Origin of the sequence: Ruminococcus sp. YRD2003, from assembly GCA_900109435.1 — a bacterium.
Classification (GTDB): Bacteria; Bacillota; Clostridia; order Oscillospirales; family Ruminococcaceae; genus Ruminococcus; species Ruminococcus flavefaciens_G.
The window spans coordinates 230,686-288,356 of sequence record FNZT01000003.1 but is presented as its reverse complement, the minus strand read 5'-3'; the positions used below and the strand labels follow the sequence as shown (position 1 = coordinate 288,356).

The window sequence follows — 57,671 nt, the reverse complement described above, 5'->3', positions numbered from 1 at the left end:
ATCGGAAAGACTATCATCTTCGCAGCCAATCATAATCACGCAGAAAGGATACTTGAAATATTCAACAGCGAATATCCGAAACTTGCTGGATATGCCAAGGTCATCGACAACAGAATAAACTATGCACAGTCACTTATCGACGAGTTCTCTGATCCGAAGAAATTGCCGCAGATAGCTATTTCTGTTGATATGCTCGATACCGGAATTGATGTGCCTGAGATACTTAATCTTGTGTTCTTCAAAAAAGTAATGAGCAAGGCAAAGTTCTGGCAGATGATAGGCAGAGGTACAAGACTGTGTCCGAATCTTATAGACGGCGTTGACAAGAACAAGTTTTATATCTTTGATTTCTGCGGTAATTTTGAGTTTTTCCGTATGAACAAAGGCAAGGCTACTCCTAACCTTATATGCTTGCAGGGAGCAGTTTGGTCGCTGAAATTTCAGATGGCGTATAAGCTCCAGGACATAGCGTATCAGACAGATTATTTTATCTCTTTCAGGAAGTCGCTTGTTGATGATATGGCTGAAAGAGTCAGGGAACTGAACAGGGAAAACTTTGCCGTAAGACAGCATCTGAAATATGTTGAGCAGTATTCCGATGAACAGAATTACTCCGTGCTGAAATTTGAAGACACACTTATTGTTGCTGATGAAATAGCTCCGCTTATCCTTCCTTATGACGACGATCCTAAGGCTGTACGATTTGACGCATTAGTTTACGGAATTGAGTTGTCTATCCTTGCAGGAAAGTCATATTCAAGAAGAAAAACTGACCTTTACAAAAAGGTCAGCGCAGTCGCGAGCGTTGGAAACATTCCCGAGATTGCCGCACAAAAAGAGATTATCGACAGGATACTCAATACTGACCTTATTGAGCGTGGCGGTATTGAGGAATTTGAGATAATAAGAGAAAAGATACGCGGACTTATAAAGTACATTCCTGTCGGGAAGATTATATATGAGACCAATTTTGACGACGAGATAATGGCTCCCGAATGGAACGAATCACAGCTTGATAACGATGATCTGAAAGGTTACAAGTACAAGGCAGAGGAATATATCCGCAAGCATCAGGACGAAGCGGCTATTGCAAAGCTGAAAACCAATCAGCCTTTGAATGCAGAAGATGTTGCTGCTCTTGAGAAGATACTTTGGAGTAATATCGGTACTCATGAGGACTATACAAATGAGTATGGGGACAAGCCTCTCGGCGAATTTGTAAGAGGTATAGTCGGACTTGATATGAATGCAGCCAAGGAAGCGTTCTCCGTTTTCCTTAACAATACTGCTCTCGACAGTAAGCAGATATACTTTGTCAATCAGATAGTTGAGTATATCGTTCACAACGGCGTTATGAAAGACCTGTCAATTCTTCAAGAATCTCCGTTCACTGATAACGGCAGCGTAGTGGAGATATTCTCCGATTTGAGCATCTGGCAAAGTATCAAGAAAGCTATTGAAAGCATTAATAATAATGCGGTTGCTTAAAACAACGATTTAACATATGTATAACAGTTCCCCTCTGAATTATTCAGAGGGGAACACGTTAAGAGAAAGTAATTATAAAATCGTTGACTTTATAATAAGAGTTCATTCAAGATCTGTGCGAGGTGAAGTGTATGATTATCGATTATGATTTGTGGTGGGAAAGACATGCTGTTTGTGTTGATAAAATCCAGCGCCTATGCGAGATAAGTACAAGTAAGGATGCGAAGAAACGTGCTATAAAATGTAAATCTAATCTCTGCGTAATAAAAAATGCTATACAGGATATTCAAAGCTTTTTTGACAGAAATAATCAATCAACAGCTGAATTATGTTTCCTTATTCGAAATATAGATGTAATCGTTACGGGAATTATAGATACAAACAATGATTTTCTTGGTATAGGTGGAAAAGCAGAAAAAAGGATAGAACGATGTTTTACGGATAAGAGTGTAATTTTAAAATTTAGGACTCTGAGAAGTTTGATCTTAGCTCATCCAGTTGATACCATCTACAATAACGACAAAGGAGAATCAGAAACGGTATATCTTGAAGATGTACGACCATTTAATCCTGTTATAGATGGCTTTTTAATAAAGGAAGCGTGTGATTATGTCAAAAGAATGTGCAAGCCCGAATCGAATCGGTCATATTTTGAGCCTTTATCAATAGATAAGGATATTATCCCTGTTATAAATACTATTATTGACACCGTTGCAATTCTTACTAATAATATCGAAAAGCAAATTGTGGTATTGGAATCGGATTATGCTAAACAGGAACTTGATTTGGATATGAGCTCTATGGAAAAATATATTATATCATTGGATAAAGAACTTGAAAAGCGGTATCCTTCTGCCGTTGAGAATGTTGAGTATGAAAATGGAGCAAGAGTACATTATTCTATAATAAATCAGTGCTTAATGTTCTATACAGCTCATTTTTCAAAAGAAACGCAAGAAAAATACGATATTTTTCTAAAATATATCGAAAATGAATTGCATAAAATCGAAAACGATTTACAGCGAATGCAATTTAATGAAGACAACTATTTTAAACTTCTATATAATCCGGAGTTTGCTCCGCATTTATCATATGAACAGGAGAAAATGGAATATCTTATAGACAGCAATGAAAAATCATATACAGAAGAGTTTATTGACAACGATACTAAATCAAATGCGTTGTGGGGGATCAGGTGCTTCCGCCTTCTGATTCCATATATTAGCGAATATATTCCTGTTGATGTGTCGGTTACTGATAAAGAACTTTATTGTCAATATGTCGCAGCTCAGTATTTAAGCAATATCTATAGCACTGAGTATAGAGATTAATATGTAGGTGATGTTAAATTCTAATAAGCTCCTGATACTCCTCTATCTCCAGCTCGCCATCGGCAGCTTTAGTTCGCAGCTCAATAGCGTACTCTCCCCACTCAGCAAAGTCAGACTTGCTCATTTTCTTTTTCATATAGCGAGCGTAGTGCTGCTTGTATGCACGATTGTATATCTCCCAAACAGGATCACTCTTTATCTTCTCCTTGAAGTTGTGGCTCATTGCATTGTCACGGCAAGTCTTAGGCGGATTACTGCTGACCAGTCGCTTGCAGTAGTGTGAGAATGTTGTGTGTTTCATGATGAACCACCGACCGCAGTTGCGGCACTTGACAGGCATGAACTTCTCTTCAATGCACTTGAACAATTCAAAATACAGAAAGGCTCCCAGCGATGTGAAACGATAAGTCTCACAGAGTATGGGACCTTTTTTCGTCTCGATAACTGTGTGTCCCATGCACATACTTCCGCTTGAAATAACGCCCCTATATTTTTGAAATGTGTCAATCACTTTCTGAGTTGTCGGATAACTGTTGTGGTCACAAAGCTCGTCAACGAACGGCATAAAGATTTTTTTGACGCGGATAATGTCCTCGATAAAAGTTGAGAACTCGTTCGTCATCTGTTCGATACAAGTTGTGAAATCGGCAGCGTCTTTTCTGTTTTCATAGTTGCTGAAAACCTTCTTGCTGTCAAATTCGTAGTCAGATAATGCTCGCAGTTCGTGCAGTTCTTCCGTAATATACATTTCCTCATACGACACAGGAGTGCTCTCTGCACTGACAAAGTGTTCGTTGTAGTCATCAACTTCAAACTCCGAGTCCTCATAGAAAGGCTCGTCAAAGATGTCGTTATAATATGCGAACAGATTTCTCAGGAGACCGTGCCTGAAATGTTTTGTGTCGTAGGGCGGAAGTGACTTTGCAATGTCCATGATGCTGTCGTATGTGAATTCTATTTCCTGTGCGCACTTGCCTATATCAGCAGGACAGAACAAGGAACTGATGTTCAGCTCAGACTTTGCACGTTCACATACGTCAAACAGTTCACCTAAGTCATAAAAATTCATTGAAAAATAGCGCAGAAGTATCTCTCCTAGCGGATAAACTCTGCCGTCGGAAAGATATATTTTTCTGTCATGGTAGTGCGCTTCTATCTCAAACATAATAACTCCTTTCAGAAATAGTGTTCTATTTCGTCAGAGCGCATAACACTGCGGTTTGCTTTGAAAACAGCTGTATAAATAGCTGAAAGCTAAAAATTTACAATTCGTTCATAAAAATAGATTATAGATTGAACTCGGTAGAGATAGTATACTATATCTATTGACTTTTGTCAAGAGAGCGTGTATACTGAATGCAGTTAAGACGTCCGGACACTCTTGACATCACAAGTAAAAACTCGAAACGCGAAAGGAAGATGTAAATGAAAAACAATATCAACTGCACAGCTTACTCCAACAGTGTCAATTCGCCTCTGGAGTATCTCAACATCACTACGCCTGCCGAGTTCAAGGTGGTGATGGATTTACTCTGCTACTACGACAGCGAAAAGAAAACCTCGACCATAAGCCGCACAGGTATTGCAAGAGATACTGCAATGTCAGTGAGCAACGTTGAGCGAGCACTCAAAACTCTTGCGCAGAAGGATATCATTCGTATCCACAACAACTATGCTGACAACGGTCGTCAGGTCGAGAACTCTTATGAGGTCGCATTCCTGAACTATGACATAGACGAGGACAAGCTCCGCAACGCCGAGTTGGCGTTGCAGTTTAAAAGCTGAATTGTCATAGGGGCTGTGTCATGATGTCATAGGCTTATATATTAAGTATACAAGAGAATATATACTAATACGAAGAAGGAAGATATATATTACATGATAATTATAAATCAAGTAAGTGCCTTTTTTCTTCAGCTATACTGTCTATGACAACGATGTTCAGTAAATCGAGACTGAAACACGCGCAGAAAGCCCCGAAAAAGCCGTCCTCAAAAGGGAAATAGTATAGTTACCCCACCGCTCCCGTTGAACGCGATTGTCGCGCAACGTGGAGCGAGTGTGGGGATACCACACAAATACTATTGGCAGAGAAAAAGTGGCGGCGGTGACAAAAAGTCTTCCCTTTTGGGAAGGCAAGCATCGCAGACGGCATTCCGCCTGCTGCTGAAAACGGGAGAACCCGTGCCCCTTTTTGGTTTGCAGGAAAAAGGCTGGCGTCATTTGCGCCCGCCATTCCACATCGGACGGGCAGTGCCCGCCGAAATATCGGAACTTACAGTATTTGCAAATTGAGGTCAAAATAAGAAAACGCGAATAATCTTGGAGTCAAAAAATTAAAAAGCCCCAAATATTGCCTATAATTAGGGAGGTGTGACCGGAGTCAGAGAATCTTTTAAAACTGAATAGTATGTTTGAAAAAGTGTGACGTGAAAGGAGTTCATATGAAATCTGAAACGAATGAAAAAGCTCTTTGCGTTGACAAGAAGATGACCATAAACGGACAAACCTTTAACGTGACGCTTGTTTTCAAACCTCCTGAAAAGCCAAGCGAATCCGTTGAGGATAAAATCAAACACTTGATAAACGGCGACAGGATCTGTTGAAAAAGTTCTGGACTTTCGGGCCGAGTAGTGATATACTGTCGGTGTATCCTATTCGGTTTGATTCCAGAAGCACAGCTTCGGAACAGGAGGATATATGAAAACAGAATCAAACACGGAACAGATAACAGCGCTGTACTGCCGCCTAAGTCAAGAGGATATGCGTGCAGGCGAGTCGCTGTCAATTGAAAATCAAAGACTTATGCTAAAGGATTACGCAGACAAGAACGGCTTCCGTAATTGTCAGTATTACATCGACGATGGTTACAGCGGCACCGATAATACTCGTCCTGAGTACGTTCATATGCTGAATGATGTTGAGAACGGACTTGTCGGAACAGTCATTGTGAAAGACCAGTCGAGACTTGGACGCGACCACTTAGAGACCGACAGACTCATGGAATTGGTGTTTCCTGCATATGATGTTCGCTTCATAGCAGTAACGGACGGAGTTGATTCCGCCAATGGTATCAACGAGATGTCTGGTATCAAGAATCTGTTCAATGATATGTACGCTCGAGACTGCTCGAATAAGATAAGGGCTGTACTCAGAGCAAAGGGCGAACGTGGAGAACGTCTTGCAGCCTGGATAGCATATGGTTATATGAGAGATCCAAGCAACCCGAAGCAAATCATACCCGATCCCGAGACTGCACCTGTTGTCAAGCATATCTTTGAGATGTATGCAAGTGGAATAGGCATAAAGCGTATCTGTGGATCTCTTGAACAGGAGAAAGTTCTCTCGCCCGGCGTTTACAATTACAGAAAGTATGGCAGCCTTTCAAGAAATCTCAAGCTCGACAAGCCTTACGCATGGGCGAACAACACTATCCGAAAGATGCTTTCCAATCAGATCTACTGCGGAGATACGGTAAACTTCAAGACCTATTCAAAGTCCAACAAGCTGAAAAAGCGTATCAAAAACTCGCCTGAGAATATGAGGATATTTCCTAATACGCACGAAGCAATCATTGACAGAGCAACGTTTGATCTGGTACAGAAGCACTTTGAAGGTCGCAAACGTGCAGACAAACGCGGCGAGCTGGACAAGTATGCAGGTTATCTTTACTGTGCTGAATGCGGTTCAAGATTGTACCGCAACCGCGACAAATCGCACAAAGGCGACAGCTACCGCTGCGGACACTATGAAAGCCGCAAAAGCGACTGCACTTCACATTACATTCGTGAAAGTGTGCTCGACGAGATAGTTTTAAGAGCAATGAAAAAGGTGACGAAATACGCAAGGGAGCACTCGGACGAGTTTTACAAAGACGCCATGAGAAACGGCAAAGCAGAAGCTGCTAAGAATCTTAAAGAGTCCGAGGCCCTTAGAATTGAGTATGAAGCTAAGATCAAGCAGATTGACAACGCAATACAGCTCCTATACATGGACAGGTCCAACGGCAAAATAACCGACGAACGCTACGAAGTTCTCGCCACCAGCTTTGAAAATGAACAGTCCGAACTGAAATCAAAGCTCAGCACCCTCAACTCGCAGCTTGATGAAGTGAAAGTGCGTGAGAAATGTATCCGGGACTTTATCACCAAGGCTAAGAGGTATGTAACAATTTCAAAGGTCACGCCTGAGCTTATGAGAGCTTTTATAGAGCGAATAGAAGTCCACGAAAAGGCTGTAAAACGTTCAAGGACCTGCGGTAATCACATAGTTATATACTTCACATTTCATCCGGATAAAGCATTCAGACTTGACGGAGAGATGAACGAGCTTGGCATGGCCAAATTTACATAATAAAAATCTCCGAGGATGACCTCCTCGGAGATAATACATAATTAACTGCGTTAAGAACACCATGCAGAAGAAAGGTTCTCCCCCGAACCCCTTTCCAAAGACTTTTAGTCCAAATTTTGCCCCTATGGGGTACTCTCCTGATATGAAAAGAGTTAGTCTTTCTTTTCAATGAGAGTACCCCATAGGGGCAAAATTTAAATTGAAAGTTTTAGGAAGGGAGTTTGAGGGTGACTCCCCGCAGTGCGGGGAGATGTCGCGAAGCGACAGAGGGGACCGCCGCTGTTAGCGGAACCCTTTTTCAAAAGGGTTTCCCTCAATAAATACCCCGTAATATTTCTATATAGGCACAGCACATACGGTCAGCCTTATTTTTTATTCCTTCGGGAACTTCAATCCCCAATCGCTGCGCAGGGAGTCCATTATCTCCATGACCTCGAGCGTTCCTTTGTGAGGGATGAGTGTGCTTTCGGGAAGTCCCGAGCGGAGACAACGATGTACCTCCTCTATCTCATACTCGTAGCCGTTTACACGGGCAGGGGAGTTGTACTGCTCTACAAGACGGCGCTCCTTATCATAAAGCGATACATTGTCTGTACAGAAGAAACAATCACCAAATACGATACTGCCCTCAGTTCCTGAAATAACGGCATTATTGCGAAGCCCTATCTCGAAGCCTGATTCGATCGAAGCAAATGCTCCGTTTGTGTAACGGAGTATGAGCGACTCGCTGATGTCAACTCCGCCGCTGAGATTTGCGGCGCTTTGAATTTCTGCGGGCTTGCCGAGAAGGTCGTGGACAAGAGTGAGCGGGTATACAGTTACGTCAAGAAGCGCTCCGCCGCCGCAGTCGGCACGGAAGAGGCGGTCATCGGCGTTATATGGTACAAAATTGCTGAAATCTGCCTTGATGTAACGGATATCTCCGACCTTTCCGCGCTCGAGCCATTCCTTCATTTTAATGTAGGTCGGTCGGCATTTCATCCACATCGCTTCGCAGAAGAAAAGCTTCTTCTTTTCTGCAAGTGTGAGTATCCCGCGGAGCTGTTCAGCATTGAGTGTGACCGATTTCTCGCAGAATACGTTTTTGCCTCTCGTCAGCGCGGAAATGCAGTTGTCGTAGTGTGATGCCATCGGCGTGGCTATGTACACTATGTCGATATTGCTGTCGGAAAGGAGGTCGTCATAGCTCGCGTATGAGCGTGCGAAGCCGTATTCTTTGGCGAAATCTGCTCCTTTTTCGGCGCTCCGTGAACCGACTGCGTATAATTCAGCTTCCGGAACGGCTGTAAGTGCAGTCACAAATGCACGGGCGATACGTCCTGTTCCGATTATGCCCCATTTTATCTTATCCATAGTTCTCCTCTCCTAATTAATGTGACGCGCAAATTCTTTATATTAAAGGGAATTTGCGCTCCCCGAACGAAGTTCGGGGCAATAACCGCCTAAATGCGGTTATTGAGGACACATTAATTATTAAATTGTAACAAAGCAGCTCCAAAACCTGAGCCTTATTCGATGTAAAAATTATATACTATGCCAGTCCTTTTGTCAATAGTGTGATTAAACGACCTCAAAAATTGTCGAAATGCACAATACAGCACCGCGTAATTTGTCCGTACATACAAATTTTTAAGGCAATTTTTAAAGTTGTATTTACAAAGCCGATGATTTGTGTTATCATTAAGAAAAACCGAGATGTTTCGGGTGGAGGAGGATTCGATGGAAGATTATAAATATTTGAATATCGTTGAGTGGGCTAAGGACTATATCGCTTCAAACGGCTTGAAGCCTAAAGACCGCTTTCTCACGGAAAAGGAGCTCTGCGAGATACACGGAGTCAGCAGACAGACTGTCAGACAGGCTCTCATGTGCCTCGAAAATGAGAACGTTATCAGCCGCGTAAGAGGCAGCGGCGCTTTCGTTTCTGCCGGCTCGGCTCAGCCCGAACAGCCTTCTCAGGTTAAAAATATCGGTGTTATCTCTACATATTTTACCGATTATATCTTCCCTCAGATCGTTACAGGGATCGAGAGCGTTCTCAATGATTCGGGCTATTCTATGCAGCTTGCTATAACTCACAACAAAGTGTCCGAGGAACAGCAGGCTCTTCAGAGCATGATCTCGAGCGGTGTACAGGGTCTCATCATTGAGCCGTCGAAGAGCGCTCTGCCTAATCCGAATATGGAGCTCTATGACGAGCTCCGCAGAAAAAACATCCCTGTCGTGTTCTTTAATGCGAAATATCCGTGGTCAAGTTACCCGTGTGTGTCTATCGACGATGAAGCCGCAGGCAGACTGGCTGCGGATTATGCGTTCGGGTGCGGTCATAGAAGAGTGGCGGGTATTTTCGCTCTCGATGATATTCAGGGACACAAGAGATACAGCGGCTTTACTAAGAGCTGTATAGCTCACGGACTCAGGAACGCTGAGGAGAACGTCCTCTGGTTCGCTACCTCCGATAAAAACTCGGTATTCACTTCGGGCGAGAACAATCTGCTCGTGCTGCTTAGCGAGACTACCGCTGTTGTTTGCTACAATGACAATATTGCCGTGAAGCTCCTGCAATTCTGCAAGGAACATGACATCAGCGTTCCCGATGAGATCTCGGTTGTCGGTATCGACGATTCAAAGTACGCTTCGATCTGCGATGTGCCGCTCACTACTGTGGCTCATCCCAAGCGCAGACTCGGTGAGGCTGTTGCGGAAAAGCTCATAGACCTTATCTGCTCTCCCTCGGCTGACAATAACGACATTATTTTCACACCCGAATTAAAGATTCGCGACTCGGTCAAGAAGCTTTGATCTCAAAGATTACGCGGAACGGCATGATCGTGTGGGGTAATGGATATGAATGATAAAAGTGATATGATGCAGGACGTCAAGCGCGTTGACATCAGAAAGGTCGAAGACCTTTTGCAGAGCGGAAAGCTCGAGGACTGCACCGATAAGCTCGACTCCATACTTGAAGAGGTCGATTTCTCACGGATCGGTTCGCTTGTGATACGTTTGTATGTCTGTATGGACATCTACGTCGCGGCACATACCTTTGCCGAGAAGATCGGCATTAGCAATGAGGCTTTCTGCGAACGCTTCGGTATAGCTGATGATATCGGCTCTAAGCTGATGAATACCGACGATACTATCCAATTCCTGCGTAAGATGATCTACGACTGTATAATGTGGAGGATAGGCTCAGCTAAGGAGAGCGGAAAAAGTATCGTTGCTAAGGCGCGTGACTACATTGACATGAACTATATGAACGATGAGCTCTCGCTCCTCGTTGTCGCTGAGGCTGTCGGGCTTAGCCCGTCGTATCTCAGTACGCAGTTCAAGAAAAAGTATGGGCAGAACCTCTCCGAGTATATTGCTGCGGCTCGTATCGCACACGCAAGAGAGCTGCTGTGCTGTACTTCAAAGATGATATATGAGGTCGCTTATGATGTGGGCTTCAGAGATTATCGGTATTTCAGTCAGATTTTCAAAAAGTATACGGGACAGACTCCCAGACAGTTCCAGACGAACGCTAATGTCTGTCCGTGATTTGTACAAATTATTATATTCTAAAAATAATAAACATTTTGTGTATTATTTTCGGTATCAATGTATGTACAAATTGTTTATAATGTAAGTACAAGTTAACGACGTGAACGTTAATAAATAAAAACATACGAGATGGAGGAATGTTATTATGAAAATGAAAAAGGTTCTTGCTATGGCTGCAAGTATGGTCCTTTGCGGCGCTGTTTTTGCAAGCTGCGGTTCTGAGGGCGGTTCTTCAAATGAGTCCAAGAAGGGCGATAAGCTCATTACTGTAGGCATCATTAACAACGACCCCAATGAGTCGGGATACCGTACTGCCAACGTAAACGACCTCAAGGCTACTTTCACCAAGGAAAACGGCTATGACGCCAAGTTCTCATACAGCCTCAAAAACGAAGAGCAGATAAACTTCGCTCAGAAGTATATTCAGGATGAGGTCGATTACCTCCTTCTCTCCGCTGCTGATACGGCAGGCTGGGATTCTGTTCTCAAGGACGCTAAGGATGCAGGCGTAAGAGTTATCCTCTTCGACCGTACTATCGACGCTGACGAGAGCCTCTATGAAGCTTCTGTTGTCTCCGATATGGATAAGGAAGGCGAGCAGGCTGTTGAGTGGCTCAAGAATCAGAACCTCACAAGCTATGATATCGTTCACCTTCAGGGTGTTATGGGTTCCGCTGCTCAGGAAGGACGTTCAGGTGCTCTCACTAAGACCGCTGCCGAACTCAAGTGGAACATCGTTGCCGAGCAGACCGCTGAGTGGAGCTCCGAAAAGGCTCAGCAGATTGTTCAGTCTGTTATCGACGCTGACAAGAAGTTCAATGTTATCTACGCCGAGAACGACGATATGGCCAAGGGCGCTGTTGCTGCTCTCGATAAGGCTAATATCTCCCACGGCGTTGGCAAGGACGTTGTTGTTATCGGTTTCGACTGCAATAAGTGGGCTCTCGAGGAACTTAAGGCAGGCAACTGGAACTACGACGGTCAGTGCAACCCCTTCCAGTCTTCTTACATCGTTGATATCATTGATAAGCTCGAAAAGGGCGAGACACTCCCTCAGAAGACTATCATCATGGACGAAAAGGGCTTCGATGCTACTACTATCACTGACGCTGATGTAGAGCAGTACGGCATCTGATCACGCAGGACATTGAATAACTAAATAAGTGCGGTGACACGTTCGGTTATGGCAATTGTCACCGCACTAATTTTAAAAGTTTTTTCACGTATCTATGCGATTATTACTTAGGAGGAAAGGCAATGCAGGATAAATCATTGCTGGAAATGCGGGGCATACATAAGTCGTTTCCTGGCGTTAAAGCGCTGAGAAATGTCGATTTTACGCTCCGTGAGGGAGAGATCCACGCGCTTATGGGCGAAAACGGTGCGGGTAAGTCTACTCTTATAAAAGTCCTCACGGGCGTTCATGTCAAAGACGGCGGAGAAATTTACATTAAAGGTCATAATGCTCCCGTACAGATCCACTCTCCGCAGGATGCTCAGAATCTGGGCATCAGTACGGTTTATCAGGAGATCTCGCTCTGTCCGAATCTCTCGGTCGCCGAGAATATCTTCATAGGACGCGGTAAGGGAGCGACTGTCAGCTGGCGTGAGATGAACCGAAAGGCTGACGAACTCCTTGCTTCACTTGAAATAGGCGTAAGGGCTAATCAGCAGCTCGCAAGCTGCTCTATCGCCGTTCAGCAGATGGTCGCTATCGCGCGTGCGGTAGATATGGATTGCAGCGTGCTCATACTCGATGAGCCTACTTCGTCCCTCGACGAATCAGAGGTCGCTAAACTGTTCAAGCTCATGCGCGACCTGAAGGCACGAGGTGTCGGTATCATTTTTGTTACTCACTTCCTCGACCAAGTTTATGAAGTGTGCGACAGGATAACCGTCCTCCGCGACGGTCAGCTCGTCGGTGAATATGAGATCGAGAAGCTGCCGCGTGTTCAGCTCGTTTCCAAGATGCTCGGCAAGGAGCTCGACGATATGGCGGATATCAAAAACGATTCCCCGAATTTCAACGAGACAAAGAACGAGATCGTCTATGAGGCTGAGAACCTTTGCAGCTCGGAGGGTATCAAGCCTTTCAACTTCCGCATACGCAAGGGAGAGGTGAACGGTTTCACGGGACTTCTCGGCTCGGGTCGAAGCGAGTGTGTTCGCGCTATTTTCGGCGCCGATAAGGTCACAAGCGGTACGGTATGGGTCGAGGGCAAGGAAGTCAGGATAACCAAGCCTATCGACGCGATGAAGAACGGTATCGCTTACCTCGCCGAGGACAGAAAACGCGACGGCATAGTCGGCGATCTCTCGGTGCGGGATAATATCATTCTTGCTCTTCAGGTCAAGAAAGGTTTCTTCCGTCCTTTTTCCAAGGCGCAGGCAACGAAGTTCGCTGACGAGTACATAAAGCTGCTCGATATCAAGACAGCTTCGGTCAATACACCTATAAAGTCGCTTTCGGGCGGTAATCAGCAGAAGGTCATACTCGGACGCTGGCTCCTCACTCACCCGAAATATCTCATTCTCGACGAGCCGACACGAGGTATTGATGTCGGCACAAAGGTCGATATACAGAAGCTTGTGCTCAAGCTCGCTTCCGAGGGAATGAGCATCACATTTATCTCGTCCGAGACCGACGAGATGCTGCGTACCTGCTCGAGACTCCTCGTTATGCGCGACAGAAAGCTCGTCGGCGAGCTGAAGGGCGATCAACTTACTCAGAATACTATCATGAATACTATTGCAGGAGGTGAGCAGAAATGAATCCCACTTCAAAATCAAATACGGCAGGCTCGATAATCACTGCTATGTTCAGAAAACAGATCTTTATCCCTTTAGCTGCACTGCTCATTCTCGCTGTTTTCAATTTCATCATGGACCCCTCGTTCTTTAAGGTAACGTTCGGTCATAACAGCAACGGCGATCCCATTCTTTCGGGAAATATCATCTCTATCATCGACTACGGCTCCGAGCTTGCGATACTCGCTATCGGTATGACTCTCGTTACTGCGGCTTCCCGCGGACAGGATATCTCGGTCGGCGCTGCGATAGCTATCGGAGGAAGTGTTGTGCTGAGAGTCCTCTGCGGTACCAATTCGCGTCCCGATGAGATTCAGGCTCCCATAATCGTGGCTTTCCTTGTATGCTGCTTAGTGACTATGGCCTGCGGTGCCTTTAACGGTATCCTTGTCTCGGTATTCAAGATACAGCCGATGGTAGCGACTCTTATCCTCTTTACGGCAGGACGCTCTATTGCCGCTTGGATCAACAACAATGAGCTGCCCGAAGTAAGGGACAAGACTTTCTCCTACTTCGGAGGCCTTATCCCCGGAATACCGATACCTACGCCGTTTTTCATCGCGATAGCCTGCTTTATCCTGATATTCTTGGTCCTTAAATTTACCACGCTCGGGCTGTATGTTCAGTCTGTAGGTATCAACGAGCAGACCTCGCGCCTTAACGGTCTTAACCCCGCTTTCATCAAGTTCATTACTTATGTTATCCTCGGCCTTTGCGTTGCTGTCGCCGGCCTTATCAAGGTCAGCCGTCTGAGGACCATAAATTACTCGGTCGTGGCTAAGGATATCGAGATGGACGCTATCCTTGCCGTTGCTCTCGGCGGAAATGCTCTCGGCGGCGGTAAATTCAATATCTCCGCTTCTATCCTCGGCGCATACGTTATTCAGTTCCTTACTACAACGCTCTACAAATTCCAGGTACAGTCGGACGCTCTCCCTGCTTACAAGGCAGTGGTCGTTATTGCACTTGTTGTGCTCAGCGCACCGATAGTAAGAGAAAAGATAGCATCTCTCTTCAAAAGGATTCGCCCCGAACGTGCGGAGCTGAAGACCTGACAAGCGTTTGAAACGGAGGAATATACTATGTCGCAGAAGTTTCTGACTGCCGATAAGTCACGGCGGTCTTTTCTCGGAAGCCTTTCCGATACCAATCTGCTGATGTCGATTACTATCATCGTTTTCTTTGCGATGTATCTGTTTGCGATATTTGCTCTTGGTTCGGGCTTCCAGAAGGCTCAGACCTTCTTTAATATTCTCAATGCAAATGCCGCTCTCATCATCCTTTCCTGCGGTATGACCCTCGTCATGATAACAGGCGGTATCGATATCTCGGTCGGCGGTATGGCTGCTCTCGTAAGTATGTGCTCTGCCGTATATCTCGATATGCACAGCGGCAGCGTCATCGGTGCTTTGCTGATCTCTCTCGGCATCGGTCTGGCTTTCGGTCTGGTGCAGGGCTACCTGATCGCTTATCTTGACATTCAGCCGTTCATCGTGACCCTCGCGGGAATGTTCTTCGCGCGCGGTATGACTACTATTGTCAATACGAACCCTTTCAACGTTCAAAATGAGGAGTTCGTGAAGCTCAAGGAAGCAAGGATCATTATCCCAGGTTTGGGGTCCTACAATAAGAGAGGCGAATACATCGATGCCTATATTGAGATTGGCGTTATTGTCGCTCTCGTCGTTGTAGCAGCTCTGTTCGTTTTCCTCAAATGGACAAAGACAGGCCGTAATTTCTATGCCGTAGGCGGCAACAAGCAAAGCGCTCTTATGCTCGGTATCAATGTAAAGAGAACAACTTTCCTTGCTTACCTTATGTGCGGTTTCCTTGGCGGGATCGGCGGATTTGTCTACTTTATGCACGTTGGCTCGGGTTCGGCTACTCATGCCGCAGGCGCCGAGATGAACGCTATCGCTTCTTCTATCATCGGCGGAACCATGCTCACGGGCGGCGTCGGAAATATCATCGGTACTCTTTTCGGCGTCCTTTCACTCGCACTTATCCAGAATATCGTATCATCGATCGGTCTTGATCAGGCTTGGTGGACGGGTATCACGAATGCTTCGATGCTCTGTATCTTCCTAATTGTTCAGAGCGTTATCATCGCCCGCCGCAAAAAAGCAAATCTCTCGGCTTCAAGACCCGCCGAAGTTAAAGGAGCAAAAAAATGAGCGGTGCGGATATCATTAAAAACGGCAGAGCTGTTATCGGTATTGAGCTCGGCTCTACCCGCATAAAAGCTGTGCTCATCGACGACGGTCACGCTCCTCTTGCTACGGGTATCCACGACTGGCAGAACGAGCTGCTCGACGGAGTCTGGACTTATTCTCTCGATGATGTGAAAAAAGGTTTGCAGGAATGCTTCGCTGACCTTATGATGAATGTCGAGGATAAATTCGGCGTTAAGCTCGAATCTGCGGCTGCTGTCGGAGTTTCGGCTATGATGCACGGTTACCTCGCTTTTGACGAGAACGATGAACAGCTCGTTCCTTTCAGGACCTGGCGAAATACTATGACCGAGGTGGCTGCCGAACGCCTTACCGACGCTTTCGATTTCAATATCCCTCAGCGCTGGAGCGTTGCTCACTTGTATCAGGCTATCCTCAATAAAGAGCCTCATATCAGCAAACTTGCCTTTATGACTACGCTTGCGGGTTATGTCCATTATCTCCTTACGGGGGAAAAGGTCATCGGTGCAGGGGACGCTTCGGGCATTTTCCCGATTGACCCGTCGACCTGCGATTATGACAAGGCGATGATGTCGCGGTTCGATACTCTCACTGCTTCAACAGAGCTCAGGCACAGCCTCTCGGAGCTTTTGCCGAAGATAGTTCGGGCGGGGGAGTGCGCGGGGACCCTTACAGAGGCGGGAGCTTTGCTGCTCGACCCGTCAGGCACTTTCCGTGCAGGTGTTCCGTTCTGTCCGCCCGAGGGCGACGCTCAGACGGGTATGGCTGCCACAAACAGCATTACTCCCAAGACGGGCAACGTGTCGGCGGGGACGTCGATATTCTCGATGATAGTTCTTGAGGATAAGCTGAAGGCTGTTCATCGTGAGATAGATATCGTGACTACTCCTTGCGGCGCGCCCGTTGCTATGGTTCACTGCAACAGCTGCACCTCTGACCTCGATGCGTGGTTCGGGATGTTCGGCAGCTTCCTGAAGGAAGCAGGTGTCGATCTGCCGAAACCAAAGCTTTATGATATGCTGTATGCTCTTGCGGCTGAAGGTGCTCCCGACTGCGACGGCATCATATCCTACAACTACTATGCAGGCGAGCCTGTAACAGGTGTAAGGGACGGTAAGCCCCTTCTGTTCAGAAGCCCTGATTCTGATTTCAATATCCGCAATCTCGCGCGTTCGCTCGTTTATTCCTGCGTTGCGGCGCTTAAAGCGGGAATGGATATCCTCACCGAGCAGGAGCACGTCAGGCTCGAGCGTATCTATGCGCACGGCGGGTTCTTCAAAACTCCTGTACCGAGCCAGAACTTCCTCGCGGCGGCTCTCGGTGCCGATGTTACACTCATGCAGACAGCAGGCGAGGGCGGCGCGTGGGGCATTGCTCTCCTTGCGGCTTACATGGCAAACAAGAACGTCGGTGAATCTCTCGAGACTTATCTCGGCAGCAGAGTTTTCGCCGATATGAAAGGCAGTACCGTTTCTCCCGCGAAGGAGGATATCGACGGTCTGAACGTTTATATGAAAAAATATATTTCGGGGCTCTCGGCTGAAAGAGCGTCAGTTTCCGAATGACGAAAGGAAAGATGATATATGAAATTCTGGTTTGTAACAGGTTCTCAGTTCCTGTACGGCGAGGAAACGCTCCGACAGGTCGAGGAGGACTCGAAAAAGATAGTTGCAGGACTGAAACTGCCTTTCCCCGTTGAGTACAAACTTACGGTAAAGAAAGAGTCCGAGATAACAAGCATCATCAAGGAAGCTAATTATGACGACGAGTGCGCGGGTATAATCACTTTCTGCCACACGTTCTCGCCTTCAAAAATGTGGATAAACGGTCTGAGAAGTCTTCAGAAGCCGTGGCTCCACTTCCATACTCAGTTCAATGACAATATCCCCAATGAGGCTATTGATATGGACTATATGAACCTCCATCAGTCCGCTCACGGCGACCGCGAGCACGGCTTTATCGGGGCGCGTCTGCGTATGCCGAGAGCTGTCGTTGCGGGGCACTGGTCTGACCCTGCCGTTCAGGAGAAGATCGCCGACTGGATGCGCGCGGCTGTGGGCGTTCAGTTCAGCAAGAACCTCAGGATAGTCCGCTTCGGAGACAATATGCGCGAGGTCGCTGTTACCGAGGGCGACAAGATAGAGGCACAGATCATTCTCGGCTGGCAGGTCAATACCTTCGCTGTCGGCGACCTTGTCCGCCTTATGAATGAGGTGACAGACTCCGAGATCGACGCTCTTATGAAGGAGTACGCCGAGCTCTATGACTTCGATAAGGCTGATGAAGAGTGTATACGTTATCAGGCACGCGAGGAGATCGCTATCGAGAAGATACTCGTTCGCGAGGGAGCTAAAGCTTTCTCGAACACTTTCCAGGATCTGCACGGCATGAGACAGCTTCCCGGTCTCGCTGCTCAGCACCTTATGCACAAAGGCTACGGCTTCGGCGCTGAAGGCGACTGGAAAACAGCAGGTATGACTGCTATCGTAAAGGCTATGTATCCCGATGGTTACACCTCTTTCATGGAGGATTACAACTACGACTACAAGCACGAGCTCATCCTCGGCTCGCATATGCTTGAGGTTTGTCCGTCTATTGCTGCTGACAGACCGAGAATAGAAGTCCATCCGCTCGGTATCGGCGACAGGGAAGCTCCCGCTCGTCTCGTTTTCGAGGGCAGGGCTGGCTCTGCAAAGGCTCTCTCTCTTATCGACATCGGCGGCAGACTTCGTCTCATAGCTCAGGATGTTGAGTGCGAAAAGCCTTTCCAGTCTATGCCCAATCTTCCCGTTGCAAGGACGATGTGGAAGCCCGCTCCCTCTTTCCTTGAGGGACTGGAGTGCTGGATAATTGCAGGCGGCGCTCATCATACCGTTCTCTCATACGATATCACCGACGAGACCGTTCGCGATTTTGCACGCATCATGGGTATCGAGCTCGTTGTTATCAACAAGGATACAAAAAAATATCAGCTTGAGCGCGATATGATGCTGGGAGACGTTATCTATGGACGTTAAAGAGCTCAAAGAACGCGTACTGAAAGCAAATCTGCTTCTTCCAAAGTACGGACTCGTTACTTTTACGTGGGGCAATGTCAGCGAGTATGACCGTGAATCGGGTCTCGTGGCTATAAAGCCGAGCGGTGTTGAGTACGACTCTATGACCGCCGACGATATCGTCGTTATGACTCTGGACGGCGAGAAGGTTGAGGGGAAACTGTCCCCGTCGAGCGATACGCCTACACATCTTGAAATATACAGGAATTTTGACGGCGTTTGCGGTGTTGTGCATACTCACAGCCGCTATGCTACCTCCTTTGCGCAGGCTTGCATGGGCATACCTCCGCTCGGAACTACTCACGGCGACTACTTCTACGGCGAGATTCCGTGTACACGTGAGATGACCGATGCCGAGGTCAAGGGCGAATATGAGCTCGAGACAGGTAAGGTCATCGTTGAGTGCTGTAAGGAATATGCGAATATTCCCGCTGTCCTTGTGGCTAATCACGGTCCATTCGTTTGGGGCGGGGACTGCATGGAAGCTGTGCATAATTCGGTCGTTCTCGAGGAACTCTCGGCTATGGCGTGGATAACGAAGACTCTGCGTTCGGATACTCCGAATATGCCGCAGAGACTGCTTGATAAGCACTTCTTCCGCAAGCACGGAGCCAACGCTTACTACGGACAAAAATAGTGTTCGTGTATATCAATTAAATAAGAATTTCCCTCCAATACCAAGGCAAGCCGCGTGATGTTTATTGCGCGGTTTGCTTTTTTTCGTTCCGCAAGCCTTGATATTCTTTTCTATTTGTGTTATAATTAATGTGTACTCAATAACCGCTTTAATTGTATTCTAACTAAAACGGAGGTGCTGTTATGAAACTGCTCAGCTGTAAGAACTGCGGTGCTCCTATGGTCATCGAACCGACGGGGGCTACGGCACTATGCCCTTACTGCCGCTCAAAATACGTGCTCGACCACAGCGATACCGACTACTACCGCGACTTCTATGAGCATATGAGAGGCTTCTTTGCGCTTTCCAAGAATGCTCAGGAAAGGCGTTCACGCGCCGATGAGCTCTGGAACAGCGCTTCGGAGAAGATCTTTGAGTGCTCGGACGGGAGAAGGATAGATATCAGGAGCCTTCATATGCACTCCGAAAAGGATGCGGAAGTTTATACCGCGCGTCAGAATGTGATCTTCCGCTTCGAGCCGCTGAATATCCGAAATGCCGATAAATTCCGCTCAGCTGTGTCTTCGCTCGACTATCCGTCTGCCGACACTAAGAGCCTTTCCGATTTCTTTCCCGTTATAAGCGGCGGATTCACGCTCGCTGACGGCTCTGCTCTCCTTGCTGTCAAAAAAAGTGAGGACGAGTACCCGCTGAGGCTGTTCGGAAAGCTTGGCGGACGTCACGCCGCATGGATCGTTAGCAGACTTGAAAACCTCTGCTGCGTTCTTGAATATAACAGTCTCGTTCATACCGAGCTCGGTATCGATTCTGTATACATCAACCCTTATGACCATACGGCAAGCCTTTACGGCGGCTGGCACAGGGTTGTCCGCAATAATACTGCTTCTGACGGCATCGTGCGCACTACACGCGATAATCTCGTTTCTCTTCGCGAAACAGCGGCTGCTGTGCTCGGATTCGCAACAAGGGCTGAAGTCAGAGCGTCAGATGACCTTCCGCAGCCTTTTGCCGACTTCCTGCGAGGTGCTCCCGAGAGCAACGCTTACGACGATTTCGCGCTCTGGGACGATGTGCTCATCAAGTCGTACGGCGAGCGAAGGTTCATGACTATGGATACCGACGACGAGCAGATCTACGGAAAGAGGTAGGCTATGGGTCGAGGAAGCTATACTGCGAGCGACTGGACAAAGCTGCGCTCATCGTTCGGAAAAGAGCGATCTTCCGAGAAGCTCTTTACCGCTCTTGCTCGGGACGGAGCGCCGCACGATCTCAGCGGCGTGTACCGCGAGGCTCGCGACAATGAGGATTCTCCCGAGTCTACGCCTGTTATCATCGGGTTTGATGTCACGGCTTCTATGGGTTATCTCGCAGAGGAGCTCGCTCTGAACTCGCTGAACAAGGCGATAATGTACATATACGAGAACAAGCCGATACTCTGCCCGCAGATAATGTGCTGCGCGATAGGTGACTGCAAGTCGGATATGATGCCTTTGCAGGTCACTCAGTTCGAGAGCGATATCCGCATAATAAGGCAGCTTACAAGCCTTTGTCTCGAGGGCGGAGGCGGAGGCAACGGCGGTGAATCCTATAATCTTGCATGGTATTTTGCGGCTAAGCGTACTCTGACCGATAACTTTGAAAAACGCCGCAAAAAAGGTATCCTCATTACTATCGGCGATGACTGCTGCCATAAGGTGCTGACACGCGCCGAGATAAAACGCGTTTTCGGCGATGTCTCCGATTATGACCTCTCAAGTGAGGAGCTGATCGCTGCTGCCGAAGAAAAGTACCACGTTTTCCATATCTGTATCGACAGAGGCGCTCCCGAGGATGCCCGTATTTTCGCGGACTGGCGCTCACTCATGCAGGGCAGGGCTGCTGCTGTCAGCAAGCACGATATTTCTTGTCTCTCGGAACTGATATATGCGCTTATTTCAGTCGCCGAGGGTCGCTCTCCGAACGAGGCGCTCGCTTCTGTTGAACAGCGCGCAGCAGAGATCGCGGCTCGCTCGCTCGCCTACATAAGTATTTCCGATAACAATAATATTTCATTCTGAGGAGGTTTTTCAAATGGGAAGAGGAAGCTATAGTTCAGCTGACTGGAACAAGCTTAAAAACAGTAAGGGTATAACTGCGTCATCGACTGCAGAGCAGCTGTTCAGCGGCAATAAGGTAAACGAGAAGTATCTGCCGCAGTTCATCAATGTCCGCGAATCCCGTGACAGTGAGGATTCTCCCGAGTCAACTCCTGTCATCATCGGCTTTGATTCAACAGGCTCTATGGGGTATCTTGCGGCTGAGATCGCAAAGAATTCTCTCAACAGGACTGCTACCATGATCCTCGAGAAGCGCCCTGTGACCGACCCACATATCATGTGCGCTGCATTTACAGACCCGAATCCCAATGTGATCTATCCGCCGCTTCAGGTAACTCAGTTCGAGGCTGATATCCGCGTTGTCGAGCAGCTGCTCGAATTTGCGCTGGACGGTGGCAATATGTACAGCTATGATTCGCTCGTCTGGTACTTTGCTGACAAGCATACTTCCACGGACTGCTATGAGAAGCGCGGTAAAAAGGGCTTCATCTTCTGCATTGGTGATGAGGTCTGCGACGGCGGCAATGAGGACATACTGTCAGCGAGAAACATTTCCGAGGTGTACGGAGATAACGCCGAGCACGGTTATTCGACGGTCGGTCTTTACACCGAAACAAGCGAGAAATATGAGATCTTCCACATTATTACAGGCTGTCGTACCGAAATGGCGTTCAATACGTGGGAAAAGCTTATTCCAGGACGAAACGCTGTCATCCCGTCCGAAAATATCAACTTCCTTGCTGAGCTGATGATCTCGCTTATGCAGCTTGTCGGCGGCATGACCAAGGAGGAGACTGTTTCCCAGTGGAGCGGTAAGGCTAAAGAGGTCGTGGAGTCCGCTCTATCGACTATCGATCTCGAGGCTATGTCAGAACGTACCAAAGCTCGTGCGGGTGTACCTGATGCTGACGAGTCTGCGGCTGACGACAAGAAGCAGGGATTTTTCTCTAAGCTGTTCAACTAATGCGGAGCAGGATAATTATAGGCAAGAGCTTTGGCGACGAGGGCAAGGGACTTGCGACCGATACTTATGCGCTTGAGGCTGTACGCAGCGGTTTGTCCGCTGTCTGTGTACGGCATAACGGCGGAGCACAGGCAGGACATACTGTTGACCTGCCTGACTGTCGGTTCGTGTTCTCACAGCTCTCGTCGGCTTCGTTCAGAGGGATAGATACCTTTTGGGCTGACAGCTTTATGCCCGATCTGTTCAAGCTTACCGACGAGGTCGAAAGATTCCGCGGTACGGGACGTAATGTTCCGAGTATTTTTGCCTCGCCTTTGTGCCGATGTACTTATATCGGAGATGTGCTGATAAATATGATACTGGAGTCTTCACGCGGCACGGCTCGGCACGGTTCGTGCGGAATGGGGATAAATGAAGCCGCTGTCCGCTCGGAGACTGTTCCGATAAGGCTCGGCGATGTTATCGGTAAGGATGCGGATCTTTTATTCGGGCTCCTCGCTGAGACAGCGCGTGACTACACTCCCAAAAGAGCGGAACAGCTCGGGCTCGACCTCGGAAGGGCAGGAGAATACGGCGAAATGCTGACGGATATGAATGTACTGCGCAATGCTGCGGAGGCTATGTGCCGCAGCGCCGAGTTTGTGATGCTTCGCGAAAATGACTTCATCACGGATCTTGACGAGGTCATTTTTGAAGGAGCACAGGGTCTTTTGCTCGACGAGATGAATCTTGAGTATGCTCCGCACCTCACCTCGTCGCGGACAGGTCTTTTCGAGCCTGCAAGGATAATGCGCTCCGTTTTTAACGACGATATGCCCGATATTGAGATCGTTTTTGTTACGCGCTCGTACGTGACGCGTCACGGAGCAGGACTGCTGCCGTATGAAAGTCTGTTCGACAAGCACAAATATAATATCATTGACCGCACGAATGTTCCGAACGAGTGGCAGGGCTCGCTGAGATTTGCTCCGCACGGCAGCACGGGCGAATTTATGTGTGCTGTGGAACATGACTTGTCCGAGAGTGGTATTCCCGCGTCAAAAAGCCTGTTCGTGACACATCTCAACGAGACCGACGGCTGTATCGTGACAAAACAGGGGAATGTTCCCGTTGAAACTTTCTGCCGTGAAGAGAAGATATCCTCCGTTTTTGACAGCTTTCGTATGTCGTATACCCCATATGCCAAGGACGTTATCACTCGATGAAAGTCAATTTTGACTAATTTTTTAAAATTTTGTATTGACTTTTTGTTGATTGTCGGATATACTAAAGTTGAAGAGTGTTTTTTGACATAATTTACGAGGAGTGATGAATATGCGTTTTAAAAAGTTCTCTATGCTTACGGCAGGTATCTTAAGCCTTTCGCTCGCTTTCGGTACTGTCGGTTCTTTCCCGCCGCAGTCCCATGCGGAGAGGTATGCTGCTTCCGCTGCTTCGGAGGAGAGTTCGGAGCGCTATGAGTACGCTCTTGAGAATGTGTTGATCTCAAAGATCGATGACTTCGGCGATTATGCGGTGATCAGCGTTATTCCCAACAGTGGAGGTTTCTATAACAGACACAGTGTCTGTGAGTTATCTTTCAAAATGCCCTTTTTTTCAGACGGGAACGCCGATGCTGCATGGAAAAAAACTCGCGCATACCTGAGTCTGCTCAGAGAGGGCATCACCGTTTCTATGACTGTTGCTTCCGACCAAAAATATGAAGACCCGAGTTCATCTCCCGATACTGAGGATAAATTCCCGTTCGAGACATACGGCAGCTACCTATTCAGCGAAATAGTTTCCCTGCATTCGGACTTTATCAGCTTCTACGGTGATATCAACGCCGACGGAGTTGTCGATTCCTTCGATACCGTGCTTTATCGCATGGAGATCGCAGGTACGAACGATATGACGCTGTCCGTTGAACAGTTTAAAAACGCCGATATCAACTGTGACGATATCATCGACGAGGAAGACCTCGAAGCTGTCACGGATTTCGTGCTCGGTAAGACAAGAGAATTCAACAAGGTCGGTACTCTCAGAAGCATCGACATCTGTGCCGATATCAGCGAGCCTATGGCTATGGGCAAGCGCACTGATGAAAAGTTTGCGGCGGCTGAAATGAACCTCGGCGTCGAGCTGCTCAAAAAGTGCTTCGACCCGAATTCCGCCGATAAGAAAAACTCACTTCTTTCTCCGCTGTCCATTTCTGCCGCCCTTGCGATGACTGCTAACGGTGCCGACGGCGATACTCTCGATGAAATGGAAAAAGTGCTCGGAAACGGTCTGACTATCGACCAGCTCAATGATTATATGGCGTACTATTTCCAGACTCTTCCCGATTACCCGAGTGAGAAGCTCTACGTTGCGGATTCTATATGGTTCAGGGACGACCCGACTTTCAAGGTCTATGACGATTTCCTGAACAAGAATGTCAAGTATTACGGCTCGCAGCTTTATAAGGCTCCGTTTGACGATTCTACCGTCCTTGATGTTAATAGCTGGGTGAATGAGCACACCAAGGGTATGATACCGACTCTCCTTAAAAAAGGTCAGCTTTCATCCACTGATAAGAGAATGATGATGATGCTCATTAATACGCTCTATTTTGAGTGCGACTGGGCTGACCCTTACATTCAGTCATATGACGGCGTTTTCAACGCTTATAACGGCAGCGAGAATGCTGTAAAGTGTATGTACAGCCAGGAAGCTCATTATTATGACCTCGGCGATGCCGACGCTTTCGATAAGCCCTTTGCAGGCGGTGACTACAAGTTCGTTGGTATTCTTCCTCACGACGACATTAAGAAATACATCATGGGGCTTGATGCAGATAAGCTCATTGAGGGACTATCCGAGTACGAGAACCCCGAAAAGATAGAGCTGCACGTGATGATCCCCAAGTTCAAGTACAGCTTCGATGCTTCTCTCAAGTACGTTCTTCCCGAGCTTGGCATGAACAGCGCTTTCGACCCCTTGAAAGCTGATTTTTCAAAGATAAACGACCTCTCGGTCGAGGGTGCTCAGCCTCTGTATATCGACGATGTTCTCCACAAGACCCGTATCGAGGTCTGCGAAAACGGTGTTAAAGCCGCCGCTGTTACAGCTGTCGAGCTGGCGTGCGGAGCTGCTGCCCCCGAAGAAAAGAGGATCATTTATATCGAGCTTGACAGACCGTTCGTATACATGATACTCGACAGGAATAATGTTCCCGTATTCATTGGTGCTGCTTCCGATATTTCCGAAAACTGACCACCACAAGCCCTCATGTACGGCGAGGGGAGGAACAATCTTACTGTTTGAAAAAAATTTTTCAAAACCTATTGACAAATTGAAAATTGCGTGTTATAATTCATACAACAAAACCGTTGACGCGGAGATAACGGTGATGATGCTTCCACAGAGAGCCCTGTCTGCTGAGAATGGGTGAAAAACAAGTCATCAAATGGACCGCTGAGGGCGCAGTCAAATGCCTTATGGCAGAGTATTCTGCGACGTGCTGACATACGTGAGTTGTCGGGGATATGATAGTATCCTGCTAAGTGCGCAGTTTTTTGCTGCGAATCAAGGTGGCACCGCGGATTAGTTTTATTCGTCCTTGACAGAGATGAAAGTCTTTGTCAGGGACTTTTGTTTTGTCCGACTTTATTTGGAGGTGCAATCATGAAATTCTACCCAACTCTTGAGACAGCCAAGGAATATGCATCACAAGGAAAATACGACATAATGCCCGTGAGCTGCGAGCTCCTCTCCGATATCTGCTCGCCGATCGAAGCTGTGAAGATACTGAAAAATGTTTCCTCACACTGCTATCTGCTTGAATCGGCTCACGACAGGGAGCGCTGGGGACGCTATACTTTCCTCGGCTACAAGCCCGCTCTCGAGCTTACCTGCTCTGACAATATGATCACCATCGGCGGCAAGGATATCGAAACTACTGACCCGACTTCACATATCCGAGAGCTCCTTGCAAAGTACCGCAGCCCCCGCGTTGATGGGCTGCCGCCGTTCACGGGTGGTCTCGTAGGCTACTTTGCCTACGACTTCATCGGCTACAGCGAGCCGACGGTCAAGCTGCCCGTTGAAGACAGCGAACACTTCAAGAATGCCGACCTTATGCTCTTTGACAAGGTCATCGCTTTCGATAACTACCGCGGCAGGCTCGTGCTCATCGCGAATATGAAGCTTACCGATATCGAAAACAGCTATAAACGCGCTTGTATGGAGCTCGAGCAGATCGCTGATCTCCTGAGCAGCGGTAAGCCCTGCAACGAGCCGAACGGACGCCTCAGGAGCGAGGTCACGGAACTGTTCTCCAAAGACGAATTCTGCTCGATGATAGAACGTGCAAAGCAGCATATCTTCGACGGCGATATCTTCCAGATAGTCCTCTCGAACCGCCTCTGCGCCGAATATGACGGCAGCCTCCTGAATGCCTACCGCATTCTTCGCACGACGAACCCCTCGCCGTATATGTTCTACTTCTCGGGAACGGATGTCGAGATAGCGGGCGCTTCTCCCGAGACTCTCGTCAAGCTCGAAAACGGCGTGCTTCATACGTTCCCGCTCGCAGGCACCAGACCGAGAGGAAAGTCGGACGAGGAGGATGCGGCTCTTGAGACTGAGCTTCTTGCCGATGAAAAAGAGCTCGCGGAACACAATATGCTCGTTGACCTCGGACGCAACGACCTCGGACGTATAAGCAAGTTCGGTTCCGTCAGCGTCGAGCAGTACAAGAGTATCCTTCGGTTCTCGCACGTTATGCATATCGGTTCAACGGTACGCGGCGTGATCCGCGATGACTGCGATGCTCTCGATGCAGTGAATTCGGTGCTTCCCGCAGGTACGCTCTCGGGGGCTCCGAAGATTCGTGCTTGTCAGCTCATCGCCGAACTCGAGAACAACAAGAGAGGTCTCTACGGCGGTGCGATCGGCTACATCGACTTCACAGGCAATCTCGACACCTGTATTGCGATACGCTCTGCATTCAAGAAGAACGGCAAGGTCTTTATAAGAAGCGGTGCAGGCATCGTCGCCGATTCAGTTCCCGAGAATGAGTACCGCGAGTGCCGCAACAAGGCGGCGGCAGTGGTCGAGGCTCTGAAAGCCGCAGAGGAGGTAGAATAATGATACTTCTTATCGATAATTACGACAGCTTCTCCTATAACCTTTTCCAGCTCGTGGGAGAATTAAGACCCGACATCAAAGTTATACGCAACGACGAAATGACAATCGAGGAGATACGCAGACTGGCTCCCGAGAAGATGATACTCTCACCAGGACCCGGACGTCCCGAGGACGCGGGTGTTACGGTAGAGGCGGCGGCTACGCTTGCAAAGGAGATCCCCACACTCGGCGTTTGTCTCGGACATCAGGCTATTTGTATGGCGTACGGCGCGGAGATAGTCCACGCGAAACAACTCATGCACGGCAAGCAGAGTACAGTCAAGGTCGATACGTCGTGCCCGCTTTTCCGCGGACTCCCCGAGAATACGGAGGTCGCGAGGTATCACTCGCTCGCGGCAGTCGGACTTCCCGAGTGCCTGAAGGCGACGGCAGTCACCGACGACGGCGAGATAATGGCTGTACAGCATGAGCAGTACCCTATATACGGCGTGCAGTTCCACCCCGAGTCGATACTGACTCCGCTCGGAAAGGCTATGCTGAAAAACTTTGTTGAATTATGATCGGAGGTAATTATTATGATCGAACAGGCGATAGTTAAGATCGTTGACAAGCAGGATCTGACATATGATGAGGCATACGAGGTAATTAGCGAGATAATGTCGGGAAAGACGAGCGCTACCCAGAATGCGGCTTTTCTTGCTGCCCTTTCCACTAAATCTACAAAAGCTGAAACGACTGAGGAAATTGCAGGCTGTGCGGCTGCAATGCGTGATGCGGCTATAAAATTCGAGAACGATGACGACCTTCTCGAAATAGTCGGCACGGGCGGCGACAACGCTCACAGCTTTAATATCTCCACTACTTCGGCAATGGTCATCGCTTCTGCGGGGGTTAAGGTCGCTAAACACGGAAACCGCGCTGCTTCGTCACTTTCAGGTACTGCCGATTGTCTCGAAGCTCTCGGCGTCAACATTGATATGAGCCCCGAAAAGTGCCGCGTGATGCTCGACGAGACAAATTTCTGCTTCTTCTTCGCTCAGAAGTACCACACCTCCATGAAGTACGTCGGACCAATTCGCAGAGAGCTCGGTATTCGCACCGTATTCAATATCCTCGGTCCGCTTACAAATCCGTCAAGTCCCAAACGTTTCCTCCTCGGAGTGTATGACCCGTCACTCGTCGAGCCGCTTGCTCAGGTTCTGATGAACCTCGGCGTGAAGCGGGGGATGGTCGTTCACGGGACCGAGAAACTCGACGAGATATCTATTGCTGCTCCGACTAAGATATGCGAATTCAAAGACGGCTGGTTCAAGAGCTATACAATCACTCCTCAGCAGTTCGGATTGAAAGGCGGTACTCATGAGGACATCATGGGCGGTACTCCCGCTGAGAACGCCGAGATAACACGCAGTATCCTCAGAGGCGATGAAAAAGGTGCAAAGCGTGAAACCGTACTGCTCAACTCGGGCGCTGCGCTGTGTATCGCCGAGAAGGCAGACAGTATCGCTGAGGGTGTAAAGCTCGCTGCCGAGCTGATAGATTCGGGAGCAGCTTTTGCGGCTCTTGAAAAGGTCATCGCCGTTTCAAACAGATAAGGAGCTTTTATGACTATACTTGACAAGCTCGCCGACCATGCAAAAGAACGCGTTGAGGCAGAGAAAAAAATCGTTTCCGCAGACGAGATGAGGGCTAATGCTCTCGCTTTGCCGAAGGGCGGTTTCGAGTTCGAGAAGGCGCTCGCAAAGAATGGGCTTTCATTCATCTGCGAGTGCAAGAAGGCAAGTCCGTCCAAAGGTGTTATTGCCGAGGATTTTCCTTACCTCGACATAGCAAGGCAGTATGAGGCTGCGGGTGCGGACTGCATATCCGTGCTCACCGAGCCGAAGTGGTTCCTCGGAAGCAGCGGCTACCTCCGTGAGATAGCAGCGAATGTAAGCATACCCTGCCTTCGCAAAGACTTCACTGTCGATGAGTATATGATTTACGAGGCGAAAATCCTCGGAGCTAAGGCTGTACTGCTGATTTGCTCTATACTCTCGGCAGCGCAGATAGAACGATATATCGGTGTTTGCGATGACCTCGGGCTCTCAGCTCTTGTTGAGGCTCACGATGAGGACGAGGTAAGAACTGCTGTTTCGGTCGGCGCTCGCATCATCGGTGTGAATAACCGTAACCTTGCCGATTTCTCGGTCGATACCGACAACAGCCGCCGTCTGAGAGAACTCGTTCCCGCTGATGTGCTTTTCGTTTCCGAGAGCGGCGTTACTTCCCGCGAGGATACAGCTCGGCTCGAAGCGGCGGGTGCCGACGCAGTGCTGATAGGTGAGGCGCTTATGAGAGCTCCCGATATTGCCGAAAAGCTCCGCGAGCTGAAAGGCGGCAGCGTATGACGCGGATAAAGCTCTGCGGACTGCGCTCGGTAGCTGATGTCTCCGCCGTACTGGAGCTCCGGCCCGAATATGCGGGATTTATCCTGTCGGGTGGATTCAGGCGCTCCATTTCACACGGTGATTTCTACAAGCTCTCGGAAATGCTCGCAGGCAGCTCCATACTGCGTGTCGGCGTTTTCGTGAATGAGCCGCTCGATTCGCTTGCAGGCTTCGTCGGAAAGCTCGACCTTATCCAGCTTCACGGAAGTGAGGACGATGACTATATCCGTTCGCTGAGAGAAGTCACCGACAAGCCTGTCATCAAGGCTTTTTCGGTCAGGAGCGAGGCTGATATCGAAGCGGCTCGCGAAAGTTCCGCGGACTTTGTACTCCTCGACAGCGGGACGGGTACGGGCAGCCCATTCGACCACTCTCTTATAAAGGATATCGGCAGACCATTCTTTCTCGCGGGTGGACTTGCTCCCCAAAATGTCGGCGAGGCGATTGCTCGGTTTGAGCCGTTTGCGGTCGATGCGAGCAGCTCTCTCGAAACAGACGGTATTAATGATATGGCTAAGATGACTGCGTTTGTGGATGCAGTAAGATATCCGTTCGCGAATCCTTGAGATCGGCGCAAAGCAAATTATATTTTTGCTACAGACGGTGCGTCGAGCTACATGAGAGATAAAATATACGAAATGGACGAATATACCTTCGGCAAGTGGACGGAGTACCACCTTGCAACCTGCGAAAGACAGGACATCATCGGCATATCCGACCACACCCTTGATATACTCCGAAAGAATCAGAAGTAACGAAAGGAAAGATAGTATGTCACAATCAAAGGGACGCTTCGGCGTACACGGCGGTCAGTACATTCCCGAGACCCTGATGAATGCCGTTATCGAGCTCGAAAAGGAATACGAGCACTACAAGAACGACCCCGATTTTGTACGTGAGCTCGACGACCTGCTTAAAAAATATGCGGGCAGACCGTCGCTCCTCTATTTTGCTGAGAAGCTCACGAATACGCTCGGCGGTGCGAAGATATACCTCAAGCGCGAGGACCTCAACCACACGGGCTCGCACAAGATAAACAACGTCCTCGGACAGGCTCTGCTCGCGAAGAAAATGGGCAAGACCCGCCTCATTGCGGAGACAGGCGCAGGTCAGCACGGAGTTGCAACTGCTACTGCGGCAGCTCTTCTTGGTATGGAATGCGTCGTATTCATGGGCGAGGAGGACACAAAGCGACAGGCTCTGAACGTCTACCGTATGCGGCTTCTCGGAGCTGAAGTTATCCCCGTTAAAAGCGGCACCGCTACTCTGAAGGACGCTGTGTCAGAGGCTATGCGTGAGTGGACTTCGCGTATCGACGATACTCATTACTGCCTCGGCTCTGTAATGGGTCCGCACCCGTTCCCGACAATCGTCCGCGATTTCCAGTCGGTTATCTCAAAAGAAGCCCGAGAGCAGATACTCGAGTACGAGGGCAGGCTCCCCGATGCGGTAATCGCCTGTGTAGGCGGCGGCTCCAACGCCATCGGCAGCTTCTACAACTTCATCGGCGACGAGAGCGTCCGCCTCATCGGCTGTGAGGCTGCGGGAAGAGGTATTGACACCTTCGAGACTGCGGCTACCGTCAACACGGGCAGGCTCGGTATCTTCCACGGTATGAAGAGTTATTTCTGCCAGGACAAATACGGTCAGATAGCTCCTGTTTACTCCATTTCAGCGGGACTCGACTACCCCGGTGTCGGTCCCGAGCACGCATATCTTCACGATATCGGCCGTGCGGAATATGTCCCGATAACCGATGACGAGGCTGTCAACGCTTTTGAATTTCTGTCGCGTACCGAGGGTATCATTCCCGCTATTGAATCTGCTCACGCTGTTGCTTATGCAATGAAGCTCGCTCCTGCTATGGATAAGGACAAGATAATCATCGTGACGGTTTCGGGCAGGGGAGACAAGGACTGCGCCGCTATTGCACGCTACAGAGGGGAGGATATCTATGAGTAATATCGCAAGCGCTTTCAAAAACGGTAAGGCTTTCATACCGTTCATAACCTGCGGAGACCCCGACCTTGAAACTACGGGGAAGATCGTCCGTGAAATGGCTGCAAAGGGCGCCGACCTCATTGAGCTCGGCATTCCGTTCTCCGACCCGACTGCCGAAGGTCCTGTTATCCAGGCTGCGAATATTCGCGCTCTTGCGGGGGGAGTTACTACCGATAAGATATTCGAGTTCGTGAAGGAGCTCCGCCGTGATGTGAAGATACCGCTCGTGTTTATGACTTATGCTAATGTCGTTTTCTCATATGACGCCGAGCGCTTTATGGCTCGCTGCTGCGAGACAGGAGTGGACGGGATCATTCTTCCAGATCTTCCGTTCGAGGAAAAGGACGAGTTCATGCCTGTTTGCAAACAGTACGGCGTCGACCTCATCTCGCTGATTGCTCCGACTTCCGCCGACCGTATCGCTATGATCGCGAAGGAAGCTGACGGCTTCATTTACATCGTTTCAAGTCTCGGAGTTACGGGTGTCCGTTCGCAGATAACAACGGATATCTCGTCAATCGTTAAGGTCATACGCGAGAATACGGATGTACCCTGCGCTGTCGGTTTCGGTATATCTACACCTGAGCAGGCAGCAAAAATGTCTGAGTATGCGGACGGCGTTATCGTCGGTTCTGCTATAGTCAGACAAATCGCCGAGTACGGCAGAGAGGCTGCTGCGCCTGTCGGCGAGTTTGTCGCCAAGATGAAAGCTGCACTGAAATAAAAACAACGCACCAGAGGGCTCCCTTTAGAGTGCTTCCCTTAGCGGAATTTGTGGGCTACCGAGCCGTAAAATTACGGTACATATTCGGTATCCTGCGAAACCGCCAAAGGGGGCTCCCTTTGGTGCGTTGTTCTTTTATTTGAAAAGAGACTTGAATCTCTTCATTGCTTCAATCGTATTTTCGGTGTTGTTGAATGCTGTCAGCCTGAAGTGCTTATTGCCGTTTTTGCCGAAGCCTGCGCCTGGAGTTCCTACTACTCCCGCTTTTTCAAGAAGGAAATCAAAGAACTGCCAGCTGTCCATGCCGAACGGGCACTCGAACCAGATGTATGGCGAATTGATGCCGCCTGTGTATCGGATGCCGAGCTCTTCCATTGTATCAGCTATGATACGCGCGTTTTTCATATAGTACGCCGTCATCTCACGGGCTTCGTTTATTCCTGCGTCTGAGAATACTGCCGCTGCCGCTCGCTGTACCACGTAGGGAACACCGTTGAATTTCGTACACTGACGCCTGTTCCACATCTTGTTGAGGCTCATCTCCCTGCCGTCAGAGGTAGTTGACGTCACGGCTTTGGGTACTATCGTATATCCGCATCGTGTTCCTGTGAAGCCTGCCGTTTTCGAGAGGGAGCAGAACTCTACGGCGCATTTTTTTGCGCCTTCAATTTCATAAATGGAGTGGGGTAGGCTTTCGTCGGAGACAAAGCTCTCATATGCCGAATCAAACAGGATAACTGCGTCGTTTTCAAGTGCGTAGCTGACCCATTCGCGAAGCTGTTCTCTGTTATAGCACGCTCCCGTGGGATTGTTCGGTGAACAGATATAGATGATATCTGCATGGACGCTGTGCTCGGGCATTGGGAGAAAATCGTTTTCGGCTGTGCCGTTGATATATACGATGTTTCTGCCGTTCATCGTGTTTGTGTCGACGTATACGGGATAGACGGGGTCGGGGATTAGTACCGTATTATCACGCGAGAAGAGGTCAGTGATGTTGCCTGTGTCTGACTTCGCACCGTCGGATACGAATATCTCGTCCTCTTCAAGCTGAACGCCAAAGGTCCTGTAGTGTTATCTTTATCTTTGGATATATAAATGGCACTTTTTCTTCAGCGACACCTGCGGCGTCAGACCACAGCACCCTACTCACTCATTTTTTAAGAAGTGAAAGTATGGCTTTGGTGTTTCTGCGCTTTACTGTGCAAGTCTGATCTTTGCAGTTTGCACACTTCAAGACCTGATTTGAGCCCTCCCAGAAGCGCTCGGGATGAAATGTCCATTCAAATTCCCACGTAACTATGACTGCCGTTCCCATAAGGAAGAGCGTCCAGCCGAAAAATGAGTTCAGAAACAGACAGGGAGTGAACATAAAGAAATGTCCCCAGTCGTAAATTCGGCAGTTAACGCAGCATTTGTCCTTTTGTCCGAATGCCTGGAACGGACAGAAGAGAAGTATGCATATGTAATCACACAGGAAATATATCGACGTCAGCAGCACAAGCTCGGGTTTTCCGATAACTCCCGTAAAAAACAAGACCGCAAAAATCGAATTAAGCGCAAACCATGCAAGCATCGAACGCCATGCTTTCTTATTCTCGTTCTGCACATATCTGAGGAGCTCGAGCTCCGAATATCCTTCAACAGGTACATAATTGACTTTTCGTTTCTTGCCCGCACCCATTGTCATAAACCTCGGCGGTACGATATGCAGCGACATCAGTCCCATGAATACGAGCCACATCAGATGCATGAAGTTGAAGCCGCGCTTTACAGGGGTGATCGTGTATTCGTAGAATATCTCCTTGTCACGGAGATAGAGGTATACCATTATGATAACAGCAGCGAGGCGAAATGCGAATTTTATAAAGTATACCTTCATTTTCCATGTTTTGAAGTACTTCATAATTCGGCACCTCCCGACATAATTATTTAGCATTAATATTATACAACAATATTTTTCAATTGTCAAAGCATTTTTTATGACTTTTGGTCAATCATTGGGCTGCGTTGCCCTATTTGCCGAATCAACCGCTTTCGCGCCCGCTCGACAAGTTTTTTCACCTTGCTGCCGTTGACAAATCCTGAGCTTTGGTATATAATAAGTATGTACACGTAAATTGTGTCTTTGTCGGGGGCGTAAAGGTTTCGACGGGGTACTTGAAGTGTGATAAGCGAGCGGAGTACGGCGTGAGCTCCATAACCGTCGCCACGTTTAAATATAAACGCAAGAAATAACATTACAGTTTCTAGAAATAGCGAACTGGTAGCTGCTTAAGTCAGCTACTGTCCACCGGGAGAGTACCGCGGCTCTCGCTTGGGCATTGATTAGCGGTGAACGTCGTGCGGAAGTGTCCGTGTCCGCATGATGTATACGGACTACTTTGTCTCTCAGCCCGACTATCGGCGGTCTGACAGGGGAATCATAATAGGTAGGATACGCTCGTAGAAAGTTGCATGGATATTACTTCGGACAGGGGTTCAATTCCCCTCGCCTCCACCACTTAAATATGCGTATTTTTAAAGTAAAAAAGTCGCATGAAAAAAGCCGTAGATACGTTAAACAGCGTATTTACGGCTTTTACGTTTTCTCAAAAATATGCACTTTTGTTCAGCGAGGGGTACATATCAGGAATATCCGACGCATTTTGTGTCTCAGAAAACTGAAATCGTCTCCTCGCAAATCAGTGCGACAGTGCGACAGAAACACCTTTCCGACTTTCCGGTTTTCCGGTAGTTTCCGGTACTCTGGTGAACTTTGTGGTACTTTCCGGTGCTTTTAACGTAATAATATATGCTGTATACCCCTCTGTCCCCTTGAGACAGTGCGACAATGCGACAGGTATAATTTTCGGAAAATTCCTTGGAAATAAAAATACGCAGGTACGGCATGAGGTTATAAAAAATAGCGGAACGACTGCAATAGGTTCGCTTTGATACGAATCATTCAGCTGTATTTGTTTTTATTGACACTGAGCATATATTCTGATATAATTGCTACTAAGATAAATCGATATTCAGAGGTGAACATTATGAGTTTGGGCATCGGAGGTTGGGCTTATTTGATAGCAGAAAACGAAAGCATTGTCCAATACAAATATGGAAGTTTTGACTGGAATAATCCTGAGCATTATAATGATGATAAAAAATGCGATGGTCAAATAATTATACATAAAGGTTTATTATCAAAACCATCTGATAGTAGCCGATTGATAAAGGAAAGAGTAATAGAAATTGTGAATTGTTGTAATTGTTGGGCGAAAACTCGGGATGAATTTGAAATAGACACTATTGCATTGAGCTTGTTATATAAAATATTTAAAGAATATAGGATCAGCAATCAATTTCCAGAAAAATGCACTTTGTGTAAATGAAGCTATTTTATGAGACATATATTCCTATTTTGTTCAGCACCACATAATAAAAATTCCCCGAAGCGATCGGTGAACTCACTTAACCGCTTCGGGGGAAATATTTTACTGCTTCATATAAAACTCACATTCATAACCGTCCGCACGGAGCAGAAGTTCCTCAGCCCATTCGGGAGTTTTCTCCATTAAGCAGCATACCTGTTCAACAGAAGTATCGTTAGTGCATTCTACGATAACTTCATCGTGAACGTGTCCGACTATGTCCATATCCTTCATAGCCGCCATAGAATGCAGCAGAATGTCTCTTGCTACGCCCTGAGTGATGTTCTCAACCAGTTTAGCGCCATAGGTCCTTAAGCGTGCCCACTTCTTGTTGTCGCCGACACCCTCATAGGTGATTAACGTCTTGCCATTCTCGTCCTTCTCGACCTTTGGTCTGACGTAGGCAAGTCTGCGTCCTGACGGCAGCTCTATGAATAAAATGCCTATCTCATAAGAGAACTTCAATCTGCCGAAGGTAATGCTGCTCTGGTCTGTAATGACCTTGACTGCAACGGACTGAACATCATTCCAGAATTTAACGATATTCGGTGACGATGCTCTCCAATCATTTACAAGCGAATAAAGCTCGTCATCAGTGAGTTTCAATTCCGTGCCGCCCATAGCCTTGATAGCTCCGATGGAACCGCCGTAACCGCAAGCAAGCTCAGCTATCTTGCCCTTCTGTCTCAGATGACTGTTTACGCCGTTTTTCTCAACAGGAACTCCGAACATCTTTGAAGCGGAAGCACAGTAGATATCCTCGCCGTTTGCAAAAGCTTCCATTCTCCACTTCTCATCGGCGAGCCATGAAAGTACTCTTGCCTCGATAGCGGAGAAGTCAGCGACTATAAATTTCTTGCCGTCCGGTGGGATAAATGCTGTTCGTATAAGCTGTGAAAGAACGTCGGGAATATAATCATACGCCTCCTTAACGGTATCAAAATCTCCGCTCTTGATAAGACCTTTGACCTCAGCGAGGTTATCAAGGTGATTCTGCGGCAAATTCTGTAACTGAATTAGGCGACCTGCAAATCTGCCTGTTCTGTTAGCACCGTAGAAGCTGAACATTCCTCTTGCTCTGCCGTCCTCACAAGACGCATTCAGCATCGTATGGTACTTGCTGACGGATGACTTGGAAAGCTGCTGATACAGCGTAAGGACTTCCTTAACATCTTCGGAAGCGGTTTCCAGTATCTTTGGTACAGCCTTTTTGTCAAGCGATTCAGCTTCAATACCCTTACGCAAGAGCCACTCCTTCATCTGTGAAGGCGAGTTGGGGTTATCAATACCCGTCAGTTCTTTCAGCTTCGGGAAAAGCTCAGTCTTGACGTTATTATCAAGCTCTACAGCCTTTTCAGCGAATTGTGTGTCTACAAGAATGCCTCTGTCGTTGATGCGCTGGTCGATATAGAATTCTTCCCATATAAAGTCGGGAACAGGCACTTCCGAAAGCAGACGCTGTATTTTCAACTCGACTTCAACATCTCGTCTGTTATACTCGATAAACTCCTTCCACTTCTTCGGCGCATCGGATTTGTCGTGAAACAGCAGGTTGCCTTGTTTGTCCTGATGAAGTGTGCAGAAAAACTTGATAAGGTCTTTGCCCTCGGACAGTTTCTTTTCTTTCAGTCTCAGCAGCTTTCCCATATCGTCAAGTGAGGACATCATACCGAGGTATCTGCTGTGAATCATATCACACTGCCATGATTCCGGGTCAAGGTAGTTGCCGACAGCATCTTCAAAATCAAGCAGATCGGGATAGTTTCGGCGCAGATAAACCGAAAGGCAGACACGCTCAAACATAACATTAAACGCCTTCTTGATAATACTTTTGTCTGTTAAGGCACTCAGTATCTCATTGGGAAGTGTGTCGCCGTTAGCAATGTCGCAGGTCGCAACTGCACCGCCGTCGATCGAATAGGAAACAAGTAACAGGTCGAAGAATTCCGACTCTGCATATCTGTATACGCCGCATTCCTTGATGTTCTCATCGGATGCGGTCTCAATATCAATAGTTATAACTTGCATAATAAAGCCTCCTGTAAGTGTGGGACAGCCGCAGTAACAGCTGCCCCTTTGTTTTAGTCTACAAAAATCTTCTTTGTGTCACGGTCGATCTTGATATTCTTTTTCAGCTTAACATCTATGGTATCGCCAACTTCGATGCGCTCGACAGTATCATTAAGAAACGTCAGGACATCTTCGTTGCATTCCTCTCTGACGTAGTCTGTAAACATATCCTTGATGAAACAAATATCATCAAGCGTGAAAAACTTCTTTGACGCTTCCTGCTCGCTGATTCTGCGGTTTATCTTCTGTATCTGCTCGTCCATGCTGCCGATCTCAGTAATAATTGAAGGTATGCTCTCGCCGCTTGCAACAACATCCATAAGGTTCTTACGCCTTTTCTCGATGTCAGCCTTCTCATCGTTAAGAAGGGTTATCTGGAGGTCTATAGCCTCGTTCTGAGACTCGCTGTACTTGTTGAGCCTATGTAAGAGTTCTTCAATGTTCGCAGGTGAAAATATGCACTCTCTCAGACCGTATGCTATCATATCATCGAGGTACTTCTCGTTTACCGTCTTAGGCGTGAAGCAGTCGCAGCTGAATCTGTACTGCTTGACGGGTTCACCGTTCTTGTTGGTCTTGCTGTACTGAACCTTGCCTTTAAGCGGCTTTCCGCACTTGCTGCAAAAAATTTTGCCGTTCATGGGGTAAAAATTCTTACCGTTGTGGTTTCTGATCTTGCTCTTGTGATCTCTCATACGTTCCTGAACCTTATTGAACAGCTCTTCATCTACAATAGCCGGAACGCCTCCGATAACGTGATAGCACTCGCTCTCGTCTTTTAACTTGTGGCTGTTACGCATACCACGGAAGTCCTTGCCTGTGCGCTTGTTCCAGAAGTAATTGCCGCAATACTTTTCGTTTTCAAGAATGCTTTTAATAGAAGTCTTACCAAATGTTTCGCCTTTGGCTGTCTTGTAGCCGTTGTTATCGAGCCATTCGATAATTCTATCATAACTCATACCGGCGGCATACATCTCGAAAATATGCTTAACAGCAGGTTCTTTCGCCATATCTATATGTAGTCTTTTGTCCAGACCGACCGTATAGCCGTAAGGAGGAGGTCCGCCGTTGTGGAGCATCTTTTCAGCGTTGACCTTTAAACCTTTTAAAGTTTCACGGCTAAGTCGTATCGAGTACTTCTCTGCTGCTACAGCTTCTTCAAGTATCTCAGCCATATCATCAGGGTTCATTGAATCAAGTCCGTCAGTCGAAATTATTCTTATGCCCTTCAAGGCAAGCTCATAAATAACATTAAGCTGGTCACGGGCGTTTCTGTTGGAACGGTCGAAGTGGTGAATAAGAATGATGGTAGCCTTGGAAGTACTCTCAATATCACTCAGCATTTTCAAAAATCCGGTTCGATTTTTCATTGTAGTTCCGCTTTTGGCGACGTCTTCGTAGCTGCCGACTATCTTGATATTATTCTCTTTTGCAAACTGACGAATAGCATCTTCCTGAGCGCTAAGACTGTTGTTGCCTATCTGATTGTGAGAACTGATACGCCGGTACATAAAAGCGTACCTGATATTATTATCTTTCATTTTACCCAATCCTCTCATAGCATTAATTGATTTATTTCGGGTATGAGGACGATCACTCGCCCTCATACTTGTTTTCATTACTATCATTATCGGTTGCTGCCGTCTCCGCATAGATGCGGTAGAGCAGCTTTATTATACTTTCGGGGAGTTCTTCCCCTGATCTATCTGAAACGGTCTCCATGCCTGTGTAAACATGGTAGCCGCTCTTGTAATTAGTGTGCTTCAGGAAGTCCCTCTTGAAGCTGAAATCCTTAACTATCATCCTTCATCTACTCCCTCATAGTGGGTAAGAATGTATTCTAATGTCATACGGTCGTCATCCGAGCCTGAGTCATCACTCGGCAGTAATATTTCATAGCAGTTCGCAATTGTGCCCTTACAGAAGCGACGGCGGTTTTTTAGTGCATTTTTCTTGCGTCTGAACAGGTATCCGGCAGCGTCAAGCTCCTTGATTACAAGATTGGGATTTGATGCACCATAATCACTCAGCACTTTAAGGAACAGCTCATCGATAAATGCAACGGAGTTGGTTTCTTCGATCCTCTTAATGCCCTCTGCGTAGGGGTGCATTACGAAGTAGTTTACAAGATGCTGATAATATTTCTCAGCGATATTCGTTCTTGCACGAAGTTCATTACAGCTATCAGTCATAATAGTTACAATGCTGTCGATATCTATATTTACGCCGAGTTTGATAAGCTCCTTACCAGCAAGAAGGATAACTGCATATTCGTTGACAAGCCTCTCTGCAAGGTCGAATGATGTTACATCATCAATTGCGTTCCTCATATCGCCCCTGCATTCCTCATAGCTTTGAAGAAGCTCTTCACGGTCAACAGTAAGTAAATACTCTGATAAAGCCTTGCCCAGTATGCCGTACTGCTTGCTACAAAAGTCATGTATATTGTCACTGTGTTCACGGTCATCTGTGAATTTCAGTTCAAAGCTCAGAAGTCTTGCATCAAGTCCTTTGTTGTGCATCTGATTGTCGGAAAGGAGCTTGCTTTCGGAGGACGTGATTGCAATAAGCTTCCATGTATCAGGGATTCTGAGGTCGGCACTGCTGTTGCACCTGCTCTTATCCTGTTCAAGCGTAATTGTGTAGAGTAAGCTTTCCATGTTAAGTCCTGATGAAACAGTTGCCTCATCGAATAGCTGTGGAACGCCGAATTTGTTTGAAAAGTTCTTTATTATCGCATTCAACGTACCGAAGAAAGGAATGTATATTTTTTTATCCTTCGGATCGGTGTAGACTGATGACATCAATGTCTGAGCGGTGCTCTTACCTGTGGTAGACTTACCATAAAATGATATAATAAATGACATAAGCGGAAGACCAGAGGCGATACTAAGGAATGCGAGGAAGAGCGAAGCGCAGCTGCAGCATAATGCGAACATGATAGCCGGATTGGTAAGCAGACAATTAAGTCCGGTGATATACTCGGTCAACGTTGTGTCCTGTGTATACTGTAGTATCTGTGGCTCTTCATCGTATGCCCTGAATAACAGCTCACCCTCTTGCATGAAGAAACCCATACCGTTGACATGCTCCTCTACGTCGAGCTTGGCAACAGCCTTGAATATATATTTACTCAGGCTTTCAGCGTAGTCTATATTGATAATAAGACCATACTTCGAGAGTTTGGTTATATCCTTTGGGTACAAGGTATCATAATCGACTTCAACAGGTCTGTCGTTGATACTGAGCCGTACCCTGTACACGTTGTTACTATCTCTATAGGCTGAATTGATCTCGAACCAGCCGGAAAGCCATATAAGACCTAAGTAGCTTTTGCTGTTTACCGCTATTAACAGGCACTTATCTTGAACACGGACTACGGGATAGTACGGCTCTGTTTGTGATAAAAACTGTAACGTACCGGGATTGATCTTTCTTCTACATAGCGGATCAATACTATTAACTAATTGCTTGATTTCGTTCTCATCCAGCTTTTTCGATAGCTTCGGAATATTATCAGGCTTCTTTAAACCCATTAATTACCAGCCTCCTTTAATTAGAGTAGTAGCCATAACCCCAGAAACGGGGTTATGGCGTTAGCAATTACTCGTCGAGGGAGATTTTCTTGATGTTCGAGAAGGTCATTGTCTCGCCCTCGGTGTTACGTACATCGAACTTGACCTTTAGTCCGACGAAGTTCTCTACATATTCGATATGAGCCTGAGAAATGAGCTTAGAGAACGGATACTTATCAATCCAGTCGCCGTCAACCGAATTTTTAAACTCGATACCATCATCAAGCAGAAATACCAGCATTACTCTGTCTCTATCTTCAGGTGTTCTATACCAGAAAGCGTCGGTAATAGTACCGTTGTATGTGCCCTCGTCAATAACAAATGTGGACTCAGGAACTGTGAGCTTTCTGCCCTTATCACGATCATTAGTAGTGGGGTTCTCGTTGGAAACCTCAGTGAATTCAGCCAGATTAACCTTTTTCTCGGCTGTTAGAGCTTCTGTACCATTTGTAATTGTGTCAATTGTATTATTCTTTTTACTCATAATAAATTACCTCCAATAAGGAATAGGGTTTAGGTGCGCTGGCGCTGAGACCAGCACACCACGTCTGTAACTCGATTATTCGAATGAAATAACTATAATTGGGGTACCTTCCTCGTCAGTCTGTACCTGCTCAATGCGTCCGCATCTCGTGGTCGAATTAGGCTTGAACTCGACACATGAAGTCAGGGACATAATCTTTTCGGAAAGGTCTGAGGAGTAAATAATGCCGCCCTTTTTGATTTCGTAAGCGCCTGGCGTATCAGAAGATACCGGCTGGATAGCGATCATCTTTTCATATGCTGATATTTTTACAAATTTTGTGCCATCTTCCAAAATTGAAATGATGTCGCTGTATAGGGCTACTCGATATGAGCCGCCTGTTTCAGTGATACCAATAACGCCCTTACGACTTGAAGCAGCGTTGAGCTCGGTGAATTTTGAGAGATCGATAGCGGTTTCAGATCCGACTGAAGCCTTTTTGTAGTTATGACCATTTAAGTATCTTGACATAATATCAAAACCTTTCTATAAAAATATTTTTGCTTCGCCATCTGCAGCTGGCTTGCATAGCTCGGAGAGTTCCTTCTCCCCTCTGCTGTATTTATTCTACCATGCACATAATACCAAAAGCGAGACATAAAGAGCTAATTTTTTTTACCGAGAAAATGGCACCATATCTCATTTCGAGATATGGTGCATATATCTTTACTATATTTCTATCAGTTCTATGATTGTTGCGTATATTTGCTTCAGTTTCTTCAGTTCCTTCAGTTTCTTCAGTTCTTGGTTTAGTTTTGCTACTTGTTTATTATAGTCCTCTTTACTGGTGCTGTTGATCAGTATGATCTTTTTTGTCAGTATGTATGTGCCATATAGACAGTTTATTTCTTCCATGTTCATATCGATCAGTCTTATTTTTTTATTTTTGTACTTATTCAGTATTCTTTTATGAGCGATCCATTTCTTTACCATACATTCTGTTTCATCGATCAGTGCGATTGGTATCATAGCTACATAGTAGTCTATCATTTTAAACATTTGATAAACTGTTTCTCTTATCGTTTTTTCACATTTATCAGATTCTATCAGTTGTGGCAGTTTGTTCATCGATATGTAGTACTGCTCTCGTATATAGTTTTTAGCCTCTTCGTCCTTTCCGTTTATTATATAGTTTTCCAGTGTACTCGGGCGGTTTTCACGCCGTTTCTTATTCTTCTCCGGATACATGCTTTTCTCGTCTATCTTGTACTTTCTCTTGTGGATGCTATCATGTTGCATATCGCACTGCGGCAACTGTATATCTGGATCATATTTGTTTTTTTCGTCATTCATCATCTGTGAATAGACTTCATTGTTTATTTCCTCTATGCGTGCTTTTACTTCTTTTCTTTTTTCAGCATTCATGCTGATTCCTCCTTTGATTTTTTACGGCATTTTTGCCTATAATGTTATGTTCAAAGGAGCAGTTTTAAAAAAATGCAATGAATTGATCACGGTTTTGGCTTTTTGACATACTAAAGTCTTAAAATTATAATCCGTGTATGCTGAATAAGGTCGATATATTTTTTACAGTTTACAAAGGTGAAGGAAAAGAAGGAAGTTTTTGTTTGAATTGTCAATAAGCACGATTAATTGTAGGGACTATCGCTTGTTTCAAAAAGGAGAAAACTGACTTTTGAAATGACAAAACCTGATATTCCCTGCTTCAAAAAGGGTTTAATCTATACTGTATTTTTGAAGCTCAGTAATAATAGATAAAGAAGTTTGTGATAAGCCTTTGAAAATGGCGTAAACAGGCTATTTGACAAAACAATAAGTGTCTGATATACTAAGGTCGATGATACTAGATCATCGTAATAGCTGATCTTGGATCAGCAGAAAGGAGGAATGGTTATGTATACGATTAGAAAAATGGATACGAGTGATCCTATATTTTTAAAAGTATTCGATGCAGTACTTAACGGTATATCGAAAACTAGTCTTTCTAAGCGTTATCAGCTAAAACAGTTGGTAGACCTTGGAGATGCCAATTTATGGGATACATTGTCAAATGCTGAAAGAAGAAGCGTGGGATCCCTATTTTCTAACTTGATCTATAAAGGAACTATACCAGATTTAGTCCATGTTCCATCAATGTATTATCCCAATCGGTATATGCGTTCAGGCTACTAAATAGTTGAGCTCTGGCACATAATAAAAATAATAATAGTAAAAAAAAAAATCCCAGATACACGTTGATTAAATATGTATCTGGGATATATTATTTAGTCTCTCAGCCTTTCAAGCATCAATTGTCCGCCAGTGCGTAAACCTGCTGAAAACGCCTCATGTTCAGCCATGCCATGAAAAATGCCAATATCAGTATTCCTCCGCAAGAAGCATTGTACAGTAGGTATCACTGTCTATACAGTAGATTTTCGTCGTAACAGCACTTTCAACTGTAGGAAGGATATATGTCATATCATATTTTGGCTGCTCGCTTGTATGGCGAACGACCTGTAAGCAGTTCTCCACAGACAGCTCAAATACCTGCAAGTAGTCCTTCGGCTCAGGCATATGGTCGATAGCTTCCCACATAAATAGCTGAAGCTCAACAGGGATAGTCTCGTCAACGCCTCTTGTAAGGTAGCGTTTCTTTTCGGGTTCAAACATTTTAGTCCTCCGTTCTTGATTCAAATAAGGCGTAAAGTTCTCCTCGTCTTATCGTTATAGTTTCTTTCAGTTCATCAGTAACGCCGAATCCGACATCGAGAGTTACTTCGATATGATAGGGATATGTAACGACCTTATCTACATACATCTGCACAAATGAGCGGAACTCAGGCGTATTCCGTTCAAGCTGCTTGTAGTCGCCTATAAGATGCAGGTATTCTTCCAGCTTTAAAGGCTCAAATCTCCTGAGTTCTGCAAGCTGTGCCTGTATCTCATTTTTACGTTGTTCCAAAGCTTCTGAACGCTCTATAATTGCATCGGTCAAAACTCCTTTTTCGACTGCGGCGGTTATATTGGAAAGTGTAATGGTTACTTCTTCAAGCTCACTTTTTATACTGTCGTAATGCTCATCGAATTCGGCGTTATATGCAGCGATATACTTGTTGACTGCATTGATTCTGCGGCGAAGTGAAGCCTTGTTGAATATCTTCTGCCTTAGCAGATCAGCAACATAGGCATCAAGATAGTCCTTGTTGTTTTCCTTATTTTTACATAGCTGCTTCGGCTCATCACAGCGATATGTGCAAAGTCTGTTCTTACGCTCTCCGGAAAAACGGAGATTGCCTTGTATGCGCTTACCGCACACGCCGCAGAAAACTTTTCCTGTGAGCAGATAGAATTCCTTGCTGTGGTAGCGTCCTCTGCTGCGGCGGTTCTCAGCCTTTACCCTCTGAACCTTTTCAAAGAGCGCTTTTCTGATGATAGCAGGACAGCCGCCCGGTACTCTTATGATATTTTCATTAGTTTTGTAGGCGTGATTGTTACGCTTGCTATCGGACTTTGCGGCGGCTCTGTTGAACACAAAAACGCCGGTATACTTTTCGTTATTAAGTATCTCATACAAGCTATTTTTGCCGAAAAGCTGACCTCGCTTGGTAGTGTAGCCGTGTTCGTTCAGATAGTCGATGATAGCACTGTAGCCTTGACCGTCAGCGTACATCTCAAAGATAATTCTGACTGCCTCTGCTTCATGCTTGTTTATCACAAGTTTCCTGTCTTCGCCGACATCATATCCGAGCGGAGGGCATCCTCCTGTGTGCTTGCATTGCAGCGCAGTTTCCTTCATGCCTTTCATGACCTCACGCCCTAAATTGCGGCTATAATATTCCGCCATACCCTCTAAGACGGATTCCATCATGATGCTTTCGGGACTGTCGTCAATGCGCTCCAATACGCTGCAAAGCTGGACATTGTTTTTCTTCAAGCGTTTTTTGTATATCGCACTGTCATACCTGTCACGGCTGAATCTGTCCAGCTTATGCACAAGAACGATATCGAAAATACCCTTGCTGCTGTCGGATATCATTTGTTGAAATTGTGGGCGATTGTCGGTTGTCGCCGACCTCGCTTCATCTGTATAGGTTGCCACAACCTGCCAATGCTGCTGTTTGCAGAATTGGTTCATTGCTCGCAGCTGTGCATCTATACTTTCTGTTCTTTGGTTATCTGAACTGAATCTTGCGTACTGCGCTACACGATGTATCGTAATGCTCATTTTCTAACTACCTCAACAGGCAGATAAATGTCCTCGCCGTAGCTGTCTCCGAGTATCTTTACGCCGTGAAGATAGTAATTATCACCGATTTCAAGCACCTCCACGAACTCCATTTCCGATACTGCAAATGCTGAGATTTCGTCATTTTCAAGCACAACAAAACAGCCAATGTCATTAAGAGTATCTACGCTGTACTCATTCATCAGTGCAGTGATTTTCTTTGCGATATACGCCCTCAGCATAACAGGCTTGATGTTATCTGTTTCTTTAAGATTCATTACTTTCAACATTATTGCTCTCCTCCATTTCGTAAGGTACTAACTCCCATTGACTTCTTACAGCAGGCGTAAGGGGATGATAGCCCTGTTCACCGATTTTATAAAGCTTATTCCTGAACTTAGACAGCCTTACAAGGATATCTGCCTGACGTTCACGCACACGCTCAGAAGTGTTTCCGAGACTTCCCCAAGCGATGATAATAGCATCACTTGTTACCGCATATTCTTCAATCATTTCATCACAGCCTTTTGCTATCAAGTCATCGTCAGAATTGAATCTGAGGCTAAGTTTCGGCGTGATACGGCTATATAGGTTTACGATGTTCACGCTGCCGAAGCCGAGCTTGTAAAGGTTGTTAAGCACAAGCATTGTTGTCATATCCATGCACAGGGTATCGGCGGCGTTTGGGTTTATCATGATTATCATAGCGCACTTACCGTTCTTATCCCACTCTCTGCGGAGCAGGAGTCTGTGTTCGCCATCGTCCGAGAAAAGTGCCTTGCTTTTCATTACTGTTGTTTCTGTTTTCATATTTCACCTCAAAAAAATCGGGCAGAGCCAAAGCTCCGCCCATATATTACCTTCTCCTTTTGAATAACGAAAGCATTTCTAACGCACACGAAACGCCTCTTAGAAACAGGTCAATTGCGACATTCATATAGTTCTCGCCCTCCCATTATAGTATTCAAGTGCTATTGCAACTCCTCCGACAACAAGTGTCATAATAAGTCCTGCAACAAAGTATTCCATAATAATTTCCTCCTTTATTTTAACGCTGATACAGCGTTTTGATCTCTTCCATAGCCTGTTCAAACAGGTCATGATCCATTAACATTTCTTCGACTTCATCACTGCTGTAACCAAACTCAAAGAGTAATTCAACATCTTCTCTGTCTACGCCATAGCATCCGCAGATCATAAGAAGATCATTTTCATATTCTTCGTCTGTTTTTTCAATACCATACAGATCGTACCAATCATAAAGACGATAACTGCCGAAGTTGTAATGTAGCTGAATATGCTCAAAGGTACTTACAGAAAGCTTTCCGTCGCTGTCGATACGGATAATATCACCGTCATTAACCGTCACTTCTTCGCATACCCCTGCAAACTTTACAGCTTTCATAGCGGCGTTGAGTATCGCTGTTGTTGACGCATATACATACAATCCGTACTCAGGAAAATGAATGAGTGTAATAGGATTATCGCCCTTGACGAGAAAAAGCGTGTTATCGTCCCGAAGTATCGTAAAGACAAAGCTGCCTGTTACTGACTCTGCCATAGCTTTTATGCTGTTACAGTCAACGATGTTTTCTTTTTCAAGAAGCTGAACGGCGATATATGTATCTGTCTCGATATTTGTTTCCGGTAAGGCTCTTTCCCTGCGAAGTGCCCTGTCATTGTAAAGAACTCCGTTATGAGCCAAAGCAAAATTATGACTATCAGTTCTGCCGTTGAAAGGATGATTGTTGTAGTTATTCTTTTCGCTGCCCTGCGTGGTAAATCTTGTATGACCTATGACTGCTGTTGTATCTTTGGGGAAGTAGAGCTTTACCTTGTGTGCTGGCTTTGCTTTCTTGAATGTAACAATGTTTCCGTTGTTTACATAGCTTATACCTGTTGCATCTGTCCCTCTGCTTTCTGCTGCTACCGACAACGCCTTGAGAAGTCTTTTCAGAGTGCCTGCTGATACTCTTTTGCCGTAGTCTAAAAATCCGAAAATTGCACACATATCACTCAGTCTCCTTTCCGATAACCTCAAAGCTGTCTGCATCAGGACAGATGCCGAGACTTCTTCCGTTGTCCCATTTCATGTGCAGAGTTCCCACATCGTCAACGTAAGCAACTGTTCCGGTCATACCATTTTCAATTGGGGAATAAGGATCGTCCATGTGAATGAGTCTTATTCTTGTACCGGCAGGGTAAGTCTTCTTGTAATAATCTGCCTTATTCATATCACATATCCTCCTCAGCATTGACTTCTTCATTGATGTATAGCCTACGCTCTTTAAGATACTGTATCAGTTCGGGATATGTAATGTTGCTTACAAGTTCAGACCAAGACAGTTCTTCTAATTCAACTTGGGACATAGAAAGAGCCACATCACAGATCGTATCGACGAACTGCAATGTGGCTATAAATGTGTTGTATTTCAGCGTGCCTCTGAACAGGCGGAATTCGATAGTGCTGTAGTTACAGAGATTGACAGCACTGTATCTGCCGTGGTCGCTGCATTTAGCCTTTTTCAAGATTTCCTGACCTGTTTTTTCATACCCATATCGAGCACTCCAACGGTTCATGTTGTAGGTACTTCTGCGAGAAAATCTAAAGACTTCATTCCAATGCTTTTCAATAAGAAACAGTATCTTACCTATTACCTCTTCCTGCTCCGCCTGATTATCTCCGAAAGCATTTCTGTTAACGTGAATATGAAGACCGCAGGTAGATGTCTGGTGTGAGCGGTATCCCATTTTGATTGCTTCATGCAATACAGCCTCCCAGTCCATATCATGCTTGTGATAGTCGAGAGTCATAGGGTGACTTACTATCTCAAAGCCATCATCAATACTGCCGTCAGACTTGATGTAGATGTGGTCATGGCGTTCGTTGCCGACCTCTTTAAGAGTGCTTGCATTATCATCATCTTTACCGCCGCAGTCAACTTCAAGTTCAACTCCAAGATAGCGTTTACCGTCGCCATAGAAAACAGGCTCAGGCTTATAGCTGTACTCCTCAATTTCATCATTGAATTCATCGTAACAACTATCACAGTAAGGATAGTCACCATGCCAATTAGTGTTATTGTCGTGAATGATTCTTCCACAGCATTCACAGCGGTGATAGTAGTCATTGTAGCAGGTTTCACATAGGGTGATATCATCATCCTGTACTGAATCGTTAATCCAGATAGTTTCTCCGCAGTGGTCGCAGGTGGTACAATGTTCGTCCACACATTCCTGACATATGAACTGATCGTCAACCCATGTACCGTCCTCTTCTTTGAGCTCACGTCCGCAAATGTCGCAGACTCTTACATTTTCTTCCATTTCAATTACCTCCAAAAACAAAAATTCCGATAAGGCTGGAAATAGACCTTATCGGAATTATAATACATATTTGATTTTAGGCTTTATTACGATAATCAAATAGTAACATTAGCTCCCCAAGCATCTCGTTAAAATATAATCGTTTTATTTAGTTATAGTATTTTTTCCTAATTAATTTACGGAATAATATTGTAATTTTTGTCATTCTATGATATAATACGTTTAGTAGACCAACGATCCGACATCTGTCGGTGCTAACATTTTCGGTCTATGATATGAGCGAGCTGACCTTTAGGGTCATAGGAGGGCTTAAAAATGAAAAAAACGATATGTGAGTTGTTTGCCGGAGTCGGAGGTTTCCGACTCGGGTTTGATCGGCTTGCGTCTAATTGGGAAACAACTTGGTTCTCACAATGGGAACCCGGTGCAAGGACTCAATGGGCGCATGATTGCTATGTACAGCATTTCGGCGATTCGCCTGATATAGACGGCGAGTACCATACGGGCGAAGATATCAGCACCGTTGATAAGTCGAAGATACCTGATCATTCTCTTCTTGTAGGCGGTTTCCCGTGTCAGGATTATAGCGTAGCACATACACTGGCTTCATCTAAGGGCATAGAGGGAAAGAAAGGCGTACTCTGGTGGCAGATAAGAGATATTCTTGAAGAAAAACGTCCGCCGTTCTGTTTGTTGGAGAACGTGGACAGACTTCTCAAATCTCCTGCTAAACAGCGAGGAAGAGATTTCGGTGTCATACTTGCTTGCTTTGCAGAACTCGGGTATAGCGTAGAGTGGCGTGTTGTCAATGCCGCACTATATGGAGCAGCTCAACGCCGTAGGAGAACTTTCATCTTTGCGTATAATGATAAGAATACGAAATACGGCAAGAAAATGGCAAAAGTCTCTGCCGAGGATATCATCAAGAGCAAGGGTTTTATGGTGACAGCTTTCCCGATAAGTGAGATAAGCGACTTTACAAGTACTGAGATAGGAAACGACCTTGTTGACGTGAGCGACCATTTCGGATTTGCTTTTGAAAACGCAGGCTTTATGTCTGGCGGTAAGATAACCACCGCAAAGATAAAAGAGCATGAAGAAGAGTCCATCAAACTCATGGATATCCTTGAAAAGGAAGCAGTTGCCGAGAAGTATTTTATCCCGAGCGATAAAATGGAGAAATGGTCTTATCTCAAAGGTGCTAAAAAAATAGAGCGTACAGCGGCTAACGGTCATAAATACACTTTCTCGGAAGGTCCTGTTGCTTTCCCAGATCCGTGGGATAGACCTGGACGCACGATGCTCACTAGTGAATCAACTCTCAATCGTTCAACTCATGTCGTAGCAGACCGTAAAACAGGTAGCCTGCGCTTGCTGACACCTGTTGAAGCTGAACGTTTGCAGGGATTTGAGGACAACTGGACAAATACAGGTATGCCCGATAGGATGCGTTATTTCTGTATGGGCAATGCTCTTGTTGTTCCTATGATAACTCGTATGGGTAAAGTCCTCGATACTATCATCACTGCTGAGAAGTAATATTACAGCTTTTAAAAAGAGTCTTATGCGATATGCTTAAGACTCTTTTTTTAAGATTAATATAGTGACGGAGGAATTCACGATGAATAAAGATTTAGGCGAATTATCCAGAAAATTGTTAAAGGAGAAGTATAACGAAAGTTTGTATTGTCCTGCACCTGAACCGCATATTTCTGGTGACAAACCGGTAATTCTTTATATTGGAATGAATCCTGCAGGTGGAAAAGATGATGCTGACAGAGATAAAAAAACAAATGGGCTTTTTTTAAACTATTATGAAGAATTTGAAGACGAAAATGGGTTATCGGAAATGCTGATTAATAGCAAAGAAAACAGCAAAGGATTTGCGTATAAAAAATATTTCTACCCTATCTTAGATTTTTTCACTAAAGCATCCGGAAGGAAGATAGCTTGGGAATGGTGTAACTATCCCCTAGATGAACTATATAAAAGAATAGAATGCTCGGGTTTTAAATTGTCAGAATCAGATAAAAAATGTTTGAAGCATTGCCACGAAAAATACATTCAAGAAGCAAAATATCAGCTGATTATACGCGATTTAGTGTATTATCATCAAACAAAAGATTTTAATACACTATTGAAGAGTGTATCTGATTCTGAAGCACAAAAAACAGTAAAGGACCTTATCGACTCTTACATTGATACGATTCCAAATGCAAATCAACTAAAACTAATATATGTTAGTTCTGCAACTTCCTGCAATTATGTTATGACATTACCAAATAAAAAAATAGAAGACTTCGGAGGCTTCTATTATTTCTATAATGGTTGTGTAAAAATTCCAATTATTTTGGCTGGCAGACAATTAAACGGATTAGGAAGAATAGATAATTATTCTAAAATAAGATTGTTTTCTTCTGTAAAGTCATTGCTTGATTCAGAAAACTGTAATTAATAGATTGAGAAATTTCGATAGGAGCAACCACATGGAAGGTACAAAATACACTACCAAAGAAGCAGTGCTTAAACGTGGACAAGAAGCCATCGGCATACCACTGAAAGATATCGATAAGACAGGTCGAATCTCCACTGGCAAAGGAGCTGTCGGTTCTATCATCGAAGAGAGTTGGTTTGGGTATTCTATAAATAGTGAGTCTGAACCTGATTTTCCAGAAGCTGGTGTCGAACTGAAAGTTACTCCATATATTAGAGGAAAGAAAGGCGAGATAAGAGCTAAGGAACGCCTTGTCTGCAATATCATCAACTATATGGAAGAGTATGATAAGACATTTAAAACTAGCTCTTTTTGGCATAAATGCGAGACTATGCTCTTAATGTCTTATGAGCATAAAAAGGATATCCCCAAGGGCGAGTTCAAGATAGATAAAGCTATCCTGTTCAGCTTTCCTATGGAAGATCTCGTTATTATCGAACGTGACTGGAACATCATCATGAAGAAAGTTCATGACGGTCAGGCACATCTTATTTCCGAGGGAGATACAATGTACCTTGCTGCCTGCACCAAAGGAGCAAATGCTTCAAGTGTCCGTAAACAGCCATTCTCTGATACTATGGCCAAGCAGCGAGCTTACTCACTAAAATCGTCATATATGACGCAAATACTTAATCAGTACATCTTCGGTACAGCTACTAACGAACGTATCATCACTGATTGGAAACAACTTCAAAAGCAATCATTCGAAGATATCATCGTTGATAAGTTACGCCCTTACTTCGGCAGAACACAGGAACAACTCAAAAAACAGTTTTCTGTTGAGGAATGCAGCGCAAAAAATCTAAACGAAGTTTTACTTGCTAAAATGCTCGGCATCAAGGGGAAAATAGCATATACTGATGAATTCAAGAAAGCCTGCATCGTACCCAAGACAATAAGAGTACAGCAAGGCGGTAAGATAAAAGAAAGTATGTCATTCCCGACCTTTGATTTTATCAAGCTAAGCAAAGAGACAGAATGGGAAGAGTCTGAGCTTTATAACTATATTGCTCCGACCAAGTTCCTGTTCGTTATCTTTCATGAGAACGATAACGGAGAATATGTGTTTGAACGTGTAAAGTTCTGGAACATATCCAATGATGATCTGGATGAAGTACAGCGTGTATGGGAACGTACAGTAAAGACTATCCGAGAAGGTGTAGTGCTGGATGCTAAGGACGGAAAGGTCTATAACAACTTGCCTAAACAAGCTGAAAGCCCTGTTGCTCATGTACGTCCCCATGGAAAGGACGGCAACGATAAACTTCCTCTTCCTGACGGACGTATGATGACTAAACAATGTTTCTGGTTTAATAGAACTTATATTTGTAAACAGATAAAGGAGTAAAAATGGAGAATAGGAAAAGAGATAAAAACCAAAATAATATAATGAACGTAGAACTAAAAGGCAATACTATTTGCCTATATAATCTTAATCATCCGGCGTGTGTGTCTAATTTTATACGTTGTATTAGAATCTGTATTAAAAGAAGTATAACTAAAGTAGTAGTGATTGTAAAATGTAGTACAGTTTTTCCAAATGCTTGTCTACCTATTGCTGGACTAATACAGTACTACAAAGATAAACATGGTATTGATTTTAGATTTGATATTCCATTCCATCACTACTTATCTTCTTGTGGGTTTGAAAAACCGTTTTATTTATCAGTAGATGAAATAAAAGCAGATAAACATCCTTTTGATAAAATAATATGCTATGATAAATCTGAACAAGTTGCAGAATTAACCCAATCATATATAAACGCAATCAGCCATTCTTCTGAATGTGCAAGCGGTGTTATTAATAGCTTGATTTGGTGTTTAAACGAAGTCATGGATAATGTTCTTCTTCATAGTGAGAGTGATTGCGGTTATATTTTAGTTCAATATCATCCTCAACAAAAACATATTGCAATATGTGTTTTTGACTATGGAATAGGAATATATCAAACTCTTAAAGGAACAAGTCATAATCCTAAGACACCTCTTGATGCACTTTCTTTATCCTTACAAGAAGGAGTAGGTGATGGAAAAGGACAAGGCAATGGACTATTTGGTTTATACGGAATTATAGAAAATAATAAAGGTCGGCTCACTATTACTTCTGGCAATGCCTCAATTTTTTATAGATCCAACAAGGAATTAATCAAATTTGATGAATTACCGATTATAGATAAAAGTCATTACGGAACAATAGTTGATTTCCAAATGGATCTTAGTAACGATGTCGATATAACAAAGGTTTTTAAAAGCATTGGTGGTTTTGATGGATTTGATATAAGGTTAGATCGCATGCTAAATGATAATGACTTACATCAGTATGATGTTTATGCAAATTGTAGCGGAACTGCGACAAGAGAAGCAGGTAAAGCATCATATAACGATGTGCTAAATATCATCACTCGAACTAATGCACCTATTATTTTGGACTTTTCAAATGTAAAAAATGTTAGTTCATCATTTATAGATGAATTTATAGCTAAATTAGTTGTAAGAACTGGTTTCTATAAATTCAATCAAATGTTTAGATTGATTGGAATGAATGCTACGGTTGAACATCTTTGTAATAGAGCCGTCGCTATGAGAATATTTGATGAGTGGGAAAACATAGATGTAAATGGAGCAATTGATGAAACACCCTAAAAGCTACGATTCCACGCCTGAAATAAGAAAACGCATGAGCAGGGTGCGACTTAAAAACGGTAAAGCAGAAACTATTCTTGCGAAGCGTTTATGGCATGAGGGATACAGATACAGACGAAATTATAAAAAGCTCCCTGGTTCTCCCGATATAGCACTAGCAACATATAAAGTCGCAGTTTTTGTTGATGGAGAATTCTGGCACGGCGAGAATTGGGAAGAGCGTAAAGCCAAGCTCAAACACAATCGTGAGTATTGGATAGAAAAAATAGAAGAGAATATGGCTCGTGACAAGCGTGTTGATGTACTACTTCAAGAAATGGGCTGGATCACAATTCATTTTTGGGAGAAACAGGTGTTAAAGCATACGGATGAGTGTCTGCAAGCTGTTTTAGAGCTTCTTGAAAAGAAAAAAGACCAAGCATTGTAGGTGATGTTATGGGGAATGTCAGAGTTGTCGAGCTATTCGCAGGAGTAGGCGGTTTTCGTCTGGGGCTTGAAGCTGCATCAGACAGATACAAGGTGATATGGGCGAACCAATGGGAGCCGTATAAAACTGACCAGTGGGCTTTTGATTGCTATGTCTCGCACTTCGGCAAAAGTTCGAACCATGTCTGCAAGGACATAGCTGTCGCAAAGAAAGATATTCCCGACCATGACCTACTTGTTGGTGGATTTCCTTGTCAGGACTATTCGATAATGAAGAAAAACTCCGCAGGTATTGAGGGAAAGAAAGGTGTCCTCTGGTGGCAGATAGATGATATTCTGAGAGTGAAACGCCCGAGCTATGTGATACTTGAAAATGTGGACAGGCTGATACGCTCTCCTGCAAAGCAATGTGGGCGTGACTTCTCTATCATTCTCAGGTGCTTCTATCAGAAAGGCTATGCTGTCGAGTGGCGTGTTATAAATGCCGCCGACTACGGACAAGCACAGCGTAGGCGGAGGACTTTCATCATAGCATATCATAACCGCACAAAACTATTCCAGGACTTCGCCGAGCAAGTCTGTGTCACTGGGTTGAAAGCTATGCACAGGCAAGCTGCAGAAAATGGTATAATGCCCAAGGCGTTTCCGATAGCATCGCATCAACGGAGCTACGTTGATCATTGGATAGATGAGATGCGTTTTGAGGATATGGAATCGCTCTCAAAGATACAGAAGGTATACCTCTATAACGCAGGTGTTATGATGAACGGCAGGATATATTCAGTCGAGGTCACACCGAGGCATGAACCGTTTATACCTCTTGGAAAGATACTTGAACAGGGTTCAGTCGATGAACGGTATTTCCTTAAAGAAGAGGATATGCCAAAGTGGATATATGCTAAGGGGGCGAAGCACGAACAACATCACAGGCGTGATGGCAGTGTGTATTGGTTCAATGAGGGTGCTGTAGGATTTCCCGACTCGTTAGATAAACCCTCACGCACGATGCTGACCTCAGAAACACAAGTTGGTCGCACTTCTCATGTTGTCAAAGACTTGCAGACAGGAAAACTCAGAGTCCTGACACCTGTAGAATGCGAAAGACTCAATGGATTCCCCGATAACTGGACGAATACTGGTATGTCAGAGAGGATGCGGTATTTTTGTATGGGAAATGCGTTGGTTATTAACTGCGTTATGAAAATATGCACAGAATTACTCAATAGCGACAATCATTATAAGTAATTAAATATGACTTCCTGTATATACATATTCTGTAGGAGGAAAACAATATGGAAAAATTGCAAATTACATCAGAAGGCATAAAGAAAAATCTTAATAAAATTAAACCTCACATAGCAATATGTGAATATATATGGAATGGATTAGATGCCAATGCAAATATAATAAGAATTAATACGAAGAACAATGAGTTCGGTGGAATTACTGAAATATCAATAAGTGATAATGGTAATGGAATAAATTATAATGAAATTAAGAAAAAGTTTACTCCTTTTAACGAATCTGAAAAAGGTAATGGAGTCAGCTTTAAGAACAAGCATTCGCTTCCTCATGGTAAAAACGGAGTAGGAAGATTAACTTTTTTTCGATTCTCTGATCAAGTTAAATGGAATACAGTTTACAAAGATATTGATTCTATAAACAAAAAGTATTATATAGAGATGTCTCGAACAGCATTAAACGAATATGATATTAATAATAATCAAATGCCAAGCATAACAGATGAGTCCCTTGGTACAACCGTTACATTTTATAATGTATATGGTATTATAGATGAAAAGCAAATAATTGATGTTATTAAACAAGAGTTCTTTTGGTTGATTTGGGTATTTTCTGAACGTAACTTGTCAATTTACATCAATGAAGTAAAAATCGATTTCACTGAATTGATTTCTGAATGCTATAGTATTGATATTGCTAATGAAGAAAAACTAGAACATGAATATGAAATTCAAGTTGCACTCTGGAAAGAAAAGAAAGGTCAAGAATATTCAAGATTCTATTTTTTTAATTCTAAAGGAGAAGAAATCTACAAAAAAGCAACTACACTTAACAATAAATCGGATAACTTTTTCCATAGTGTAAAAATTAAAAGTGATTTTTTTGACGATTTCATTTTTGATCCAGAAATTGAAAATCAACCGGGACTTATATCAACAGAAAATGATGCAGAATACAAAAAGCTCATTACAATTATTACTCAAAGCCTTATCAAAAAAAGAAAAGCTTACCTCAAAAAAGCATCTCAAATCTATATAGAAAAGCTGATAAATGAGAAAG

At 45.3% G+C, this 57,671-nt stretch carries 53 protein-coding genes, 1 other RNA gene and 1 pseudogene (2 of these 55 only partly in view); 37 read left to right on the top strand and 18 right to left on the bottom strand.

All coding sequences use genetic code 11. From position 1 onward, the window contains the following. Window positions 1-1,488, top strand: the 3' end of a protein-coding gene (locus tag BMX22_RS01355) for a DEAD/DEAH box helicase family protein (RefSeq protein WP_074740134.1). 1,797 nt of this gene lie to the left of the window's left edge; only the last 1,488 of its 3,285 coding nucleotides appear in the window; its start codon lies beyond the left edge, outside the window; its stop codon occupies window positions 1,486-1,488. Between the two features lie 131 nt (window positions 1,489-1,619). Then, complete coding sequence (locus tag BMX22_RS01350; protein ID WP_074740133.1) at window positions 1,620-2,819, top strand: hypothetical protein; 1,200 nt, start codon at window positions 1,620-1,622, stop codon at window positions 2,817-2,819. Window positions 2,820-2,832: 13 nt separating this feature from the next. Here BMX22_RS01350 and BMX22_RS01345 read toward each other — a convergent pair whose 3' ends face one another. Then, window positions 2,833-3,984, bottom strand: a complete 1,152-nt coding sequence (locus BMX22_RS01345; protein WP_074740132.1) for a DUF6076 domain-containing protein — start codon at window positions 3,982-3,984, stop codon at window positions 2,833-2,835. Window positions 3,985-4,244: 260 nt separating this feature from the next. Between BMX22_RS01345 and BMX22_RS01340 the strand changes: the two genes are divergently transcribed. The 3 genes from BMX22_RS01340 to BMX22_RS01335 all read left to right on the top strand — a co-directional run bounded on the left by BMX22_RS01340 (window position 4,245) and on the right by BMX22_RS01335 (window position 7,172). Then, the gene (locus BMX22_RS01340; protein ID WP_074740131.1) at window positions 4,245-4,604 is read left to right on the top strand and encodes a hypothetical protein; all 360 of its coding nucleotides are present in this window, start codon (window positions 4,245-4,247) and stop codon (window positions 4,602-4,604) included. A 659-nt stretch (window positions 4,605-5,263) separates the two neighbouring features. Then, a complete protein-coding gene (locus BMX22_RS16320) occupies window positions 5,264-5,425 on the top strand; it encodes a hypothetical protein (protein WP_177172950.1) in 162 nt (53 codons plus the stop codon). A 94-nt stretch (window positions 5,426-5,519) separates the two neighbouring features. Further along, entirely contained in the window at window positions 5,520-7,172 is a 1,653-nt protein-coding gene (locus BMX22_RS01335; RefSeq protein ID WP_074740130.1) for a recombinase family protein, read from the top strand. A gap of 372 nt (window positions 7,173-7,544) precedes the next feature. Here BMX22_RS01335 and BMX22_RS01330 read toward each other — a convergent pair whose 3' ends face one another. Next, the gene (locus BMX22_RS01330) at window positions 7,545-8,525 is read right to left on the bottom strand and encodes a Gfo/Idh/MocA family protein (protein ID WP_074740129.1); all 981 of its coding nucleotides are present in this window, start codon (window positions 8,523-8,525) and stop codon (window positions 7,545-7,547) included. 366 nt (window positions 8,526-8,891) lie between these two features. Between BMX22_RS01330 and BMX22_RS01325 the strand changes: the two genes are divergently transcribed. The 22 genes from BMX22_RS01325 (at window position 8,892) to trpA (ending at window position 32,731) form a co-directional block, all read left to right on the top strand. After that, a complete protein-coding gene (locus BMX22_RS01325) occupies window positions 8,892-9,974 on the top strand; it encodes a GntR family transcriptional regulator (protein WP_074740128.1) in 1,083 nt (360 codons plus the stop codon). 45 nt (window positions 9,975-10,019) lie between these two features. Beyond that, entirely contained in the window at window positions 10,020-10,712 is a 693-nt protein-coding gene (locus BMX22_RS01320; protein WP_074740127.1) for a helix-turn-helix domain-containing protein, read from the top strand. 148 nt (window positions 10,713-10,860) lie between these two features. After that, a complete protein-coding gene (locus BMX22_RS01315) occupies window positions 10,861-11,850 on the top strand; it encodes an ABC transporter substrate-binding protein (RefSeq protein ID WP_074740126.1) in 990 nt (329 codons plus the stop codon). Between the two features lie 122 nt (window positions 11,851-11,972). Beyond that, the gene (locus tag BMX22_RS01310; RefSeq protein ID WP_074740125.1) at window positions 11,973-13,487 is read left to right on the top strand and encodes a sugar ABC transporter ATP-binding protein; all 1,515 of its coding nucleotides are present in this window, start codon (window positions 11,973-11,975) and stop codon (window positions 13,485-13,487) included. After that, complete coding sequence (locus BMX22_RS01305) at window positions 13,484-14,578, top strand: ABC transporter permease (protein WP_074740124.1); 1,095 nt, start codon at window positions 13,484-13,486, stop codon at window positions 14,576-14,578. Before BMX22_RS01310 ends, BMX22_RS01305 begins: the two co-directional genes overlap by 4 nt. 27 nt (window positions 14,579-14,605) lie before the next feature. After that, window positions 14,606-15,697, top strand: coding sequence for an ABC transporter permease (locus tag BMX22_RS01300; protein ID WP_074740123.1), 1,092 nt, complete (start codon window positions 14,606-14,608; stop codon window positions 15,695-15,697). Next, entirely contained in the window at window positions 15,694-17,280 is a 1,587-nt protein-coding gene (locus tag BMX22_RS01295) for a xylulokinase (protein WP_074740122.1), read from the top strand. Before BMX22_RS01300 ends, BMX22_RS01295 begins: the two co-directional genes overlap by 4 nt. A gap of 18 nt (window positions 17,281-17,298) precedes the next feature. Further along, a complete protein-coding gene (gene araA, locus BMX22_RS01290) occupies window positions 17,299-18,732 on the top strand; it encodes an L-arabinose isomerase (protein ID WP_074740121.1) in 1,434 nt (477 codons plus the stop codon). After that, window positions 18,722-19,408 (top strand): L-ribulose-5-phosphate 4-epimerase, encoded by a 687-nt coding sequence (locus tag BMX22_RS01285; protein WP_074740120.1) that lies wholly within the window; start codon window positions 18,722-18,724, stop codon window positions 19,406-19,408. Before araA ends, BMX22_RS01285 begins: the two co-directional genes overlap by 11 nt. Before the next feature lie 182 nt (window positions 19,409-19,590). Continuing rightward, entirely contained in the window at window positions 19,591-20,556 is a 966-nt protein-coding gene (locus BMX22_RS01280; RefSeq protein ID WP_074740119.1) for a hypothetical protein, read from the top strand. Between the two features lie 3 nt (window positions 20,557-20,559). Then, entirely contained in the window at window positions 20,560-21,465 is a 906-nt protein-coding gene (locus BMX22_RS01275) for a hypothetical protein (protein WP_074740118.1), read from the top strand. Window positions 21,466-21,478: 13 nt separating this feature from the next. Continuing rightward, the gene (locus BMX22_RS01270) at window positions 21,479-22,468 is read left to right on the top strand and encodes a hypothetical protein (RefSeq protein WP_074740117.1); all 990 of its coding nucleotides are present in this window, start codon (window positions 21,479-21,481) and stop codon (window positions 22,466-22,468) included. Then, window positions 22,468-23,673: an adenylosuccinate synthetase gene (locus BMX22_RS01265; protein WP_074740116.1), complete on the top strand. Its 1,206-nt coding sequence runs from the start codon at window positions 22,468-22,470 to the stop codon at window positions 23,671-23,673. Before BMX22_RS01270 ends, BMX22_RS01265 begins: the two co-directional genes overlap by 1 nt. Before the next feature lie 109 nt (window positions 23,674-23,782). Next, window positions 23,783-25,702 carry a serpin family protein gene (locus tag BMX22_RS01260; protein WP_177172949.1) on the top strand — a complete coding sequence of 640 codons (1,920 nt, stop codon included), beginning with the start codon at window positions 23,783-23,785 and terminating at the stop codon, window positions 25,700-25,702. Window positions 25,703-26,113: 411 nt separating this feature from the next. After that, entirely contained in the window at window positions 26,114-27,577 is a 1,464-nt protein-coding gene (locus BMX22_RS01255; protein ID WP_074740114.1) for an anthranilate synthase component I family protein, read from the top strand. Further along, window positions 27,577-28,137: an anthranilate synthase component II gene (locus BMX22_RS01250; RefSeq protein ID WP_074740113.1), complete on the top strand. Its 561-nt coding sequence runs from the start codon at window positions 27,577-27,579 to the stop codon at window positions 28,135-28,137. Before BMX22_RS01255 ends, BMX22_RS01250 begins: the two co-directional genes overlap by 1 nt. A gap of 15 nt (window positions 28,138-28,152) precedes the next feature. Further along, complete coding sequence (gene trpD, locus BMX22_RS01245; protein ID WP_074740112.1) at window positions 28,153-29,172, top strand: anthranilate phosphoribosyltransferase; 1,020 nt, start codon at window positions 28,153-28,155, stop codon at window positions 29,170-29,172. Between the two features lie 9 nt (window positions 29,173-29,181). Continuing rightward, the gene (trpC, locus tag BMX22_RS01240) at window positions 29,182-29,967 is read left to right on the top strand and encodes an indole-3-glycerol phosphate synthase TrpC (protein WP_074740111.1); all 786 of its coding nucleotides are present in this window, start codon (window positions 29,182-29,184) and stop codon (window positions 29,965-29,967) included. Next, window positions 29,964-30,572 carry a phosphoribosylanthranilate isomerase gene (locus tag BMX22_RS01235; protein WP_074740110.1) on the top strand — a complete coding sequence of 203 codons (609 nt, stop codon included), beginning with the start codon at window positions 29,964-29,966 and terminating at the stop codon, window positions 30,570-30,572. The genes trpC and BMX22_RS01235 overlap by 4 nt, the downstream gene beginning before the upstream one ends. 51 nt (window positions 30,573-30,623) lie before the next feature. Beyond that, window positions 30,624-30,761 carry a hypothetical protein gene (locus BMX22_RS16315; protein ID WP_177172948.1) on the top strand — a complete coding sequence of 46 codons (138 nt, stop codon included), beginning with the start codon at window positions 30,624-30,626 and terminating at the stop codon, window positions 30,759-30,761. Between the two features lie 16 nt (window positions 30,762-30,777). Beyond that, window positions 30,778-31,968: a tryptophan synthase subunit beta gene (gene trpB, locus BMX22_RS01230; RefSeq protein ID WP_074740109.1), complete on the top strand. Its 1,191-nt coding sequence runs from the start codon at window positions 30,778-30,780 to the stop codon at window positions 31,966-31,968. Further along, entirely contained in the window at window positions 31,961-32,731 is a 771-nt protein-coding gene (trpA, locus tag BMX22_RS01225) for a tryptophan synthase subunit alpha (RefSeq protein ID WP_074740108.1), read from the top strand. The genes trpB and trpA overlap by 8 nt, the downstream gene beginning before the upstream one ends. 135 nt (window positions 32,732-32,866) lie before the next feature. Here the strand turns inward: trpA and BMX22_RS01220 are convergent. Then, window positions 32,867-33,805, bottom strand: a pseudogene (locus tag BMX22_RS01220) (LL-diaminopimelate aminotransferase); the annotation flags it as partial. Window positions 33,806-33,884: 79 nt separating this feature from the next. After that, complete coding sequence (locus BMX22_RS01215) at window positions 33,885-34,637, bottom strand: hypothetical protein (RefSeq protein WP_074740107.1); 753 nt, start codon at window positions 34,635-34,637, stop codon at window positions 33,885-33,887. A 227-nt stretch (window positions 34,638-34,864) separates the two neighbouring features. On the opposite strand from BMX22_RS01215, the gene ssrA reads away from it, so the two are divergent. Continuing rightward, window positions 34,865-35,234, top strand: a transfer-messenger RNA (tmRNA) gene (gene ssrA / locus BMX22_RS01210). Between the two features lie 529 nt (window positions 35,235-35,763). After that, on the top strand, window positions 35,764-36,105 hold the full coding sequence (locus tag BMX22_RS01205) for a hypothetical protein (protein ID WP_074740106.1): 342 nt from the start codon (window positions 35,764-35,766) through the stop codon (window positions 36,103-36,105). 102 nt (window positions 36,106-36,207) lie between these two features. On the opposite strand, the gene BMX22_RS01200 is transcribed toward BMX22_RS01205, so the two are convergent. The 7 genes from BMX22_RS01200 to BMX22_RS01170 form a co-directional block, all read right to left on the bottom strand. After that, on the bottom strand, window positions 36,208-38,172 hold the full coding sequence (locus tag BMX22_RS01200) for a DNA polymerase (RefSeq protein WP_074740105.1): 1,965 nt from the start codon (window positions 38,170-38,172) through the stop codon (window positions 36,208-36,210). Between the two features lie 53 nt (window positions 38,173-38,225). Further along, window positions 38,226-39,755 (bottom strand): recombinase family protein, encoded by a 1,530-nt coding sequence (locus BMX22_RS01195; RefSeq protein WP_074740104.1) that lies wholly within the window; start codon window positions 39,753-39,755, stop codon window positions 38,226-38,228. 52 nt (window positions 39,756-39,807) lie between these two features. Continuing rightward, window positions 39,808-40,017 carry a hypothetical protein gene (locus BMX22_RS01190; protein ID WP_074740103.1) on the bottom strand — a complete coding sequence of 70 codons (210 nt, stop codon included), beginning with the start codon at window positions 40,015-40,017 and terminating at the stop codon, window positions 39,808-39,810. Beyond that, window positions 40,014-41,750, bottom strand: a complete 1,737-nt coding sequence (locus tag BMX22_RS01185; RefSeq protein ID WP_081349008.1) for a DUF927 domain-containing protein — start codon at window positions 41,748-41,750, stop codon at window positions 40,014-40,016. Before BMX22_RS01185 ends, BMX22_RS01190 begins: the two co-directional genes overlap by 4 nt. Before the next feature lie 67 nt (window positions 41,751-41,817). Beyond that, complete coding sequence (locus tag BMX22_RS01180; protein WP_074740101.1) at window positions 41,818-42,273, bottom strand: hypothetical protein; 456 nt, start codon at window positions 42,271-42,273, stop codon at window positions 41,818-41,820. Between the two features lie 75 nt (window positions 42,274-42,348). After that, window positions 42,349-42,783 carry a hypothetical protein gene (locus BMX22_RS01175; protein WP_074740100.1) on the bottom strand — a complete coding sequence of 145 codons (435 nt, stop codon included), beginning with the start codon at window positions 42,781-42,783 and terminating at the stop codon, window positions 42,349-42,351. Window positions 42,784-42,981: 198 nt separating this feature from the next. Beyond that, window positions 42,982-43,677 (bottom strand): hypothetical protein, encoded by a 696-nt coding sequence (locus BMX22_RS01170; protein ID WP_074740099.1) that lies wholly within the window; start codon window positions 43,675-43,677, stop codon window positions 42,982-42,984. Window positions 43,678-44,166: 489 nt separating this feature from the next. On the opposite strand from BMX22_RS01170, the gene BMX22_RS01165 reads away from it, so the two are divergent. Continuing rightward, window positions 44,167-44,445 carry a hypothetical protein gene (locus BMX22_RS01165; RefSeq protein ID WP_074740098.1) on the top strand — a complete coding sequence of 93 codons (279 nt, stop codon included), beginning with the start codon at window positions 44,167-44,169 and terminating at the stop codon, window positions 44,443-44,445. A gap of 186 nt (window positions 44,446-44,631) precedes the next feature. On the opposite strand, the gene BMX22_RS01160 is transcribed toward BMX22_RS01165, so the two are convergent. The 7 genes from BMX22_RS01160 to BMX22_RS01130 form a co-directional block, all read right to left on the bottom strand. Further along, window positions 44,632-44,925, bottom strand: a complete 294-nt coding sequence (locus tag BMX22_RS01160; RefSeq protein ID WP_074740097.1) for a DUF960 domain-containing protein — start codon at window positions 44,923-44,925, stop codon at window positions 44,632-44,634. Between the two features lies 1 nt (window position 44,926). Next, window positions 44,927-46,480, bottom strand: coding sequence for a recombinase family protein (locus tag BMX22_RS01155; RefSeq protein ID WP_143055451.1), 1,554 nt, complete (start codon window positions 46,478-46,480; stop codon window positions 44,927-44,929). Further along, window positions 46,477-46,770, bottom strand: a complete 294-nt coding sequence (locus tag BMX22_RS01150; RefSeq protein WP_074740096.1) for a hypothetical protein — start codon at window positions 46,768-46,770, stop codon at window positions 46,477-46,479. The genes BMX22_RS01155 and BMX22_RS01150 overlap by 4 nt, the downstream gene beginning before the upstream one ends. After that, complete coding sequence (locus tag BMX22_RS01145; RefSeq protein ID WP_074740095.1) at window positions 46,748-47,290, bottom strand: DUF1643 domain-containing protein; 543 nt, start codon at window positions 47,288-47,290, stop codon at window positions 46,748-46,750. The genes BMX22_RS01150 and BMX22_RS01145 overlap by 23 nt, the downstream gene beginning before the upstream one ends. Window positions 47,291-47,528: 238 nt before the next feature. Next, window positions 47,529-48,491 carry a class II glutamine amidotransferase gene (locus tag BMX22_RS01140; RefSeq protein WP_074740094.1) on the bottom strand — a complete coding sequence of 321 codons (963 nt, stop codon included), beginning with the start codon at window positions 48,489-48,491 and terminating at the stop codon, window positions 47,529-47,531. 1 nt (window position 48,492) lies between these two features. Next, on the bottom strand, window positions 48,493-48,714 hold the full coding sequence (locus tag BMX22_RS01135; protein ID WP_074740093.1) for a DUF4314 domain-containing protein: 222 nt from the start codon (window positions 48,712-48,714) through the stop codon (window positions 48,493-48,495). 1 nt (window position 48,715) lies between these two features. Then, window positions 48,716-49,807, bottom strand: coding sequence for an amidoligase family protein (locus BMX22_RS01130; protein ID WP_074740092.1), 1,092 nt, complete (start codon window positions 49,805-49,807; stop codon window positions 48,716-48,718). A gap of 315 nt (window positions 49,808-50,122) precedes the next feature. Here BMX22_RS01130 and dcm (BMX22_RS01125) point away from each other — a divergent pair, with 315 nt between their 5' ends. From dcm (BMX22_RS01125) to BMX22_RS01095, 7 genes are all read left to right on the top strand, one after another. Then, a complete protein-coding gene (gene dcm, locus BMX22_RS01125; protein ID WP_074740091.1) occupies window positions 50,123-51,346 on the top strand; it encodes a DNA (cytosine-5-)-methyltransferase in 1,224 nt (407 codons plus the stop codon). A gap of 82 nt (window positions 51,347-51,428) precedes the next feature. Further along, window positions 51,429-52,262, top strand: a complete 834-nt coding sequence (locus BMX22_RS01120) for a hypothetical protein (RefSeq protein ID WP_074740090.1) — start codon at window positions 51,429-51,431, stop codon at window positions 52,260-52,262. Window positions 52,263-52,293: 31 nt separating this feature from the next. Then, a complete protein-coding gene (locus BMX22_RS01115) occupies window positions 52,294-53,649 on the top strand; it encodes a Sau3AI family type II restriction endonuclease (protein WP_074740089.1) in 1,356 nt (451 codons plus the stop codon). Window positions 53,650-53,651: 2 nt separating this feature from the next. After that, a complete protein-coding gene (locus BMX22_RS01110) occupies window positions 53,652-54,944 on the top strand; it encodes an STAS-like domain-containing protein (RefSeq protein WP_074740088.1) in 1,293 nt (430 codons plus the stop codon). Continuing rightward, window positions 54,931-55,371, top strand: a complete 441-nt coding sequence (locus BMX22_RS01105; protein ID WP_074740087.1) for a very short patch repair endonuclease — start codon at window positions 54,931-54,933, stop codon at window positions 55,369-55,371. Before BMX22_RS01110 ends, BMX22_RS01105 begins: the two co-directional genes overlap by 14 nt. 8 nt (window positions 55,372-55,379) lie before the next feature. Further along, window positions 55,380-56,615 carry a DNA (cytosine-5-)-methyltransferase gene (gene dcm, locus BMX22_RS01100; protein ID WP_074740086.1) on the top strand — a complete coding sequence of 412 codons (1,236 nt, stop codon included), beginning with the start codon at window positions 55,380-55,382 and terminating at the stop codon, window positions 56,613-56,615. Window positions 56,616-56,662: 47 nt separating this feature from the next. Further along, window positions 56,663-57,671 carry the 5' portion of an ATP-binding protein gene (locus BMX22_RS01095; RefSeq protein ID WP_074740085.1) on the top strand. Its footprint extends 992 nt past the window's final position, so 1,009 of the gene's 2,001 nt are visible here — the first part of the coding sequence; the start codon lies at window positions 56,663-56,665; the stop codon falls past the right edge of the window.

Bases quoted from the DNA above. Each gene is read 5' to 3' on its own strand.
- BMX22_RS01350 (WP_074740133.1), top strand. From the start codon at position 1,620: ATGATTATCGATTATGATTTGTGGTGGGAAAGACATGCTGTTTGTGTT.
- BMX22_RS01345 (WP_074740132.1), bottom strand. From the start codon at position 3,984: ATGTTTGAGATAGAAGCGCACTACCATGACAGAAAAATATATCTTTCC.
- BMX22_RS01340 (WP_074740131.1), top strand. From the start codon at position 4,245: ATGAAAAACAATATCAACTGCACAGCTTACTCCAACAGTGTCAATTCG.
- BMX22_RS16320 (WP_177172950.1), top strand. From the start codon at position 5,264: ATGAAATCTGAAACGAATGAAAAAGCTCTTTGCGTTGACAAGAAGATG.
- BMX22_RS01335 (WP_074740130.1), top strand. From the start codon at position 5,520: ATGAAAACAGAATCAAACACGGAACAGATAACAGCGCTGTACTGCCGC.
- BMX22_RS01330 (WP_074740129.1), bottom strand. From the start codon at position 8,525: ATGGATAAGATAAAATGGGGCATAATCGGAACAGGACGTATCGCCCGT.
- BMX22_RS01325 (WP_074740128.1), top strand. From the start codon at position 8,892: ATGGAAGATTATAAATATTTGAATATCGTTGAGTGGGCTAAGGACTAT.
- BMX22_RS01320 (WP_074740127.1), top strand. From the start codon at position 10,020: ATGAATGATAAAAGTGATATGATGCAGGACGTCAAGCGCGTTGACATC.
- BMX22_RS01315 (WP_074740126.1), top strand. From the start codon at position 10,861: ATGAAAATGAAAAAGGTTCTTGCTATGGCTGCAAGTATGGTCCTTTGC.
- BMX22_RS01310 (WP_074740125.1), top strand. From the start codon at position 11,973: ATGCAGGATAAATCATTGCTGGAAATGCGGGGCATACATAAGTCGTTT.
- BMX22_RS01305 (WP_074740124.1), top strand. From the start codon at position 13,484: ATGAATCCCACTTCAAAATCAAATACGGCAGGCTCGATAATCACTGCT.
- BMX22_RS01300 (WP_074740123.1), top strand. From the start codon at position 14,606: ATGTCGCAGAAGTTTCTGACTGCCGATAAGTCACGGCGGTCTTTTCTC.
- BMX22_RS01295 (WP_074740122.1), top strand. From the start codon at position 15,694: ATGAGCGGTGCGGATATCATTAAAAACGGCAGAGCTGTTATCGGTATT.
- araA (WP_074740121.1), top strand. From the start codon at position 17,299: ATGAAATTCTGGTTTGTAACAGGTTCTCAGTTCCTGTACGGCGAGGAA.
- BMX22_RS01285 (WP_074740120.1), top strand. From the start codon at position 18,722: ATGGACGTTAAAGAGCTCAAAGAACGCGTACTGAAAGCAAATCTGCTT.
- BMX22_RS01280 (WP_074740119.1), top strand. From the start codon at position 19,591: ATGAAACTGCTCAGCTGTAAGAACTGCGGTGCTCCTATGGTCATCGAA.
- BMX22_RS01275 (WP_074740118.1), top strand. From the start codon at position 20,560: ATGGGTCGAGGAAGCTATACTGCGAGCGACTGGACAAAGCTGCGCTCA.
- BMX22_RS01270 (WP_074740117.1), top strand. From the start codon at position 21,479: ATGGGAAGAGGAAGCTATAGTTCAGCTGACTGGAACAAGCTTAAAAAC.
- BMX22_RS01265 (WP_074740116.1), top strand. From the start codon at position 22,468: ATGCGGAGCAGGATAATTATAGGCAAGAGCTTTGGCGACGAGGGCAAG.
- BMX22_RS01260 (WP_177172949.1), top strand. From the start codon at position 23,783: ATGCGTTTTAAAAAGTTCTCTATGCTTACGGCAGGTATCTTAAGCCTT.
- BMX22_RS01255 (WP_074740114.1), top strand. From the start codon at position 26,114: ATGAAATTCTACCCAACTCTTGAGACAGCCAAGGAATATGCATCACAA.
- BMX22_RS01250 (WP_074740113.1), top strand. From the start codon at position 27,577: ATGATACTTCTTATCGATAATTACGACAGCTTCTCCTATAACCTTTTC.
- trpD (WP_074740112.1), top strand. From the start codon at position 28,153: ATGATCGAACAGGCGATAGTTAAGATCGTTGACAAGCAGGATCTGACA.
- trpC (WP_074740111.1), top strand. From the start codon at position 29,182: ATGACTATACTTGACAAGCTCGCCGACCATGCAAAAGAACGCGTTGAG.
- BMX22_RS01235 (WP_074740110.1), top strand. From the start codon at position 29,964: ATGACGCGGATAAAGCTCTGCGGACTGCGCTCGGTAGCTGATGTCTCC.
- BMX22_RS16315 (WP_177172948.1), top strand. From the start codon at position 30,624: ATGAGAGATAAAATATACGAAATGGACGAATATACCTTCGGCAAGTGG.
- trpB (WP_074740109.1), top strand. From the start codon at position 30,778: ATGTCACAATCAAAGGGACGCTTCGGCGTACACGGCGGTCAGTACATT.
- trpA (WP_074740108.1), top strand. From the start codon at position 31,961: ATGAGTAATATCGCAAGCGCTTTCAAAAACGGTAAGGCTTTCATACCG.
- BMX22_RS01215 (WP_074740107.1), bottom strand. From the start codon at position 34,637: ATGAAGTACTTCAAAACATGGAAAATGAAGGTATACTTTATAAAATTC.
- BMX22_RS01205 (WP_074740106.1), top strand. From the start codon at position 35,764: ATGAGTTTGGGCATCGGAGGTTGGGCTTATTTGATAGCAGAAAACGAA.
- BMX22_RS01200 (WP_074740105.1), bottom strand. From the start codon at position 38,172: ATGCAAGTTATAACTATTGATATTGAGACCGCATCCGATGAGAACATC.
- BMX22_RS01195 (WP_074740104.1), bottom strand. From the start codon at position 39,755: ATGAAAGATAATAATATCAGGTACGCTTTTATGTACCGGCGTATCAGT.
- BMX22_RS01190 (WP_074740103.1), bottom strand. From the start codon at position 40,017: ATGATAGTTAAGGATTTCAGCTTCAAGAGGGACTTCCTGAAGCACACT.
- BMX22_RS01185 (WP_081349008.1), bottom strand. From the start codon at position 41,750: ATGGGTTTAAAGAAGCCTGATAATATTCCGAAGCTATCGAAAAAGCTG.
- BMX22_RS01180 (WP_074740101.1), bottom strand. From the start codon at position 42,273: ATGAGTAAAAAGAATAATACAATTGACACAATTACAAATGGTACAGAA.
- BMX22_RS01175 (WP_074740100.1), bottom strand. From the start codon at position 42,783: ATGTCAAGATACTTAAATGGTCATAACTACAAAAAGGCTTCAGTCGGA.
- BMX22_RS01170 (WP_074740099.1), bottom strand. From the start codon at position 43,677: ATGAATGCTGAAAAAAGAAAAGAAGTAAAAGCACGCATAGAGGAAATA.
- BMX22_RS01165 (WP_074740098.1), top strand. From the start codon at position 44,167: ATGTATACGATTAGAAAAATGGATACGAGTGATCCTATATTTTTAAAA.
- BMX22_RS01160 (WP_074740097.1), bottom strand. From the start codon at position 44,925: ATGTTTGAACCCGAAAAGAAACGCTACCTTACAAGAGGCGTTGACGAG.
- BMX22_RS01155 (WP_143055451.1), bottom strand. From the start codon at position 46,480: ATGAGCATTACGATACATCGTGTAGCGCAGTACGCAAGATTCAGTTCA.
- BMX22_RS01150 (WP_074740096.1), bottom strand. From the start codon at position 46,770: ATGTTGAAAGTAATGAATCTTAAAGAAACAGATAACATCAAGCCTGTT.
- BMX22_RS01145 (WP_074740095.1), bottom strand. From the start codon at position 47,290: ATGAAAACAGAAACAACAGTAATGAAAAGCAAGGCACTTTTCTCGGAC.
- BMX22_RS01140 (WP_074740094.1), bottom strand. From the start codon at position 48,491: ATGTGTGCAATTTTCGGATTTTTAGACTACGGCAAAAGAGTATCAGCA.
- BMX22_RS01135 (WP_074740093.1), bottom strand. From the start codon at position 48,714: ATGAATAAGGCAGATTATTACAAGAAGACTTACCCTGCCGGTACAAGA.
- BMX22_RS01130 (WP_074740092.1), bottom strand. From the start codon at position 49,807: ATGGAAGAAAATGTAAGAGTCTGCGACATTTGCGGACGTGAGCTCAAA.
- dcm (WP_074740091.1), top strand. From the start codon at position 50,123: ATGAAAAAAACGATATGTGAGTTGTTTGCCGGAGTCGGAGGTTTCCGA.
- BMX22_RS01120 (WP_074740090.1), top strand. From the start codon at position 51,429: ATGAATAAAGATTTAGGCGAATTATCCAGAAAATTGTTAAAGGAGAAG.
- BMX22_RS01115 (WP_074740089.1), top strand. From the start codon at position 52,294: ATGGAAGGTACAAAATACACTACCAAAGAAGCAGTGCTTAAACGTGGA.
- BMX22_RS01110 (WP_074740088.1), top strand. From the start codon at position 53,652: ATGGAGAATAGGAAAAGAGATAAAAACCAAAATAATATAATGAACGTA.
- BMX22_RS01105 (WP_074740087.1), top strand. From the start codon at position 54,931: ATGAAACACCCTAAAAGCTACGATTCCACGCCTGAAATAAGAAAACGC.
- dcm (WP_074740086.1), top strand. From the start codon at position 55,380: ATGGGGAATGTCAGAGTTGTCGAGCTATTCGCAGGAGTAGGCGGTTTT.